This window comes from Chitinophaga sp. 180180018-3, from assembly GCF_037893185.1.
Classification (GTDB): domain Bacteria; phylum Bacteroidota; class Bacteroidia; order Chitinophagales; family Chitinophagaceae; genus Chitinophaga.
Window position 1 is genome coordinate 2,248,250 of record NZ_CP140772.1, and the last position, 57,671, is coordinate 2,305,920.

The window sequence follows — 57,671 nt, forward strand, 5'->3', positions numbered from 1 at the left end:
CCCCTGTAACCCCCGGAGGCGGCAATGGTAATACCGGAAATCCGGGCAACATAAAAGGAACCTGGCAGTTTGTAGACATATCTGTGGAATCGTCTACCAACATGAGTGCTGTGGGAACTAAAATCTCCAGCTATATGAAATACACTACAAGCAATAATGGGGGTTCCATTGTAATAGATGACGCAAACATTGCCGGTAAGGATCTGACTTACTCGGTTGTTGCCGATGTGCGGGTAACAATATCTGCTCCTGTAATTGGCGACGAGGTGACTAACATGCCTGTGGCTATGAAAATGGATCCTTACAGCGCTTCTTCCCCATACCGGCTGGCAGGAAAAGATTCTATTTATATTGCAGAGGGAATGATGCATGCTCCCCAGGGATCTGGAATTGCGGATATACCCTCATTCGGTGGAAGGGGAAAATACTGGATGTCCGGCGATACGCTTTGTATTTCATTATATTCGGCGGGTTCCATAGCGGGTGAGATGGGTCCCACAGCATTTACAGCTACACAGCTTATGAAAGCAGTAAAGAGTAAATAAGCCGGGAAGGTGGGCTGGCACTGATATTTTTTAGACAGATAGCTTTTAAATTCCTATCTTAATCGGGAAAAGTAAACTATCCAACTATTCGTATCATGTTAATTCCAGATAAATTCCCTGTTCTAGCAACCCAGCGACTTCAGTTGGTTGAAATACAACATAGCCACCAGCCAGATCTTTTTTACCTGTTGACTGATAAACGGGTGACCCGTTATTATCATGTAATTCCGCTGGCGGACGTAGCCGATGTCAGAAAAGTAGTGGATCTTTTTGCGCGGCAATTTGCGGAAAAGGCCGGTATCCGCTGGGGTATCGCGCTTCAGGGCAGGCAGGAGCTGATAGGATTCATCGGTTTCACCGGTTTTCAGCCGCCTATGATGGTATTTGCACTTGTTCAGGAATACTGGGGTAAAGGATTAATGGGGGAAGCTATCAAAGCGGTGGCCGATTATACTTTCAACACTTTGCAGGTCGATAAAATACAGGCGCAGGTACTGCCGGGAAATACGGCTTCAGAGCGGGTATTGGCGAAATCAGGATTCCTCGGCAACGGCCTCATAAAAGATGGAATGGAGTGGGCTGGAAAATCTTACGATATTAATTTATTCACACTCGAAAATTACCTGTAATAAGCCAGCTTACGGGCATAGCTTGCTGGTTTCCCCATGGGCGAAACAGTGAGTGCAATCATTACAGGAAATTCAGTTATAGAATCAGGCTTTTTTAGCGGCGGCTTTCTTTGGAGCGGCGGCCTTTTTGGCGGCTGCTTTAGGCTTTCTGGCTGCAGGGGCGGTAGCTTTTTTAGCAGCAGCTTTCTTCTTAGGCTTTGCGTGGGTTTTCTTGTCCGATAACCCTGCTACCATCGCTTTACTGGCCTTCTTTATGTTCCGGAGAAATTTCTTTTCTCCCAGACTGTCTTTGAATTCAATCAACGCCGTACTCAGTATAGTGGCGATTTTTAAACCAGCCTCTTTCTTCAGGTGTTTACCCGCTGGTTTTTTAGCATCATTCATGGAGTGTAGTTTAATTACGAAATCAATTATATCCAAAATTAACAATAATATAATATTGCCAATGTTAAGTTTTATATTCTTATGAATTGCAGTGAAATGTAATTGTGCTGAATTAAAATACCGGGAGCAATAAATAAATTCATTATATTAGGCTTGCTGCCGTTTGATTGCGGCACCTGTTATTGTTTTAACCATAGGGGTATGGGGTTCAGAGATGTCATTATTATTGGCGGAGGCCTGTCGGGCCTCACAAGTGCTATTCATTTATCGAAAGCCGGCTTACACGTAACTATCATTGAAAAAAGCAAATACCCGGTCCATAAGGTCTGCGGAGAATATGTGTCCAATGAGGTACTTCCTTATCTGGAATCCCTGGGAGCTGATCCTGCTTCCCTGCATCCTTCCCGCATTAATCGTCTTGTTATTTCCGACCACTATGGTAAAACGCTGGAAACGGCTTTACCATTGGGAGGGTTCGGTATAAGCCGTTATGCTTTCGACCAGTTCCTCATGCAGCGGGTGTTGGAAAGCGGCGTGGTGGTTATCGAAGATACGGTCACCAATGTATTTTTTGAGAATGATCGTTTTTTTATAGACACCAACAGTAACGGTGTGTTTTCTGCTCCGGTGGTATTAGGAGCTTATGGAAAGAGAGCCGCGCTGGACAGTAAGCTGGGGCGTAACTTCATGAATGAAAAATCGCCCTGGCTGGCTGTGAAAGGCCACTACAAAGGTGATTTTCCTGTTGATACCGTTGGTTTGCACAATTTCGATGGTGGATACTGCGGGGTTTCGAAGGTAGAAAATGACATCCTTAATATCTGTTACCTGGTCAGCTATGAGAGTTTTAAGAATTTTAAAAAGATAGAAACCCATCAGGAGGAGGTGCTATTCCGTAATCAACACCTGAAGGAAATCTTTCAAAACAGTACTTTGTTATTTGATAAGCCATTAACTATCAGTCAGATATCTTTCTCAGACAAAGAGAAGGTATTGAATCATATATTGATGACCGGCGATACAGCCGGGTTGATACATCCGCTTTGCGGCAATGGTATGGCGATGGCCATACAAAGCGCGCAACTGGCCTCGGAAAAGGTGTTGTATTATTTCGGCGAGGGAAACAGAAACCGGATAGCGATGGAACATGCCTACACCAAAGCATGGAATAAGCTGTTCAGCGGTCGTATGCGAACCGGGAGGGTATTATCGAAACTATTCCAGAGCGAAAAACTATCAGCCACCATGATGAAAGGGTTGATCCTTTTTCCTGGCCTGCTGTCCGGCATTATCCGGCGCACACATGGCAAACCACTAAAAGCTGCAGCTGAATGCGCCTAGATACGAGCCAGCGTAGCCAGGAGGCGGAGATCATGGACGATTTCAATATGGAAGGAGCGTTGCTTATTGCTACGCTCGACAAAATAGCCAGGATCAATACATTGCTCGGTGGTAACCGGGTAACATTGGATGGAGTGGCAGCATTACTGAAAGAGATACCGCCTGATCAGGAAATCACTATCGCCGATATCGGCTGTGGTAACGGAGATATGCTACGGCAATTGGCTGTTTATTTCAGCAAACAATCCCGTAAGCTCCGGCTCATAGGCATCGATGCTAACCAGGCTACGGTAACGCATGCACGGAATTTATCGCTGCAATACCCGGATATTGTTTATTATTGCCAGGATATTACTGATCCGGCTTTTCCGGAACAGTCGTTTGATATCATCTTATGTACGCTAACCCTGCATCATTTTAAAGAAGAAGAAGTCCGTGAGCTCATGAGGATGTTCTGCCGGCAGGCCCGACTAGGCCTGGTAATCAACGATCTTCATCGTAGTGTGCTGGCCTATCGCCTGTTTCAACTGATATGTGTTATCTTCAACCTGAACAGCATGGTGCGGAAAGATGGGAAGATATCCATACTACGCGGATTCAAAAGGAAAGAACTACAGCATTTATCATCTGAGTTAAATATACAGTACAGCCTCAAATGGAAGTGGGCTTTTCGGTATCAATGGATAATCAATAAAATATGAGCGTTAAAATTCAAGCTGTCGCGAAAGCCTTGCCCCCTCATTCACGATCCCTCACGGAAATTATGCCATATCTTGAAGTCTGGCTACAGGACCAGGACGACCGCTTTATCCGCAAGGTGAAGAAGATATTTGAGAATGCCGGCGTGGAAAGACGCTATTCAATCATGGGGCCTGAAGATGTTTTTACCAGCACTTCCTTTGAAGATAAAAACAATCTTTATCAACGGGAAATGAAGAAGCTCGGAGTTGCCTGTTTACAGGGCGCGTTGGACAAAGCCAATCTGAAAGGAACAGATATCGACTATATCATTACTGTTAGCTGCACCGGCTTCATGATACCATCTATAGATGCTTATCTTATCAATGAACTGCAATTACGACAGGACATCGTCAGACTTCCTGTAACCGAAATGGGCTGTGCAGCTGGTGTCTCTGGTATTATATACGCCAAAAAAATGCTGGAGGCCAGTCCGGGTAAACGGGCGGCTGTCATAGCGCTGGAATCTCCCACGGTTACATTTCAGCATCAGGATTTTTCCATGGCTAACATTGTGAGCGCTGCGATATTCGGGGATGGCGCGGCCTGCGCGATATTGTCGTCGCATGAAACGGATAAAGGCCCCGACATTATCGCAGAAGAAATGTATCACTTCTATGATGCGGAGTACCTGATGGGTTTCCACTTGTCCAACACCGGTCTTAAAATGGTGCTGGACGTGGAAGTACCGGAAAAGATCGAAGCTAATTTCGGAAATATTGTACATCCGTTTCTGGCTAAACATGGGTTGACTATCGCAGACATTCAGCACCTGATTTTTCATCCGGGAGGAAGGAAGATTATAGATCTTGTAGAAACCCTTTTCAGCAATATGGGTAAGAAACTGGACGATACTAAAGATATTCTTCGTTATTACGGCAACATGTCGAGCGCCACGGTGTTATATGTAATGGAACGATTTATGGATCAACAAATACCCAAAGGCGATAAAGGGCTGATGCTTAGTTTCGGGCCGGGCTTTTCTGCACAGCGGGTTTTATTACAATGGTAAACGAATTCACATCATACTGGGCGTTGATACTGGGAGGCAGCAGCGGTCTCGGACTGGCGGCTGCGAAGAAACTGGCCGCTCATGGCATGAATCTTTGTATTGTACATCGGGATACGAGGGTTGCTTTGCCTGCACTACAGGCGGCTGCAGACAATATGCGGGCAGGTGGAGTGCAGGTGCTTACCTTTAATATCGATGTGCTGGACACCAGTAAAAGAGAAATGGTGTTGCAGCAGCTGCAGGATGCCATGGGCACTGCGGGCCGTGTTCGTTGTTTGTTGCACAGCATTGCCCGAGGTAGCATGAAAGCCATGCCTGCCCTGCAAGCGGACGATTTCAACAGCACGTTGCAATATATGGCGCTGAGCCTGTACGACTGGAGTGTGGCGGTATTAGACAGGCAACTTTTTGCTACCGATGCGCGTATTCTTTCTTTCACGAGTGATGGCAGTTATAAAGCTATTCCGCATTATGCAGCGGTGTCGGCTGCGAAAGTTTCACTGGAAGCCATTACAAGAAGCATGGCGCTGGAGTTTGCACCGATGGGTATCCGTGCTAATTGCATCCGCGCCGGGATCATCAATACACCTGCATTGCAGCATATCCCGGGAAGTGAGCAATTGCTTGAGTATGGAGTAGCCAGGAATCCATTTGGTCGTCTTACTACGCCGGAAGATGTGGCAGATGTGGTGTACCTGTTGTGCAAAGATGAAGCGGCATGGATCAATGGTTCCATCATACCGGTCGACGGAGGAACGCATATTCATTAGTCTATGACAAAAGAAGCAGTAATAGAACGGTTGCCATATGCATCACCTTTCCTGTTTGTGGATGAACTGGAGTATATCGATAATGAAAGTGTAACAGGGACGTATACATTCCACGCTGATATGCCCTGTTATCAGGGACATTTCAAAGGTCATCCTGTTACGCCCGGAGTATTGCTGACAGAGGTGATGGCACAGATAGGACTGGTTTGTCTGGGTATTTATATTTCGGGAGATGATAATACGCAACAGTTACCATCTGTAGCTTTGACATCTACCCAGGTAGATTTTTACATCCCTGTGTTGCCCGGTGAAAAAGTAAAAGTGAGGGCAGAAAAAGTATACTTCAGATTTGGTAAGCTGAAATGCCGGACAGCATTGTATAATGAGAAGAATGAACTGGTATGCGATGGTATTATTGCCGGAATGATTATTCGAAATAAACATGAATAAGAGGGTCGTCATAACAGGATTGGGCGTAGTGTCGCCAAACGGAACAGGCTTACCTGCCTTTCGTGAGGCGGTGAAGAAAGGTGTATCGGGAATACGCTTTGATGAGCAAATGGCAGCGTTGAAATTTTCCTGCCAGATTATGGGCCGACCGGAGATACCGGAAGCGTTGTTACAGCAATACTTCGATGAGCTGGAGCTGAAGCAGTTGAGTAGTACTGGTATCATCTATGGCGTGATGGCAGGTATGGAAGCCTGGGCAGATGCGGGGCTGGCGTTGCCGGATGAAATGGCTGAGCCGGACTGGAACAGCGGTACCATATTCGGAGCGGGTATTTCCGGAGTAGAAAAATTCCGGGATTCGGTTTATAAAGTAGATGACTTACAAGTACGGCGTTTAGGCAGTACCGTAGTCACGCAGGTGATGGCCAGTGGAATCAGTGCATTTCTTGGAGGGAAGCTGGCATTGGGTAACCAGGTCACTACTAACTCTTCCGCCTGTACGACGGGCGCGGAGAGTTTGCTGTTGGCGTACGACAGGATCCGGCAGGGGCATGCCACGCGTATGCTGGCCGGTAGCACCGGTGAAAGCGGGCCATATATATGGGCGGGTTTCGATGCGATGAAAGTATGTACTTTCCGATCCAATGACAAGCCCGAAGCAGGATCCAGGCCCATGAGCGCCAGTGCAGCCGGTATAGTGCCTGGCAGTGGTGCAGGAGCTTTGTTGCTGGAATCGCTGGATAGCGCATTAGCGCGCCAGGCGCCAATCTATGCAGAGGTCCTGGGAGGCAGCATCAACTCAGGCGGCCAGCGCAATGGCGGAAGCATGACAGCGCCCAACAGTGCAGCAGTGCAACGTTGCATCCGGGATGCCCTGCAACAGGCCGGTGTACAGGGGAAGGATATCGATGTCATCAACGGTCATCTGACTGCCACTGGTAAAGATGCGGAAGAAGTGAAAAGCTGGAGTATTGCACTGGAACGCAGCGGGATCGATTTTCCCTATCTTAATGCGTTGAAATCGATGGTGGGCCATTGTTTGGGAGCATCGGGAAGTATAGAGCTGGTAGCGGCCGCATTGCAGCTTAAAGAAGGCTTCCTGTTTCCCAATCTTAACTGTGAAGACCTGCATCCGGGGATAGCGGAAATAGTGGACCACTCAAGAATTCCGCAACAGCTATTATATAAAGACATAAATTTATTGGCGAAGGCGAGTTTTGGTTTTGGAGATGTGAACGCCTGTATTATTCTCAGGAAATACCAGCAATCTTAAATAATACTGACATGGATCAAGCAACATTTATCGCGCAACTGAAAGATATAGTGAAACCTTATGCGAAGAATCAGGAAGCGCTGGAGCAGATCAGTTTATCGACCGATTTTATCAACGACCTGAAAATTAATTCTGCTAACCTTGTGGATGTGGTGCTGGACGTGGAAGAAAAATACGATATCGTTATCCAGAACGAAGAAATGGAACGTATGCTGAATGTACAGGCAGCTATGGACATTGTAAATGCAAAGTTGCAACAGAAATGATTGGCAACGATATAGTAGACCTGCATGCAGCAGCAAAGGAAAGCAATATTTTCCGCAGGGGATTCCTCGGGAAAATATTTCTGCCTGCAGAGCAGGCTTATATCGCAGCTGCAGCATGCCCGGCAACCATGGCATGGCAACTGTGGAGCTGGAAAGAAGCGGTGTATAAGATTGTACACCGGCAAACCCGGCAACGCACCTACGCCCCGCAGCAGTTCAGCTGCGAAATATCCGGTACCCGGGGTAGCGTAACCCACCAGCAGCAACAATATTATGTGATCAGCACATTGGATGCCGGCTATGTTCATACTACGGCAGCAGTTACGCCACAGTTATTACAGCACCTGTTTGTAAAGATTGCCGATTATAACGGTAGCGATTATACGACAATTATTTTGCCCCCACAGCTCGAAATGCTAAAAGATGAATACGGAATACCGTATGCCCGTTGCCGTTATACCAACCGAGTAACTCCCATATCGGTCAGTCACCATGGCGCATATACCGCGATGGTTATTATGTGATGGAAACCACGCATTAGTAATGATGCTTATTTAATCATCTTTTTTACTTTTTTTTGAGATATTGAAGTTTGATGTATTTAATAATTAATTGATAATCAATTTTTTTGTTTTATTTGTATGTATGTTTATACATAGTGCAAAAAAAATCGCATATTGTAATAAAATACTATCAGAATAGTGCATCAATATGCACGATCTTTATTCCATAGCTATAGTTGAAGATCCACGGAATACGATCAACCGCAATGCGATAAGTGAATAGTATCTATAACAGTATGAATATGTTCCAACGTTATGCCATCTGTGCAATAGCCTTGTTGTGTGCTTGCAACAGGGGTAGTGCGCCGGATCAGCAGGAGGAAAAACTCCCTGAACTGGTGGACTATAATTTTAACATACGGCCTATTTTATCAGACAAATGCTATGCATGTCATGGCCCGGACGCTAATAAACGGGAAGCTGGCCTGCGGCTGGACATTGCTGACAGCGCTTACAAGGCGCTGAAGGATAATCCGGGCGCACACGCCATTGTACCCGGCAATCCGTCGGCCTCTGTGGCATATCAACGTATCAGCACTACAGACACTGCTCAGCGGATGCCGCCGCCTTCATCCAACATGGCGTTGAGTACGCATGAAATAAAACTGATTGAAAAATGGATTAAGCAGGGAGCCAAGTTCCAGCCTCACTGGGCTTTTGTAGCGCCTGTTGCTCCGGCGCTGCCCAGGGTGAAGGAAGAGAAATGGGCGCGCAACGAAATTGACCGGTTTGTGCTGGCTCGCATGGAAGACAAAGGGCTGGAGCCGAACCCTGCTGCGGACCGGGAGAGGCTGCTGAAGCGGCTGTGCCTTGACCTGACAGGACTGCCGCCTACATCGGAACGTATGGAGCGTTTTGCGAAAGATACTACTGATGCAGGATATGAGCGCATGGTAGACGAACTGTTGCAGGATAGCGCCTACGGCGAGAAAATGGCTATACACTGGATGGATGTGGCGAGGTATGCCGATTCACACGGGTATCAGGACGATAATTACCGCAGTATGTGGCCCTGGCGCGATTGGGTGATACATGCCTTTAATGAAAATCTTTCTTACAAAGACTTTATCACCTGGCAGCTGGCAGGCGACATGATGCCCGGTGCTACGCGGGAGCAATTGCTGGCATCCGGTTTCAACCGTAATCATAAAATCACTGAAGAAGGTGGGGTAATAGATGAAGAATACCGGGTAGAATACGTGACGGATCGTACGAATACATTTGGAAAAAGCCTGCTGGGTATTACGATAGAATGTGCGCATTGTCATGATCACAAGTATGATCCTTTCTCTCAGAAGGAGTATTATGAATTGTTTGCGTTCTTTAACAGTGTAAAAGAAGTAGGGCTGCAGTCGACCGTAGGCGGACCTGAAACCTACGCCAAGACGCCCTATATGGAGATCTCCAAAGAAGATCTGCAGGGGGTGTTGAAATTCATTAATAAGCAGGACACCAACCGCCTGATCGTATCCGTTATGGGCGACAGGGACACTGCGCGAAAAACGTATATCCTTGGCCGTGGGAACTATGATAACCCGACCCTGGAGGTACAGCCTGAAACGCCGCATGCGGTGTTGCCATTCGACAGTAAGAAGTATCCAACAAACCGGTTGGGTTTGGCCGCCTGGTTGTTCGATCCACGGAATCCGCTTACAGCAAGGGTTTTCGTTAACCAGGAATGGCAGGAAATATTCGGCAGAGGGATCGTTAAAAGCACCGGTGATTTTGGAATGCAGGGAGATCTGCCTGCCAATCCGCAGTTGCTCGACTGGCTGGCAACAGACTTTATGCAGCATGGATGGAATATAAAACGGTTAATGAAGCAGATGGTCATGTCGGCCACCTACCGGCAATCGGCAGTGGTTTCACCGGAGAAGCTACGCATCGATCCTGAGAATATTTATCTCTCCCGCGGGCCTCGTTTCCGCCTGCCGGCAGAGCTGGTCCGCGACCTTGTACTGCAAAGCAGCGGGCTGCTGGTGCATACCATCGGAGGGCCGAGTGTAAAGCCCTACCAGCCCAAAGGGCTTTGGGAGATGGCTACATCCGGCAGGGGGATCTTAGCAACCTACCGGCAGGATCATGGAGCGGGCCTTTACAGACGAGGACTATATACCTTCATCAAACGCACCGTGCCGCCACCTTCCATGATGATATTTGATGCCAGCAACCGCGACCAGTGTGAGGTGAAACGTGCCAGCACCAATACACCGCTGCAGGCATTGATCATGCTGAATGATCCTACTGTGCTGGAAGCATCGAGGGTATTGGCTTCCCGGCTGATGCAGGCCGATAATGATGCAGCGCGCAACATTCAGCAGGCCTTCCGTCTGATTGTGTGCCGCAAGCCTGAGCAGCATGAAACCACCTTGTTACAAAAGTATTATGAGCAGCAGCAACAGTTGTATAAACGTCAGCCGGATAATGCGATGAAACTGCTGCGTCATGGGGAATACCCGATGGCAGCAAATCTGGATGTAGCCTCCTGGGCTGCAATGATGCAGGTTATCACTACCATCTACAATCTTGAAGAAACATTGTCAAAAACCTGAGTTACACCTTTAATAAATACGGGAAGATGAAAAATGAATTTATAGAACATCACCTGAACATGAACCGGCGCAAATTCTTATCGCGTCTGAGCCTGGGCATAGGTAGTGTGGCACTGGGTTCCCTGCTGATACCGGATGTTTTCAGTAAGGGAAGTGCCGAGGAAGCAGCTTTTATTCCGGGGATACCGCATTTTGCGCCCAAGGCCAAAAGGATTATTTACCTGTTTCAGAATGGTGCGCCGTCGCAGCTGGAGAGCTTCGACTATAAACCCAAGCTCCGGGAAATGATGGGGCAGGAGTTGCCAGCTTCCATCCGCATGGGGCAGCGCCTCACGGGGATGACCGCGGGTCAGGCATCTTTCCCTTTGGTAGGATCTCACTACGATTTTCACCAATATGGCGCATCCCGGGCATGGATAAGCGATCTGTTCCCGCATACGGCGAAGATCGTTGACGATATATGTATTGTGAAATCGATGTTCACGGAAGCGATCAACCACGATCCGGCACTTACGTTTTTCCAAACCGGGGCTCAGCAGGGAAACCGCGCCAGCTTTGGTTCCTGGATGAGTTATGGACTGGGAAGTGAAAATAAAAACCTGCCTGCTTTCTGCGTATTACTGTCAAGAGGAAAAGGCAATGGACAGGGTGTATACTCGAAGCTCTGGTCTAATGGTTTCCTGGATAGTATACATCAGGGCGTGCAATTCAGTAGCGGAGAAAGTCCGGTGTTGTACCTGAACAACCCGGATGGCATAGATATGGCCAATCGCAGGCAGATGCTGGATCAGCTGGCAGCCTTGAATGAACAGTCTTACAAGGAATTTGGTGACCCGGAAATCAGTACTAAAATACAGCAATACGAGATGGCCTATCGCATGCAAACGGCGGTGCCGGAGCTGACGGATCTGTCGAAGGAACCGGATGATACCATCAAGTTATACGGACCGGATTGCCTGGTGCCGGGAACATTTGCCGCGAACTGCCTGCTGGCGAGGAAGCTGTCGGAAAGCGGCGTGCGTTTCATACAGCTGTATCATCAGGGCTGGGATCAGCATGGTAATTTGCCTAATGAAATGGCTGGTCAGGCGAAAGATGTAGACAGGGCATCAGCAGCATTGATAACCGATCTGAAGCAAAGGGGATTGCTGGATGAAACACTGGTGATCTGGGGCGGTGAATTTGGTCGCACGAACTATTGCCAGGGTAAAATGACTGCCGACAATTATGGCCGCGATCATCATCCGCGCTGCTTTTCCATCTGGATGGCCGGAGGAGGAGTAAAGTCGGGTATTGTATATGGAGAGACAGATGAATTTGGATATAACATCATCAAAGATCCGGTGCACGTGCATGACTTTCATGCCACCGTACTGCATCTGATGGGACTTGACCACGAAAAATTAACATTCAAACACCAGGGCCGCCGTTACCGGTTAACAGATGTTGCCGGTAAAGTGATACCGGGATTAATGGCCTAAAAAACAGTATATCATGGAAAGAAGAAAATTCATACAGGCTTCCGCGTTAGCAACCGCATCATTTTATATCTCCCGGGATCTTTTTGCCTCCTCCAAAGGCCCGGTGTACGGCCATAACAATATGAAGTATGTGTTGGATACGAAATGGGGCACGCTCGACAGCAGCCGTTATCCGGTAAAAGACTGTCATGAAATGGTGCAGGACAAAAAAGGAAGGATCATTCTGCTGACAAATGAGACCAAAAACAACATATTGGTGTATAACAAATCAGGCAAACTGCTCGAAAACTGGGGCCATGAATTCCCTGGTGCACACGGCCTGACATTGACGAATGAAAACGGCACCGAATACCTGTTTATTACAGATACAGAAAAACATCAGGTATATAAAACCACTATGGATGGAAAAATCCTGATGACGATCGATTATCCTGCTGAAACAGGCGTGTATAAGAAGAAAGAAGAGTTTGTACCTACAGAAACTACAGTGGCTGATAACGGCGATTTCTATATAGCAGATGGTTACGGTGCGCAATACGTTATGCGCTATGACCGGAATGGTAAACTGCTGGCTTACTTCGGAGGAAGAGGAGCGGGTGATGAGCATCTGGACAATGCGCACGGCATTTGTGTGGATCACAGAAAAGGCGAACCAACGCTGATTGTCACTGACCGCACACGGAACTGCTTTAAACGGTTCAATATGGATGGAAAGTTGTTGGAAGTGATTGCACTGCCGGGTGCCTGCGTATGCCGGGCTGTCATCAAAGGAGATCACCTGTATGCAGCCGTTTTGAGATCACCCAATATGGATGTAAACGGCAGCGGCTTTGTTACCGTGCTGGATAAAGACAACAAAGTGGTGTCTAACATTGGCGGCACGGCCCCTACCTACAGTAACGGCGTATTGCAGCCCATGCAGCAGGCAGAGAAGATATTTGTACATCCGCATGATGTATGTGTTGATAATGATGAGAACCTGTATGTGGCACAATGGAATGCAGGTAAAGTGTATCCTTATAAACTAAGGAGGGTATAATGGAGGTGAAACGAAACGCCCGGTGGCAGCAGGTGGGTGAAAGCCTGTTGTTTGTCCTGAATATATTTATCCTTTTTTTGCTGGTCTTTCATGATAAAGTGATACTGCCGCCCTGGTTACAGGTACTGGGGCGTATGCATCCGCTGGTATTGCATTTTCCAATAGTTATACTATTGCTGGCGGGTATTTTATCTTTTGTGAGACTACCTGAACCCGGTGCAGAACAATGGAAAAAGCAACTCACGAAAGTACTGCTACTGACAGGTGCACTCAGTGCAGCCGTTACCGTTATAATGGGTCTTTTTCTGTCGGGAGAGGAAGGTTATCACGGAAGCGGAACGCTGCAGTGGCATAAATGGAGCGGCGTGATCATGTGCTGGCTGGCATCCGGCTGGTACTGGTTCGGTCAGTCGCTGGAAAGCCCCATGGCACAGCGGATCAGTGCGGTAGGAGTAGCCGTATTACTGCTGGTAACCGGTCATTTGGGCGCGGATATCACGCACGGGGAAAACTACGTACTTGCACCGGTAACGCCTGCACGAAAGGGTATTGATGTACCGTTAGACAAGGCCCTGGTGTATGACCATCTTATAAAACCAGTACTGGAAGAAAAATGTTTAAGCTGCCACAACGCCGGAAAGGCAAAGGGAGAGCTGGCGATGGAGCTGCCGCAACAGCTGCTGAAAGGAGGGAGGAACGGTAAGCTCTTTGTGGCGGGCAAACCGGAAATGAGCCTGCTGATAGAACGGCTTCACCTGCCACTGGATGCAAAAAAGCACATGCCACCGGCAGGCCGGCCGCAACTTACACCCGAAGAACTGGATCTTTTGTATTACTGGATCAAAGACGGAGCAGACTTTAAAACCAGGGTGGCAGCATTGCCTGCGCGCGACAGCCTGCGGTTGATAGCCGCATCGATGCTGAGGCCGGCGGCCGCACCCGTATACGATTTTGGCGCAGCTGATGAGAAACTTGTTCAACAGCTGAATAATAATTACAGGGTTATTTATCCGATTGCTTTACATGCCGCACCACTGATAGTAAATTTCTACAATAAAGATCAGTTCAATGGCAAGTGGATCACTGAATTACTGCCGCTTAAAAAACAGATCATTGAAATGCATCTGCAGAAAATGCCGGTGCAGGATGCAGATCTGAATACCATCTCTCAGTTTACCTCTTTAAGGACCCTTAACCTCAGTTTTACTAACGTAAAAGGGCAAACGCTGTCGGCCCTTACGAAGTTACCGCACCTGGAAAGCCTTTCTCTTTCCGGTACTCCGGTAACGCTGCAGCAGCTGCAGGTATTAAAACAGGTGGCATCGCTGAAAGAGCTGTACCTGTGGAATACTTCACTGACGGCGGCCGACCTCGACAATGTGCAGAAAACATTTGCGCAGGTGAACGTTATCAAAGGGTTTCAGAACAATGGCAACCAGTTGCTGAAATTGAATCAACCACAGTTGCTGAATACTGCACTCGTATTCCGTGATCAGATGCAATTGCTGCTCCGGCATCCGGTACGGGGTGTGGATATACATTATACTACTGACGGATCGATGCCGGATAGCGTAAATTCACCGGTGTTTAAAGACAGCCTGTTACTGGCTGCCAATACCGTGGTGAAAGCTATCGCATGTAAAAACGGCTGGTATGCCAGCGATCCGGTGCAATTCAGCTTTTACCGGTCGGCCTACCGGCCCGATAGCATGCGGCTGATCACGCAGCCCAGCGGAACCTACACCGGTGAAGGAGCGAAAACGCTTTGCGATGGGCTGAAGGGCGGAACAGATCAGGGAAATGGAAAGTGGCTTGGTTACAACAAAGACCCGATGGAAGCCCTGATGTTATTTCAACAACCGGTACCGCTGAAGTCTGTTACCATAGGTATCCTGAGAAATATCGGCGGGTATATTTTCCCACCGGAAAAAGTGGAGGTATGGGGAGGTACAGATCCGGCGCATTTGAGACTGTTGAAGAAAGTAGTGCCGGCTGCCGGGAAAAAAGATGACCCTGCAGCGTCGCTCGACGTAGAGTGTTCATTCCCCGAAGCGCGTGTATCCTGCGTGAAGCTGGTATTGGTGCCGGTAGCGAAACTGCCTGAGTGGCATCCCGGAAAAGGAGGGAAGGGATGGGTGTTTGCGGATGAGGTGTTGTTTAACTAGCTGTTATAATCCCTACCTTTAAGGGGACAGAACAGCAGCAAATAATGAAACAACATAAGTACGAAGAAATAGCAGCAGAAATAGCAGATAAGATCCTCGGAGGGCAGTACCTGCCTGGTCATCGCCTGCCCTCCGTCAGAACCCAGAAAGAGCGTTATAAAACCAGCCTGAGTACTATTCAGCATGCCTATGATGATCTGGCGCTAAAGGGACTAATAGAACGCTTTCCCCGTTCCGGATATTATGTAAGTGCCCGTCCGGCGCCGGGAGGCAAGTTACCCACGGGGAATATAGTGCGTGATCCGTTATTCAAGAATAATCTTGCTGTCATTACCTCAGAAAACCTGCATCGGAGCGCACTTTCGGAGTTTAATGTGGCGGCTCCCGGTGATCTTCTCTTACCACAACAGTTATTGCTGAAAACTATGCAGCAGGTGATCCGTGAAAAAGGAGCATCGTTGCTGAAGTACTATCCATCGAACGGGTTAGCCAGCCTGCGGGAAAAGATCACGCAGCGTGCGGCAGATCACAACACGCGTCTGAGAGCGGAAGAGGTGCTGATTACAGATGGTGCATTGCAGGCCATTTATATCGCACTGTCGGCGGTATGTGTACCCGGCGATCTTATCGCTATTGAAAGTCCCTGCATTTTCTCCGTGCTGGAAGTGGTAAGGGTACTGCGTCTGAAGGTAATAGAGATACCGGTAGATACAATCAATGGAATGAACCTGGATATGCTGAAAGAAGCATGTGCGTCGTATTCTGTTAGATCTATTGTTCTGACTCCTAACTTTCATAACCCAACCGGGGCACTGATGACTGACCGGCAAAAGCAGCAACTGCTGGCGATCGCAAAAAAGCATAATATTCCTGTTATAGAAAATGATATTTATGGCGATTTATACTTTGAAGGGGTTCGTCCGTCTACGATCCGATCATTCGACAGCAGCGGGCTGGTGATGACCTGCGCCTCTTTTGCCAAGTCGCTGGCGCCGGGAATCAGGTTGGGTTGGCTGGCGGCCGGGCGCTATTTCAGGCAGGCAGAGCAGGTACGTTTTGCAATAGGCAGCAGCGTGACACCAGTTTACCAGGAGACGATGAATAAGCTGTTGGGTGCGAGTGCGTACGAAAAACATCTGCGTATGTTCCGTAGTCAGCTGAAGCAGCAGTGTGAGCAAAGCATACAGCTTATCCGTGAATATTTTCCGCCAGGAACGCTAGTAGCTGCGCCTTCGGGGGGGTATCACCTATGGGTGAATTTACCGGAGCAACTGGCTATGCCATCTTTCTACAAATATTGTGAAAAGGCAGGTATAAGATTTACACCGGGTTCCGCATTTTCTTTTACCAGTGCTTATGAACATTGCTTCCGGCTGGTGTTTGCCGATACCTACACTCCCATGAAGAAAGCAGCCATAAAGAAGGCGGGGGCCTATGCCGTTGCCCATTCCTGAATAGCTGTACCACTTGTTTTTCCGCATTCTGTATCCTGTGCTCATCTTACTTTAGTGCCTCACTTTCAATAACCGAATATGAGTGCAAATATTATTACGAAGTATGCGGTAGCATCGGATAAAATGGTGGATGAGTTGTTGCACCTTATCCGTACATGGTCTTCTGAACATCCAGGTAATGAAATAGACGGGCAATATACCCGTAAGCCGTTAGTAAACAGTATGAACAGTTTTTCTTCGCAATGGCTGGTAACGTATCATGATGATGAACCGGCAGGATTTGCGCTGCTGACAGAAGGAGGGGAGCGGCCGGAGTTTACAGCAGGCAGGCGGGCCGTACAGCTCTCCCTTTTTGCAGTAATAAAAAAATATGCCGCGGCAGGCGTGGGTAATTCACTGTTGGAAAAATGTCTGCATATATACAAGAACAGGGAAATGATGTGGATGGAACCGGCAATGGTACAGGAACAATCTGTATTGCTTGAAAATTATGGATTTACGAAGAGCAGTGAGTATTTAGTGAAGGAAGGATTATAGTTATTTAGCGCAGGGTGTGACTGTGAAAGCCGGCTGAACCCGGCGGATCTGCAAGGGATTCGCAAAGCCGGCTCATTAAATGTGCTGTGGGCGGCTGTGGCAGCAACATTTTGTAAATTCCAAAAGGTTGTATTACTTTCATGTATCGCAACCACGTATGACTAACTTATACCGGCCTTGATCCACGATAATGAACAGGATTTACTGCTCTCTGTTGCCAGAGGAGATGAACGGAGCTTTCACGCACTGGTGAAGCATTACTGGCCACAGGTATATGGCACCGCACTTCGTCTGACCCGGAACCCGGAGCAGGCAAAAGATCTCTCACAGGATATTTTTCTGAAACTATGGAATAACCGGGAAAAGTTACCCGGGGTAGATAAGGTAACCACCTTTATATATGTATGTGCCCGCAACCTGATCATGGACCATTTGGAAAAAAAGGTTTTGCGGACAGAGCATCTTGATCAAATGGCTGAAACACTGTCGGACGAACCATTCGGCGATGCCCAGTCGGGCCTGGAATACAAGGAGCTGGAAAAGATGCTGATGCTGGCCATTGAGCATTTACCGGAGAAAGTAAAAACAGTATTTGTGCTGCATCGTTTTAACGGACTGAGTCATGTGCAGATTTCCCGCAAACTGAATATTTCCGTAGTCAGCTCGCAGACCTATATCGTCAGAGCGTTGCGTAGTATCCGCGAGTACCTGAACCGGCATTCCGAGCATGTTTTCGTATGGCTGGTATTGCTTTCCGGTTTTTTTTCATGATTTTTTAGAATTTACTGTCTTACCCCTGATTCCTTTCCCGTCCTTATATACGGGGACGATCATTAAACCTGTATCAGCATATGCCTGAAAGAACTTTTGATGAATTGTTTAATGGTTACATGAGTGGAACGCTCAACGCTGAAGAACTTCGACAGTTCAGGGTAATGGCCCTCATGCCGGAGAACAGGGAGCGATTGTCCGGTTTGCTGCAGGATGCGTTTAATGATCCTGCTTATGCCGAACACGCGGACTATGATACAGACGAAATGGCGGGGGAAGTGGTTCGTAAAGCGAAGAAGGCAGATGAAATGCTGAGCGTATTGAAGCAGGATCGCATTTCATTATTGGAGAGGCCCTGGTTCAAATATGCAGCAGCTGCGGCAGTTTTCGTGCTGCTGATTGGAGCTACCTGGCAGTTTCATCTTTATAAACAACGCAACAGGCCTTTATTGGCATCGCATAGTGTGGTTAAGCCGGCGGCACCTCAGCCAGTGCTGATATTAGGTGATGGTTCCAGGATTGCCCTGGATAGTGTTGCCAATGGTACCATTGCACATCAGGGTGGTGCGCAGGTAGTTAAGCTGGCGAATGGTCAGGTAGCTTACAATGCTGGTACTGATGATAAAGGCGGAGCGGTATTCAATACTATGCAAACGCCGAATGGTTGTCTTTATCAGCTTACGCTCCCGGATGGTTCAAAGGTATGGCTGAACGCTGCTTCCGCTATACGTTATCCGACGGTATTCCCGTCTGATTCACGATTGGTGGAAGTAACGGGAGAAGCATATTTTGAAATAGCAAAAGACGAGCGGCGGCCATTTGTTGTGAGTGCAAGAGGTATGCAGGTTAAAGTATTGGGAACAGCTTTCAACGTCATGGCCTATCCGGATGAAGGGGCCGTGAAAACCACCCTGGTAGAAGGAATGGTGAAAGTAAATGCAGATAAGCTCCTGCATCCCGGAGAGCAGGCTGTGTTGAACAGCCACAGTGGCCAGCTTACCGTGAATAAACCGGATATGGCGGAAACGCTGGGATGGAAGAATGGAGAATTTTATTTCAGAGATACAGATATCACTACCATCATGCGCCAGATAGCCAGGTGGTATGATGTGGAAGTGAAATATGAGGGCGATATGTCAGATATAGTGCTGTCGGGGATTGTAGCCAGAACCGCACAGGTATCGCAACTGTTAAAAGCACTGGAATTAACCAAAATCGTACGTTTTAAGATACAGGGAAAAACTATTATCGTAATGCCTTACCAGGCAGCTCATTAAATTACCAGTTAAATAACATCATGTCATGACCTGATTTTCTGCACGGATAACCTGCGTATAATCCTGCCGAAAGCCAGTTGCCGGGGCCCCGGCAAGGGATAGTGCGTCTTATACTCAGGAACAGGTTCCACGTTCAACCGTGATTGCTCAATAAGAGTAATCTTTGCCTAATATTAAAATCCACGCCTGAAAAATATGAATTTCCTTACCAAAGGTTCCCGGCCTTTAAAGAGATGGCCAGCCAAAACAGCGCTGATCGGGATGATCCTCCTGCTGCTACACACAGGCAGCTACGCACAGAATGTAACATTGTCAGTGAAGAATGTTCCACTTGAAAAAGTGTTTGCATTACTGAAACAACAAACCGGATATTCATTCATCTGGAGAGGGCAGCAATCAAGCGCCTATAACAAAGTATCGCTGGAATGCAAGAATGAACCATTTCAGCAGGTATTGAAAAATTTCCTCGATAACTTATCGCTGACTTATGAGATAACTGATAAGATAGTAGTGGTTACCAGGAAAGAAAACCAGGTTCCTTCCGGAGGTAAGGATCAGGACAAGATCATCATTAACGGGAGGATATCGGACGAGAAAGGTGCGGTTTTACCCGGGGTGAGTGTAAGGCTGAAAGGCAGTACGACCGGGGTTACTACTGATAATCAGGGACATTTTTCCATACCGGTTTTCGACGGAAATAACGTGATTGTTTGTTCCTATATTGGCTTTGAAACAAAAGAAATTACTGTAAGCAACCAGCAGACGCTGAACATCATGATGAAGCTGGCCAGCGCTTCGCTGAACGACCTGGTAGTGGTCGGATATGGTACGCAGTCTAAGAAAAACATGACTTCTTCCGTATCGTCCATCAAAGGCAATGAGTTGGCTGGTGTTGCGGTCACCAATCTCGATGCGGCTTTGCAGGGAAAGGCGGCCGGCATGCAGGTGGTGCAGAACTCCGGTGCACCCGGCGATGAAACGTATATCCGTATCCGTGGTAACGGTTCACTGTTTGGTGAAAACCGCCCGCTGTATGTGATAGACGGTGTGCCTATGAGTAACCTGCCCGCTGCACAATACGGTATCTCCGGTGATGGCCAGCGCATCGCTACTACCAATAATATTAACCCCAATGATATTCAGTCGGTGGAGATTTTGAAAGACGCCGCCGCCGCAGCTATCTATGGTTCCAGGGGCGCCAACGGTGTTATCCTCATCACCACCAAAAGAGGTGCAGAGGGAAAGTCACGGTTTGCTTTCAATATGTATACCGGCTTTGCACAGATCCCGAAACGTTTACCAGTACTCAATGGCGAACAATTCGTACAGCTGTTCAAAGAATCGCGCGCCAATGCCAACCTGCCTGATGATCCGGCCATTGTAAACACCGGCAGGAACACCAACTGGCAGGATGCCATTTTCCGCAACGCACCCGTTTCAGACTATAACTTGTCTATTTCCGGTGGTACGCCCAAAACATCCCATTATATCTCGTTGGGATATCTTGATCAGACAGGAACCATCGTTGGTGTACAGCATTTCAAACGCTTTAATGGCCGTGTGAATTTCGACTTTGCCGCTACCGATAAAATAAAGATCGGTGTGAATTTAACAGGTGTGCATTCCATCAACAACCGTATGGATAACAGCTTTTCAGGACAATCAGTATTGGCCCTGGCATTGATTGAGAACCCCAACGATCCTATTTACAACCCCAATGGAACTTATTACACAGATCCCAACCGCCGCTGGACCAACCCGGTGATGATTGCTAATAATCTCAGATTTCAATCGAACGTAAACAGCTACATCGGTAATGTGTATGGAGAGTACAACATTATACCCGGACTGAAATTCAGAACCAGCTTTGGTTTTGATAATCAGCAGGTGACCGACGACCGTTATCAGTCTAAGCTGGTGAACAATGGTACTCCTGCTTCCGGCTTTGTTTCTGTGTTCACACAGTTTCTTTGGGTGAATGAAAATACACTGTCTTATTCACCGATGTTGAGAGGTAAGCATAAGCTGACCGCTTTAGTCGGACAAAGTGCACAGGAAGCTACCGTACGTCGTATAGGCGTTTCCGGTAATACCAACTCTACTGATATCATTCAGGCGGTTACCGGATTTACCCAACTCTTTTCCCCACTGGATTATCGTTCGCAATGGGGGCTGGTTTCGTATTTCGGCCGGTTGAGCTATAACTACGACGATCGTTATCTGTTGGAAGGTGTAGCGCGGACAGATGGTTCTTCCCGTTTCGGGTCGAACAAGCGTTATGGATTTTTTCCGTCAATTTCTGCAGGCTGGCGGGTGAGCAACGAATCATTCATGAAGCAGCAGCGGTTTATCAATGAACTGAAGATCAGGGGAAGCATTGGGGTTACTGGTAATAACGAAGGATTAGGAAGCGATTTTCCGTCGCTCGCCACTTATTCCACCGGGTATAACTATGGTAACGACGCGGGTATTGCACCTACCTCCTTATCGAACCGGGATCTTAGCTGGGAAGCTACCACCGCCTCTAATATCGGGCTGGATGTTACTTTCCTCAACAGCCGCATCAATGTAACCATAGATGCATATCGTAAAGTAACTAACCGCCTTATTTTTAAACTGGATCTGCCGTATACATCGGGATTCGGTCGCACGAATGGCGCGAACATCGGACAACTGCTTAACAAGGGTTTGGAAATCTCTGTTAATACAGACAATATCAGAGGGCCTTTCACCTGGACAACCAACTTCAATATGTATTTCAACAGGAATAAGATCACCAGTCTGCCTGAAACCGTGATCGGCGATCCTTCCAGCTCTGACTTTACAGAAGCATTGCCGGGTTCATTTTACTCCAGCTCTCCAACGAGTATATTCCGTGTAGGCGAGCCCGTTGGTTCCTTTTTTGGATACCGAAGCAAGGGTATAGATCCTAAAACAGGGAACGTTATTTACGACGATATTAATCACGATGGTAAGATCACAGCGGCCGACAGGGTAATCCTGGGCAATGCACAGCCGAAATTTACCGGTGGTTTAACCAATAGTTTCAGCTATAAGGGGGTAGACCTGAGCTTCTTCCTGTACTGGTCTTACGGCAATAAAGTATACAATCAGACACGCAACATGCTGGAAAGAATGAATGCCTATAACAATGGGGATCTCAACACCCTGCGCAGGTGGACTCCGCAGAATACCATCACCGACATTCCGAAGGCAGTATTCAATGATCCGGTTACGCCTAACAGTCTCACTAACGGGGAGATGTCGCAGCGCTTTGTTGAAGACGGTTCTTTCCTGAGAATGAAGAATGTGACCCTGGGGTATACTTTTGCATCTTCCATGCTGAAAAAGATCAGGATCAGCAGTGCCAGGGTATATGCGAGTGCGCAGAACCTGTTTATCATCACCAATTATTCCGGACTGGATCCTGAATCACAGAACCAATCGGTGAAGAATTCCCAGTTGGGGATTGACTGGGCAGTGCAACCACAGCCGCGTACTTTCCTGTTAGGATTAAATGTGAACTTCTAAAAGCAGCGACCATGAAAAACGTAGGATTTTTATTCATCATCATAGCATTTGCTTCCTGCACGAAGGTATTGGATCAGACACCGGAATATACCATCGCAGAGGAGAATTTCTGGCAAACCGGTAACGACGCGGAGGGTGCGGCTATCGGCATTTATCCGGCAGTGCAGAGTCTTGCGCAGCAGTATCCGCTGGCATTTGATGCCGCCTCTGATGCGGCTGTGGCATTGCTGGCTAATTACAGTCCTTTTTCTACCCACGGGATACCGGTAGATAATCCAATCATAGCTGCTTACTGGCAAAATAACTATACAGGTATCGGCCGTGCTAACGATCTGCTGAAACATGTACCTGCCATGAAAGACAGCTTGTTTGCGCCGGGCCGCAAAGATCAGCTGCTGGGAGAAGCCCGTTTTCTACGTGGATATTTCTACTACAATCTGGTAAAAGCATTCGGGGCAGTACCACTGGTAACCGTGCCGTATACTTCTTTCAATGCCGACTTCACGATTGCACGTACCTCTACCGATAGTATTTATCAGCAAATTATTTCGGATCTGCAGGCGGCGGAAGCTACTTTGCCCGTTAGCTATGCAGCGGCAGCTTCTACCAGAGGCCGTGCCAGCCAGGGTGCAGCAAAAGCATTGCTGGCGAAAGTATACCTGAGCCAGAAGAACTACGATGCTGCAGCCGCTAAGGCACTGGACGTCATGAACAATACGTTGTATTCGCTTGTTAGTGGCAGTGCAGCATATGCAGGTATGTTTTCTCCCAATACTAAAAACAGTTCGGAAGCCATCTGGGAGATACAATATCTGAACGCTTCAGCACAGAACAACGGGTTATACAGTTTCTATATACCGGTAACCGGCGTACCTGCCGGTATACAAACAGGCAGCTACCAGATAGCGCCAACAGATACGATCGTTAAATCGTATGAAGCAGGTGATATCCGGAAGAATGCAGCACTGGGCGTGAGTGTGGCAGGGCCTAATAACCCGTCGGTACCGTATGTAAACAAATACAACCGGCTCACTAACGGAACAGAACCTGATATCATTGCATTGCGACTGGCAGATATCATCCTGGTGAGAGCAGAAGCATTGAATAACCTGGGCAAAACAGCAGATGCCACTGACCTGTTGAATATGATAAGAAGAAGAGCATTTGGTTTGCCGCTGACAACACCCTCAGCACATGACTATCCTCAGCCGTCGGACGGCACGCTAACACTGGCAATAGAGAAAGAGCGGTTTAAGGAACTGGCCTTTGAAGGGCAGCGTTTCGATGACCTGGTGCGTACCGGAAGGGCTACCGCCGTGTTGGGTATTAAGCCTGAGCAAACCCTTTGGCCCATTCCATTGCGTGAGATCGGACGTAACCCGAGGCTGGTGCAAAATCCTGGCTATTGATCACCCTCAAAATAAAATAGATGAAAAAAATTCTAACCGCTGCATTATCGCTGTTACTGGCCGCAGATGCCAGTTATGGACAGTATACCACTACCTGGGTAGGGAATACATATTCAGACGTAGCCAATCATGTTGGCAACTGTGCGCGTTCTATGTGGGTATCTCCGGAAGGAGTTGTATATACGGCTTCCGGGTGGGATGAAAAAGGGAGGAATATAGGAATCTATCAGAATGGAGCCACCCTGGGATCTATGGGAGGCAATAAAGAATCACAAGGCAGCGCCATAGGCGGAGATGCCACTTATATTTTTACGGCACAGGAAACACCTAACAGTGGAAAAGTAGGACGGTACAACCGTACTACCAAATTCCGGGATCTGTTGTTTGTTGGAAGTACCGGCACCGGCGACGCGATTAAAGGGATAGTCGTATCAGCAGGACGCGTTTTTGTTAGTGATTCCAGTGGTAGCCGCATCGCGGTATTTACCACCGGAGGAGTGCTGATACGGCAATGGCCGGTAACAACGCCAGGCCCTATTGCTATTGACAGTTCAGGTACGGTATGGGTGTCGCAGGTAAATACCGGTATTATCCGCAGCTTCGACTCTACCGGAGTGGCCGGCGTCACTTTCTCTATCGGCAGTAACTCGCAGATATCGTCGATGTATGCCGATAGCGCCCGGGGCCAGCTGCTGGTCGGAGATCAGGGGCCCGACATGAACATCAAAATCTACGGCAATCTAACGGGAACGCCTGTACTAACCGGCACGTTCGGCGTGCAGGGGGGATACCTGAATGAAAACGGCGCTATCAGAGGCGCTGTTGGAGCCAGGCGATTCACTCGCGTGGCGGGCATCGGAAGAGACGCTTCGGGCAAATTATACGTCCTGAATAATCCCTGGGGCGGTACCTGGGATCTGGGCCGCAATGGTGTAACAGATATTCATTGCTATAACGATACCACGTTGTTGTGGACCTTACAGGCATTGAATTTCGAAGGGAATGCCTCAGCAGATGCCGGCACTGACGGGCAGCTGTTGTACAGCGGGAATATTATTTATTCCTATACCGGCACCGACGGTGGGTCCTTTGTAGCCAATACCGTTGATCCTTACCGCTATCCTAAAGATGCGCGTATTCAGATGAACGATCATGCCAGAGGCGAACATTTCGGGCATCTGGCCAATGTTAACGGGCATCGTATACTGGTGGCCTGTAATCAGAATGCAGATGTTTTCTACACCTACTATTTCAATCCCGCTACTGATGGTTATATAGCGATTCCAAACGATACGATCAGTGCTATACGTAATGGTTTCTGCCTGGATTCGATAGGAGATATCTGGGTGTCGAAAGATAAAAGCAATGCCATACAGCACTATCCGCTTACTGGTTTTGCCGCAAATGGCAAACCTATCTACGGCCCCGTTATTTCCACGCCTACGCCGGCATCGATTGCGCGATTGAACCGGATAGAATACATTCCTGCCAGCGACGTAATGGTATTGGCGGGTGGGAACACCGACTGGACGCTGATAGGCAACCGCATCGAAGTATACAGGGGCTGGCTTGCAGGCAACAGAACTCCCGATACGGTCATCACATTGAGCAGGGCCCAGGCAAAATCAATGTCTGCCGCAGGCAATTATCTCTTTGTGGGTTATTATGCTATTCCGGAAATTGACGTCTTTAATCTTACAACCGGTGCGTTGGTACTTACCATGACCAGCGCTAATCCTGCTGTATACGTTGGTAACGACGTGGATTCTGAATATGGTATCAAAGCGTATCATCGCAGTAATGGTCAGTATATGATTACGAAAGATGATTACAATGCCAACAAGATAGTATTGCACCTGTGGACACCCGCGGCGGATTCCGCTACACCACCGGCAGCGCCGGCGCCGGCCATGAAAGCCACTACAGGCACCGTTCAGCTGAAAGTGTATCCTAACCCGACCACTAACATCCTGTACACAGATGTAAAACTGAATGATACGAAAGCATGCCTGGCGAACATCTACGATCTCTCCGGTAAAATTGTAAAAACCACTGCCATCAAAAGCGGTGAGCCGGTAAGAGTAGATGTAAGCAGCCTGCCGCAGAATGCCTATATACTGGTAATTACAGATGCTTCCAGCGGGCGGGCATTAGGTCAAAGTAAGTTTGTAAAGCAATAGATGAATGAAATATTTATGGATGCTGGTGCTGTTGCAGATAAGCACCCTGGAGATGTTTGCACAGATGAAAGCACCAGAGGAATGGGTAAATTATGAATCAGTTTTTGGCGTGAAAAACCGCCAGCGACACTATAACTACGATGTAGCGCTGATCCGGGCCTCCAACGCCACCAATGTGCTGTGGCCCGGAGAACAGCCCTCTTACACTATTCAGGTGGTGAACCAACTGAATGAGCCGATAAACACAACAGGTAAGATAGAAGTGATCAGCTATGGTACCCGCGGGCGCGCCGGTGATATATGGCTGCCAGAAATGGTAGACCAGGGGATTGTAGACTCTATCCCGGTTAAGATCAATATTCCGGCAAAAGGTTATGTGAACGTCGAGCAACTGTTGAAAGTACCTGAACGCTTTGGAGGTTATGCAGTGGTGATGGATCTCGGCCCCTATGGCCGGCGACTGGTAACAAGCCTCGTGCGTACCTATGCTGCCAATCCCCAGCGGATACAATATCCCAGACAATCGCTGGATGATATGGGCGCAGAATTCCTGCAACGTGTGGGAATACAGGCTATCAGGATGGGAGTGGATTACACACCGGTATCTGCTGCCGACTATCCCGCAAAGATGAAGGAGATAGAGAAGAAATTAAAAGAGTATCAGGAAAAGAATATCACGGTGTTACTAATGTTTGGAGCGGGATCCGCAGCCATGCCGCTGGGAAGGCCCCGATCATTCCTGGATTCGGGGAATGTAATGAAGAAAACCAAACAGGACTATGTATGGTTGCCGTCGGAAGACAAAGACTTTCACGAATTCGTATACCGGCTTTGCAGCAAATATGGTTGGCCCCGGGGACCAGTAACGGCGGTGTCGTTATGGAATGAGCCCTGGGAAGGATTGTCTATTTCCGGCTGGCAATCGGATATTCCGCGTTACCGGGAAATATATTCGGTAATGGCGCAGGCAGTATTGGATGCCCGGAAAAAAGGCGCAGATGTTTTGGTAGGAGGTGGGGATTCTAATTCCAATGCCTGGGATAAATTGTTTGCAGATGGTAAGATGACATTGCTGCCCGTTTTCGACTTCTGCTCCATACACTACCAGGGTATAGAATCGCCGGCCATCTACCCGGAATGGGTAAACCGGAAGTCGCCGCACGGAAGAGTGAAGATCTGGGATACAGAAAGCTGGGTCGGCAATACGGATGATCGTATAGGCCTTACCGTAGCCACCTGCCGTTCGGCTGGCTACGACCGATCCATGGGTATTTATGCCGGATATATGTATACCGGTGGAAGGGGCAGTGAGCACTTTACCCGTAAGATAAGAACCCCGCAGGGAATAACTGAAATCACGCGCATCCCCGATACCTGGTCGCAGGCAGCAGCATTGGCTGCAGTACAGCACCTGGTGGGAGAGCGGGATTTCCGGCAATTACTATTCACCAACGGGCTGCCCTGGGTAATGGTATTCGACGGATTAAACAAGCATCCTGATGATGGTACGGTGGTAGTTTGCGGAGATATAGGAGAGGCTTTTGGTCCGGAGCATGTGCTGTTCAGGGGGGTGAGAGGCCTGAATCAATCCGCTAAAACCGAAGGCGTTTACCAGCCGTTGATTGGTGGTAAAATGACCTTGCCGGCAGCGCATTTCCATTTGTACGATTTTTATGGCAACGAAGTTTTACCGGTTGCTGGTCATCTGGAGATACCATTGAACAGCCAGGGTTATTACCTGCGCACAGATGGCAGCCAGGGTTCTTTCGATCAATTGCTGGCAGCGATGAAAACCGCCAGGGTAGAAGGTTATGAACCGGTGGAAATTATAGCGAAGGATATGACCAGCCGTATTTCCAGGTTACCGGTAATGCAGTTGCAGCTTACCAATATCCTGAACAGGCCGGTAGCGGGTACCTTGAAAGTAACGCTGGGAGCACTGCAAATTAAAACACCCGATACGGTGAAACTGGCAGCCCACGAAACCCGCATCATCCCGGTGAAAGTAACCGGGGGCAATGAAACCCCGGATAACACATATCCGCTTGCCGTGCTGTTCGACGCCGGAGCTGATGGCAAAGCTACTCATAAAGAGAGTATGCACGTTAATGTTATATCACGGTTACATATAAACGTAGATGGGAAACTAGACGACTGGAAAACGGCTTTGCCGCAAACGGTGAGTAGCAGCGGAGCCGCCAGTGTGAGCTTAACAGAAGCGGCCTGGTATCCGTTCAAAAATTTCGACACGAAAGCCAACGGTTATGCCAACGGCTACTTCGCCTATGATGAACATTATTTTTATTTCGCCGCCAAGGTGGCCGACAGTACACCACATCCCGGTACTTACCGCTTTGAGCAGCGGCCGGACGATGAGTTCTTTTATCCCGATACCTCTTATGTAATGGACATGCAGGAGGCGCTGATCAATAAGGAAAGTGAAGCGCCGGCAACAGATTCGTCTGCCTTGCAGCTTCCGGCAGGCGAGGGCCGCATTATGCACTACCTGGAAAGCGGGGATAATACCAACTCATTCGGAGTAGATCTGCAGCTGCCATCGCCCATGCAGGTGGCGTTGTACCTGCCTAATCTTCGTGTATCCGGTATCGTGATAGAGGTCATTGACCAGACAACAGGCCGGAGGCTAATGTTCCGCCGCCTGAATGACTTATGGAACGGCACCTGGGAAGTACTGCAGCTATCAGGAAAAGTGCGCATCGTATTGCATAGCAACGCCTGGTGGTATACGCCTAAACTGGCAGCCATTATGTTCGACGCGCCAGCTAAGGATACCGGGGGGAAGGAAGACCTGGATACAAGAGGCTACTGGAAAGGCATATACGGTAAAGCCGGACACTACATAGTTGGATTGCCCGGGCAGCTACCTCGGGGAGTAGCTATGGACCTTGTTTATAAAGAAGCTAAAATTCCACTGGTATGGCCCGCGGGTGTGCGGCATTTCACCTATCGCAAAAATCCGGTTACTCCTGATAATTCAGGGTTAGGATATTCCTATGATAACGTGTTACTGGCCTTCAATGTTATCCCGGATGGAAAGGATGGAATGCTGGCATGCCCGCCAGGCACCATGCCCCGCTACACTGGCTATAAATGTACCGACTACGAATATGCCATGAATAAGGTAGCGCCACAGTATGGAGGCGGTACCGAAATATGGCGCCTGCTGGCCCCGGGATTAAACAGGAAACACTTCTTCCCACGTCAGCCTAAATCAGATAAGGAAGGCCCTGTAAAGAGCGGCAAACTGGTGATACGCCGGGAAGGAAATACCCTGATCACAGAATGCGCCATCCCCTGGGAAGAAATACCGGATGTCAAAGCAGCCATCGACAGCGGCAGTAAAATCAAACTCTCCTTCCGCGTGAACGATAACGGAGCTCCGGGAAGCTGTATGGAGCTGGCCAAAGAACGGAGTGTATCCAAGCTCAATGCCAGAGCCTTTCATCCCGACTGGAAAGTGCATTGGGCGAATGAAGTGGAGTTCGGAAAGGAATAGCTGTTGAATTAAGAATGGATAATGGGGAATTAAGAATTATGGGCGAAGACCTAAGCGGATATAATAATCATAATATCTACCTGGGTCTTCGCCCATAATTCTTAATTCCCTGGTTATCTATATCCGTATCAATATTATCGATGCTGATGGCCGGATCACAAACGGTTGCTATTTTACGTGCTCATAACACGAAAGATGAGCAATAAAAAGAAAGTGCTGGCCATCTGTGGCAGCACGCGTCAATCTTCTTCTAATCATCAGCTGATAGCTGCGATCACTAATCTGGCTGCTGACCAGTTTGATGTTGAGCCACTGGAGAACCTTGCAACCATACCGCATTTCAATCCGGACCTGGATACGGATCTTACCACGGTACCTGAACCAGTGCAGGAATTCCGTCGCAAACTGGCAGCAGCGGATGGGATATTGATTTGTACGCCGGAATATGCTATGGGCGTACCTGGTACCCTGAAAAACGCCATCGACTGGACTGTTTCCTCCATGCATTTCTCCCAAAAGCCCGTAGCGCTGATCACTGCCGCTACCTCAGGGCTTAAAGCGCACCAGTCACTCCTCGATACCTTACATGTGATTGAATCATATATTACTACCGATACCCAGCTGGTTATTTCAGGCATAAGAGTTAAAGTAAATGCGCAGGACGGAATAACGGATAAGGATACACGGGAACAGGTGAAGAAGTTGATAATAGCGTTAGCGGAAAATATGGAGAGGGTTCAGAATAGAGAATAGGGAATTAAGAATAAAGGGCGAAGATTAAAGCGTGTTTGGGTATCCACTTTAATCTTCGCCCTTTATTCTTAATTCCCTATTCTCTATTCTTAATTCACACTGTATTTCTTCTCATCAGTTACGCCCTTCCACGTATCTGTACGGAAAGGTGCTGCGGGGAATCCGTCCTTATTGAAAAGGTTATCTTCGATGTTGTCATCGGCCCAGCCGTAGCGTACTGCTACGGGATTGTTGACGTTGTCGGAGTATACGATAACGTTATTGCCACTCAGCACCGCTTTGGCGTAGTGGAACTGCTGATCAGCGCCGGCTACTTCGAAGCCGCGGATATAGCCATATTTATCTTTTACCATCAGGCCACTGCCCAGATGGTCAAAGCTCAGCGTTACCTTGTTACCGTTTACCTGCATGGATTGGTAGGTAGGGCCGGAGTAGACATTATTCTGCCCATAGGTTTGATGAAGTGCTGCTGCGGCGAGTCTTTTTCCTACATCCTGTTTATTCCGGGGGTGTATATCGTTTGATTCGCCTATATCCGTGATGACTGCCATACCGGTGTTAGGCGTGTTCAGGGTAAGGGTTTGCGCTTCCCGCAATTCTGCCCAGGTGCTGCCTTTGTGGCTGTCGCCATGATCAGCGCCATAGCTGGCGAGTTGTACAAAGTAGAAGGGGAAATCGCCCTGATTCCACAACCGGCGCCAGTCGCGGATCATCAGTGGAAACGACTGCCGGTACTGATATGCCCTGCCCGCATTGCTTTCGCCCTGGTACCAGATGGCGCCTTTGATGGCAAAGGGAAGAACAGGATGTATCATGGCATTGTAGAGCAGGCATGGGTAGCTGTTGGGGCCAACGCCAAAATTGGGCTCCATGACAGACGCAATACGGAATTTCCAGTCGCCCGCGAGCGATTGCTTCTGGCTGGCCGTACTCAGGAATACATTGCTGGCATCGCCGTAAAAGCCGCCGTTACCACCGCCATCTGTCACTTTAACCGCAATAACATTATTGCCAGGTTTCAGTACACCGGCGGGAATAGCGTATTTGCGAAGCTCATTGTATTTGTGCGTACTGCCCACCTGTACGCCGTTGATATAAGTTACGTCTTCATCGTCTACTGTACCGAGGCTCAGCACCGCTGCTTTAGCAGCATCTGCTTCGCTGACATCGAAGTTTCTCCTGAACCATACCACACCATCGAGGTTAGGCAGTTGCTGCTCTTCCCAATAGCGGGGCACCTGCATGGTTTTCCAGTCGTGGTCGTCGGCGTTGGCGGCCGACCAGCCGGCAGCAGTGGCGGCATCCGGGAGGCTGTTTTGTACTTTATTAATAGCCACCTGCAGATTGGCTTTTTGCACTTTGTTGAGCGAATCTACATTCAATACAGGTGTGCTTTTCATCAGATCCCGGAAGGCGTCGCTATTAGCCATTCCTTCATGACTGATCCAGGTTTCTACCATGGTGCCGCCCCAGGAGGTATGCAGCAGCCCGATGGGCACATGCAGCTGTTCGTTCAGGGCGCGGGCAAAGAAGTAGCCTACCGCTGTAAAATCGCCGGTATGTTCCGGGCTGGCGGCCTCCCATTTGCTGGGTAGTACATCGTTTTTAGGAGTAGCGGAGATATCTTTCGGAAGATAGAAATGCCGGATAGCAGGATTCGCTGAATTGGCCTTCTCTGCGTCTGCATTGAGCACATCATTTACATGAAACTCCATATTGGATTGCCCACTGCAAACCCATACATCCCCCATCAATATATCATGTACGGAAACATTATTAACGGTGAGCTCATAAGGCCCACCAGCGGTTTCCGGTGCCAGCAGTACTTTCCATTGGCCGTTCTTATCGGCTTTTACTGTTTTGGTCTGGCCATGGAAATGTACGGTTACTTTCTCGTTCTTATCGGCCCAACCCCATACCGGGATGGGTTTATCGCGTTGCAAGACCATATGGTCGCCAAAAATGTTAGGTAAACGAACCGCGGCATAACCGGAGGCCTGTGCCATAGCTACTGCCAGTAGTAAAACTGTTTTTTTCATAAGTGTCATTTTTCCGTGGAGATGTGGGGATAAATGTAATAAAGAGAGTTTTCATATTCATATTTTTTTGATAGAGGGGATAAAATAGGGGTTGTCTTAAAATTATATACAATTTAGGGTTAAAAGTGTAACAGCTCCGCCCCGTGTTGGTAGTAGCTTTGCATAAAATCAATTATTTATGTCAGCAACAATATCCGCGAAGCCTTTAGTCCGCGTAAAACATCAGACGATCAAAGAAACATTCCCGGTGCTGGAAATGACCTGCGCAGCCTGTGCTGTGAGCGTAGAATCGATGCTGAAGTCGGTACCCGGCGTAGCGGATGCCGGCGTTAATTTCGCCAATCAAACCGCCTGGGTACAATATGACCCGGCGGCTGCTAACCCGGAAGCCCTGCAGAACAGTGTACGCAGCATAGGTTACGACCTGTTGATAAATAAGGAAAACCAGGAAGAGGAACAGGCGGCAGCTCAGCAAAAGCACTACCAGTATATAAAACAGCGTACCATCTGGGCCGTGATATTATCATTGCCAGTGGTGATCATCGGCATGTTCTTTATGAATATACCCTACGGTAATTATATCATGATGGCCTTTGCCACCCCGGTGGTATTTGTACTGGGCCGTAATTTCTTCGTAAATGCCTGGAAGCAGGCCCGCCATGGTAAAGCAAATATGGATACCCTGGTAGCGTTGAGTACCGGTATTGCCTGGGTATTCAGTGTGTTCAATACATTTTATCCGGAATTCTGGCATCAACGCGGGTTACATGCTCACGTTTATTTTGAGGCAGCAGCCGTGGTGATTGCTTTCATCTCCCTGGGAAAACTACTGGAAGAAAAAGCTAAATCAAATACCTCATCTGCCATAAAAAAATTAATTGGCTTACAACCCAAAACAGTATTGCTGGTGGATGAAGCCGGTAAGACTACCGAAATTCCTATTTCAAAAGTAAAAGTAAATGACCTGCTGCTGGTGAAACCCGGCGAAAAAATACCGGTTGATGGAAAAGTAGCGGATGGCAGTTCTTATGTAGATGAAAGCATGATCAGTGGTGAACCGGTGGCAGTAGCCAAAAAAGCAGGTGATTCGGTTTTCGCCGGTACCATCAATCAGAAAGGCAGTTTCCGGTTCCGCGCCGAAAAAGTAGGCGCCGATACGCTGCTGGCCCAGATTATCAAGATGGTGCAGGAAGCCCAGGGAAGTAAAGCGCCGGTGCAGAAACTGGTCGATAAGATCGCCGGAATATTTGTGCCGGTAGTGATAGGTATCGCCATACTGACATTCATTACCTGGATGGTACTCGGCGGCGATAACGCTTTTACGCATGCCCTGCTTACCTCTGTAACAGTGCTGGTTATTGCCTGCCCCTGTGCGCTTGGCCTGGCAACTCCTACCGCTATCATGGTAGGCGTAGGAAAAGGAGCTGAGAATAATATCCTTATCCGCGATGCAGAAAGCCTGGAACTGGCACATAAAGTAAATGCCCTGATACTCGATAAAACCGGTACCATCACAGAAGGTAAACCAGTGGTAACAGAAGTGGTGTGGACAAACGGTGAAACAGCTGCGGAAGTATTATACACGCTCGAACAACAATCCGAGCATCCGCTGGCAGCTGCGGTAGTTGGGTATCTACAGGAAAAAAATACAACAGCCGTAACATTAGAACAATTCGAAAGTATTACCGGTCAGGGAGTAACCGGCAGGTATAACGGTAACGCCTACTTCGTAGGTAACAGCAAGTTGATGAAGGCCCGGCAGGTGAAAGTGGATGCCGGTATGCAGGCAAAGGCAGATGTCCTGCAGGAAGCAGCCAATACTGTGATCTATTTTGCAGTAAACAACCGCCTGTTGGCCGTCATCGCTATCGCCGACAAAATCAAATCTACATCTGCAGTGGCCATAGAAACATTACAACGCCAGGGTATAGAAGTATATATGCTCACCGGCGATAATGAACATACCGCCGCAGCAGTAGCCCGGGAGGTAGGTATCAAACATTATCATGCAGAAGTACTGCCTTCCTTTAAGGCAGCATTTGTAAAAGAATTACAGCAGGCTGGTAAAGTGGTGGCTATGGCGGGCGATGGTATCAACGACTCCCAGGCACTGGCCCAGGCCGATGTAAGCATCGCCATGGGTAAAGGTTCTGATATAGCTATGGATGTGGCTAAGATGACCCTTATCACTTCCGACTTGAACAGCATCCCCCGGGCGCTGAAATTATCAGGAAAAACTGTCAGCACCATTAAACAAAATCTCTTCTGGGCGTTTATATATAACGTGATCGGTATACCGATCGCCGCAGGTGTACTGTTCCCGGTAAATGGGTTTCTGCTGGATCCCATGATCGCCGGCGCCGCCATGGCGCTTAGTTCTGTAAGTGTGGTAAGTAACAGCCTGCGTTTGAAAGCGGCCCGGTTATAGACCAATAATTATATAAAAGGTATTATGAATTCTGTAATAGACCGGAGCGTGAGGGGAACTACCTTTACATCATCAATAAAGAACATAAAAATATAAGCATATGAAAAAGATATTAATGGCCGCCATTGCATCAGTAACCACTTTTATACAACCAGGTATGGCACAGGACAAAACCGTTTCTGCCCAGCTGTCACCGCTGCTGACTGCCTACTACGGTGTTAAAGATGCATTAATCAGTGGTAATGCCGGCGCTGCTGCCACCAACGCCACTGCATTTGAGAAAGCTGCCGCCGGAGTTGATATGGCTGCCATGCCACCAGCTGTACACGATGCTTATATGCCACTGGCCGATAAGCTCAGCACCGATGCCAAAGCCATCGCAGCCAGCGGAGATATCGGCAAACAACGCGAATACTTTAAAACATTCTCCGATAATTTTTATCAGCTGGCAAAAAAGGTAACACTTTCCACCAAGCCTGTTTACCAGGAATACTGTCCGATGAAGAAAGCATATTGGCTGAGCAGCAGCAGTGCTATTAAAAATCCGTACTTTGGTAACCAGATGCTGACCTGCGGAAAAGTAAGCGATACTATTCAGTAGTTTAATCCAGTATATGAAATTTGTATTCCTGAACTTTCTATTTTTAAGCCTGTGCAGTATGTTGTTTGCACAGGCTTCTTTTTCCGGTAAGCCCCGGGTGGTTCGCTACGATCTTTATGTAGGCGATACCATGGTGAATTACTCCGGCAAAATGCGCCACGCGCTGGCTATTAACGGTAGCATACCCGGTCCCGTATTGGAATTTACCGAAGGCGATACCGCCGAAATATATGTACACAATACGCTGAAAGAAGAAACCTCTATCCACTGGCATGGGCTGATACTGCCTAACCAATACGACGGTGTTTCCTATCTAACTACCCGCCCCGTCAAGGCCGGAGAAACACACCTTTACCGTTTCCCGGTAGTACAACATGGCACCTATTGGTATCACAGCCACACCATGTTCCAGGAACAAAGCGGTATGTATGGTGCTATCGTCATGCATAAACGAAATGAAACTCCCGGTAATGAATATACGTTGTTGCTGAGCGACTGGACCGATTTGCATCCGCATACCGTGAACCGTTATCTGCATAATGCGAACGACTGGTTTGCAATTAAGAAAGGATCAGTGCAGAGCTATGCAGAAGCCATTAAACACGGGCACTTCAATACCAAAGTCACCAATGAGTGGAAGCGCATGAACGCGATGGATGTGAGCGACGTTTATTACGAACGTTTCCTTGCCAACGGAAAGCCGGAGGCAACACATGCCGGATTAAAGGCCGGTGATAAAGTGAGGCTGCGCATTATCAACGGCAGTTCTTCCTCTTATTTCTGGCTGACTTATGCCGGTGGTAAGATTACAGTAGTGGCAAACGACGGCGCTGATGTAGAGCCGGTAGAAGTAGACCGGCTGATAGTAGGTGTATCCGAAACCTACGATGTGATAGTAACCGTGCCCGACAACATGCAGTATGAATTCCTGGCTACTGCTGAAGATCGCACCCGCTCTGCCTCCCTGTGGTTGGGCGATGGCATGAAGATGCCCGCTAAGCCGCTGCCTCGCCTGAAGTATTTTGAAGGTATGAAGATGATGAACGGCATGATGAAGATGAATGGAGATATGGACACCAGCGGTGGTATGCAGATGACCAACCAGGTGATGGATATGAATACCGTGATGTATCCGGAAATAACCGGTGAGGAAGCAGCAAAAGGGAAAACTTCCAGTGGGCACGATATGCATAACATGCCTGGAATGCAGATGGACAGCACCTCCGGAGATATCGTAACACTGAACTACGGTATGCTGAAAGCACCGGAAAAAACCACGCTCCCGGAAGGCCCGGTGAAGGAACTGCGTTTTGAACTGACCGGTAACATGAACCGCTATGTGTGGAGCATCAATAATAAAACAGTATCAGAAACCGATAAGATCCTGATCAAAAAAGGAGAAATTGTAAGGATCGTTTTGTACAACAATACCATGATGCGGCACCCGATGCACCTGCACGGACATTTCTTCAGAGTGCTGAACGGGCAGGGCGAATACTCACCGCTGAAAACCGTACTGGACATAATGCCGATGGAAACCGACACGATTGAGTTTGCAGCATCTGAAAGTGGCGACTGGTTCTTTCACTGTCACATCCTGTACCACATGATGAGCGGAATGGGCCGGGTATTCAGTTATGAAAATTCGCCGCCTAACCCGGAAGTACCTGATCCGGCAATGGCTTACAAAATGTTGAAACGCGACGATCGTATGATGCATACCATGGCCAGAGTAGGACTGGAAAGCAACGGCAGCGATGGAGAGCTGATGGTAGCCAATACCCGTTACCGCTTCACTACAGAATGGAGGGTGGGCCTGAACGACCGCCACGGCTATGAAACAGAAAGCCATTTCGGCCGCTATTTCGGGAAAATGCAATGGCTCTTTCCTTACATCGGTTGGGATATCCGTTACCGTAAGATGGATGAGCAGGAGAAAAATCTGTTCGGACAAACCAACACGAAAAATTTCAGACAGGTGGCACATATAGGTCTGGAGTACACGCTGCCTATGCTCATTGTTGCCGATGCCTCTGTTGATACCGACGGCAGGCTGAGGTTTCAGCTCAGCAGGGAAGATGTGCCGGTAACACGACGCCTGCGTTTTAATTTCCGTGTCAATACAGATAAGGAATATATGGCGGGCTTCAGGTACATCGTCACCAGGAATTTTGCATTCTCCACACACTACGACAGCGACATGGGGCTGGGCGCAGGCATAACTTTAAGCTATTAAAACGTATTACAGATGGAACATCAGCATACCACGCATGCAGGGCACGATCATAGCGCCATGCAGCATAATCAGCCAGCCGCCGGCCACGAGCACCATAACATGAATCGCGGCGGACATCATGATCATCATGCCATGATGATCGCAGATTTCAGGAAACGTTTTTATGTAGTATTGGTACTGACCATTCCGGTAATGCTGTTATCGAAAATGATACAGCACTGGCTGGGACTGACATTGGAATTTCCCGGCGATAAATATCTCTTGCTATTCCTCTCGTCAGTCGTATTTGTATACGGCGGATGGCCCTTCCTGAAAGGCTGGGCGGATGAAATGAAACAATGGGAGCCGGGGATGATGACACTGATCGGCTTTGCCATCAGCGTGGCTTATATATACAGCGTGGCTACCGTTTTCGGATTATCCGGCATGGACTTTTTCTGGGAACTGACCACACTGATTCTGATTATGCTGCTGGGGCACTGGATTGAGATGAAGTCCGTGGCCGGCGCATCCCGCGAGCTGGAGCTGCTGGTACAGCTGATGCCTGACGAAGCGCATCTGGTACATGGCGAGCACGTAATGGAGGTGAAAACCGCTGAATTGAAAGCAGGAGATGTGATACTGGTAAAGCCCGGAGAAAAAGTGGCAGCCGACGGAGAGATACTTGAGGGAAGTACATCATTGAACGAGAGTATGCTAACAGGTGAATCCAGGCCGGTAGAAAAGGGACGGAACGATAAGGTGATAGCAGGATCTATCAATGGCAACGGTGCTGTAAAGGTGAAAGTATCACATAGCGCAGCAGATTCCTACCTGTCGCAGGTAGTGAAGCTGGTACAGGATGCGCAGCAATCGAAATCGAAAACCCAGCTGCTGGCCGATAAAGCGGCTCGCTGGCTCACGCTGATCGCCATCCTGGCGGGAATCGTCACTTTCCTTTACTGGTGGCTGAATGGCTATGAGCTGTCGTTTGCCGTGGAAAGGATGGTAACGGTAGTTGTTATTTGTTGTCCGCATGCGCTGGGACTGGCCGTACCGTTGGTGATTGCCCGGTCTACCGCGCTTTCAGCGAAGCATGGTCTGCTGATTAAAAACCGTACGGACTTTGAGAATGCGCGCAGGATTACCACCCTGGTTTTTGATAAAACCGGTACCCTTACTGTTGGGCGTTTTGAAGTAGTAAGAATTGAACGTTTGCAGGATAATGTTACGGAAGATGAGATACTGGCGATGGCAGCCTCTCTGGAGGCGAGTTCCGAGCATCCGATTGCCACTGGTATTACCAGTAAGGCAGCCGGACTGGCACTCCGGATACCCGCCGCCGTTGATATAGCTGCCATCCCAGGCAAAGGGATCACCGGTACGGTGAATGGCCGGAAAGTACAGGTGGTAAGCCCGGGCTATCTTGCGGATCAGCACTCAAACCGGGACATCGCAAAGGACATTCGCGCCGGGGAAACGGTGGTGTATGTGATTGCAGATGGCGTTCCGGTTGGTTATATTGCCCTGGCCGATCAGATCCGGCCTGAATCTGCCGCCGCTATTGCCACCCTGAGAGAAAACCATATTAAAACCGTATTGCTCACCGGTGATAATAAGGTGGTGGCTGAAAGCGTCAGCAAGACACTTAATATGGATAGTTACATAGCCGAGGTACTGCCTCATCAGAAACTGGAAAAAATAAGGGAATTGCAGCACCAGGGGGAATTTGTGGCAATGACGGGAGATGGGATCAACGATGCTCCGGCGCTGGCCCAGGCCAATGTAGGGATTGCCATTGGAAGTGGCAGTGATGTAGCTGCTGAAACAGCCGGAATAGTACTGGTAAACAGCAATCCGCAGGATGTAGTGAACCTGATTCTGTTTGGGAGGGCTACCTGGCGTAAAATGATCCAGAACCTTATATGGGCAACGGGTTATAACGTAATAACCCTGCCACTGGCGGCCGGGGTACTGTATAAAGAGGGAATTTTGCTCAGTCCTGCTGCAGGCGCGGTATTGATGACCGTTAGTACAGTGGTCGTAGCAATTAATGCCAGTCTCCTGAAAGTTGGTGGAAAAAGGAATTAAATATTCCTTAACTTGCAGGGTAAGAACCGAAAGATTGCCGGTGAATAATGCGTAAAAGAAGACAGCTGTTACATTAGCCGGTAATCTGGCAAATACCTCAAAAAAAATAGCCATATGGACGTCCGCCAATTATTTCACTACGTTGTGAATATCGGAACATCCCGCCAGGATGAAGAACAGGCCAAAGTAACCCGGATGGTGAATACATTTTCCCTGATCACCATTAGTCTTTGTTTATTGTTTGGTGCGCTCATCTACCTGGGAACCGGAAAAACTGCATTGGTAATTCCTGCCTACATTGAAGCGTTGGTGTTTACTGTTGTGTTGCTGCTGAATCGCGTCAACAGGCCGGTGCTGGCCAGCGCTGCTTTCCTTACGATTAATAACATCGCAATAGTATATTTCAGCGCCATTCTCGGCATGTTAACGGAAGTGCATCTGTTGTTCCTTTTCCTGTTGGGTGCATCCCTGATGTTGTTCCGGAGCCGTGTGATGATAGGGATTAGCATTGCAGTGGGGTTATTGTCTGTTATCGCCTGTGAGATTAACTACTATTATACCTTCTTCACTCCCATGATTATGGGGCATGATCAGCAGTTCCTCATCCGCTGGGTGACCCTCCCGGCTATTCTCCTGCTGGATATTGCTACCATTTTCCTTTATGTGAAAAAGTTGAAAACCCTGAATACACGCCTGGCAAAGGCTACGGATGAAAAAACTATTTTCGTGAGGGAAACCAGCCATGAGATCCGTAATCCGCTGAATGCTATTTATGGCATCAGCCAGGATCTGATGTTAAAGGTACATAAAGAAGACAGGTATAATGAGCTGAAACCAGAGGTCGAGCACCTGTATGCTGCTACCCACAATGTACTGCAGATCATCAACAACGTATTGGCTATTTCCAGGATAGAGGATGGCGCCAACCATACCATCCAGGAGGAAGCTTTTGACCTGAGGGAATTGATCCGTGATAAAGCAATTGTATATCAATATATTGCGGATCTCCGCGGGGTAAAGGTGCGTGCAGAGATCCAGGAAGATATGCCGGAAGCGATTGTGGCGGATAAAGGTAAACTGACTCAGATCCTGAATAACCTGTTATTCAATGCCATCAAATTTACCCGCACGGGCAGTGTTATTTCGCTGGTGGTTTCGGGAGAAGCCGGACAGTGGCAGTTGCGGGTGAAAGATCAGGGCCAGGGGATCCCCGAAGGGGAACTGCTCACCCTGTTTACGCCGTTCAAGGCTGGCCGTAGCGACTTTGAAGGTACCGGACTGGGACTTCCCATTACCAAGAAGTATGTGGAAATGATGGGCGGAAAGATCTCCGTCACCAGCATACCGGGCGAAGGAGCTACGTTTATTGTACAACTGCCGCTTCGTGCCGCAGAAAAGCCGGTTCCTGCTACCATACCTGGTATGGTGGAACTTACGCTGCATAAGGGCCTGAAAAGCCTCATTATCGACGATAATGAAATGAGCCAGGTGATCCTGTCCAATTTCATGCGCCGCCTGGGATTCACCACCACAATTGCCTGCAACGGTGCAGAAGGAATTAACAAGGCAATGGATGAAAAACCGGACATTGTTTTCGTAGACAGCTATATGCCCGGCCTCAGCGGAGAGGATACGATCAGGTTGTTCCGCAACAATCCTGCTTTGAAAGATATACCGGTAATCGCCGTGTCCGGTGATGCCTTCCAGGAATCCATTGATGATATGATGAAGGCAGGCGCATCCGAATACATATCCAAACCGGTAGACCTGAAGCTATTGAACAGCACCCTGAACAAGCTGTTAGCTGTCAGCTAGCAGCGGTTTCTCACGCATACACATATTGATATCTCGTGGTATCCTGGCTGCTCCAGTCGATATTTCCCCGCATCATCAGCCCCAGGGAGGTAACATACTGCTCCAGCACGGGCCGCACTGTTGCCGAGCATAGGGCCGTAACCACCTCTGCTGTATTGCGGAAGAGGGCTACTTCGGTGTCGTGGATCTTTACTGCACGGGCTACTGCCTCCTCGAGGGAGATCTGGTGATGGTGTTTGAGCAGCATTACCAGGTTTAATTCATCTCCCAGTTCCCACTCTTTTGAAAATGAATAAAGGTCATTGGCCCAGCAGATGGTTTGTGCACAATACATGCCCAGGTTCTTTACCTGCCTGTTGGCACGCAGATCGGCCGGAAGATGGATGTCGTCCATCAATGTAGCCAGGTCAAGGAAGAAATTAGCGCCCCCTATCTGCGGCCTGTAGCGGATGTAGTCTTTCAGCGAAATACTCCGGGGATTGTCTACATGCTTCATCCGCCACATATTAGCGAGGAAAGCGTCTTTCAGGCTCCTGGCGAAGCGGGCCTGCCAGGGCCGGTGACTGACCTGGCGCATTCTCTGCCAGATATTGCTCATAGCAGCCAGGATAGGCCCCCCGGTTTGCAGGGTGAATTCCTGGTTTTCTTCCATGATCAGCATCATGTTTTGTACCATGCTCCGGAAGCCGGTATTGTACTCATTAGGCGTCAGGGCGTCGAGGTGATCATCCCAAAGGAAAAGCAAGGTGTTGAAATCACTGGCAATGCTGAGGGAAGAGAGAGAGGCATTGGGAAACATTCTCGCCACCATCCAGGTAAATTTTTGTTCGTGATAGGCATTCCAGGAATCTTCATCTTTTACCAAACCAAAGGCATGCACCCAGGAAGCAGTGTGAGCGTCTGCTTCATAAACATGCTGATTGAGCACTTGAGGGAATGGGCAATAGAGATCCGGGTGAGACGTTGATGTTAGCATGACAAATTGGATTTAAAAGGTGAATAGAATAAAAAATTGATATGTATAGTTATAAATGGTTTTCACTGCCCTGATTTACAAATTTATTAAGAGGAAGTACCCCCGAAAAAAGTATTTTCCCCGGGTAAAAACAGGCAGGGACTAGCGGCAATGACTATACGCAGGAGAGGGAAGGAAGAAGGAACTGTTGGTGAATGCAGCATTCAGATCATTGGGAAAGCTCGCTCAGGGCCGATTTAACACCCCTTTACTTACCTCCCGGCCTGCTTTATAAACTGCCGCAATCTTACGCGTATTCCGGATATCGGTAGCCGGATTGGCGTCCAGCAGCAACAGATCAGCTATTTTGCCTTTCTGAAGGGTGCCGGTATTATGATCGATGTTCAATGCACTGGCTGCATTCTTCGTAGCCGCTGTGATAGCCTGCAGCGGCGTTAATCCGGCCTGTACCATCAACTCCATTTCAAGGTGCTCTGAAAATCCCTGCGCGCGCACAGGCTGTGCACCGGAATCGGTGCCGAGAGCTACCGGGATACCCGCATCTGCCACTTTTTTTACATTTTTCATAGCTATCTCAAACGCATGCACGTTGCGCTGATACGATGGTGCATTTTTAATATTATGCTGATAGGAATCTGAGCTGATCATCTCGTAAACACCGGGCTCCAGAGAGGCTTTAAAGAAAGGATCATCGATCCATTCGGGCTTACGGGCATAGATATACGCATATTCGTCGAGCGACAGCGTAGGGATGTATACGATACCCCGGCTTTTCATCTGTTGTAAAGTGGCAGGATCTATTTCCTGGTCGCGTACACTATGTGCGATGATGTCGAGCCCGTTATTGATCAGGCTTTGAGCATCGGTAAGATAGTAAAGATGTGATGCTACCCGGATATGATGCTGGTGGGCGCGTGCGATAATAGCTTTGTAAATGCTGCCATCCATCTTAGGGGAACTGCCGCCAAAATCATCGACCCACATTTTGATCACAGTAGGTTTAAGCGGAGCGAGGCTGTCGACTTCCATAGCAGCCTGCGCTGCAGAAGCCGGGTGGTAGATGAATTTCATTCCCGGTCCGCCGCCAGCTGCCGTAAAGCCATATCCGGCGGAGTAGAGTCTGGCTCCGGGCAACAGGCCGTTGACAGAAGAATCCCGGAAGCCTGATTGAAAAAGCATCGGCTGATCGGAACCCATGACGAGTATACTGGTGACACCGTAACTGGTGTACTTCTTCAGCTGGGCAAGTATGTTATCGCGGGTATACGGATCTTTTGAATGGCCGCCAATCATCCCCACATGCACGTGGCTGCTGATAATGCCAGGCATAACGGTTTTGCCGGAACAATTGATCACCCTGGCGCCTGGCGCCTGCAAGTGAGATCCAATGGCAGCAATAGTACTGCCCGTGATGAGGATGTCTGTATGCGTTACAGGCTTGCCGCCGTTTCCGTCGATCAGCGTAAGATCTTTCAGCAGCAAGGCTTCCGGCATGCGGAGGCCAGGAAGGGTTGTCAACAGCAGGAGAACAAAGAGTACGTTTTTCATAGTATTGGCATTGAGTGAAAAACAAATCGTTACCGGCGGAATGCGATTCAAAGGTACTAATCCTCGTTGCTTCCTTCAATACTGATTCTTTTTATTACTTTTAAGCACGTTATCAACCGACTCTTTTATAAAGAGATATCTATGCAGCGCATGCAGGACTTACGATATGCTGAGGAAAGCCTGCTGAAAGATCTGCAGGGGGGAAGCAAAACAGCTTTTGAAAAAATTTACCGTCAGGAATACATTGTCGTTTTTTATACGGCCAGGCGCTTTATTGCCGATATACAGGCTGCGGAAGATCTTACCACCGAAACATTTCTCAAACTGTGGGAGCGGCTGGGGGCTTTTAACAGCCTGTCTGCGATCAGATCCTTTCTTTTTGTAACCATAAAAAATGCCTGTCTGAATCACTTGCGGGCTGAAAAGAGAAGCACTGAGCGGCAACAACAGCTGAGCTATTTACTGGAACAGGAAGGAGAGGAGGATATAGCCAATCAACAGCTGATGGCCATCATTTATCAATACCTGGAAGATGAAATCGAGAAACTATCACCACAACTGAAGCGTGTATTTAAAATGGCCTATATCGATGGAATGTCTAACGAGGATATTGCCACTGTACTGGGGATCAATAACCAATCGGTCCGTAACGACAAAGCCCGGGCTTTAAAACAGTTGCGCCTGGCTTTTGCGGGAAAGGACATTTATACATTGCTGCTCTGGTGGCTTATTACCCGGCTTCACTGATTTTTTTGATTTTTTTTGAGTACAAACAGCACCGTCTGGTGTTTTACCATCATTATGCCTACCATACAACAGATCCAAGCATGGGTGATTCTGCACCTGGAGGGGCGTCTGGAAGATGACGCCCGGCAGCGGTTGCATGACTGGATGCAGGCTTCGCCGGCAAATGAGCAGGCCGTGGCGGAGTTTCTGGACGAAGAAAGGTTGAAGGATGGGCTGAAAGGCCTATACCTTTCCCGTGAAAGGATCTGGCAGCGATTGGATGCAGTGATTCCGGACAAACAGGTGCCGGCGGCTGGTCGCCTCCTACGGATGAAATGGTGGGCCGCCGCGGCAGTGTTGTTCCTGCTATTGGGAACCGGCAGTTATTTCCTGTTTATCCGGCACAAGACACCAACAGGAATTACCACACGTCCGCTGTCCGCAGCACCGGTGCCGGCGGGCAGTAACAAGGCTATGCTGACACTGGCGGATGGCACCGTTGTACCACTGGACAGTGCTGCCAATAACCTGATACATCAGGGGAATACAACAGTACAATTACAGAAGGGGCAACTGCAATATACGGCTAATGGCCTTGCCGCCGGTGATGCATGGAATAAACTTAGCATTCCGCGCGGAAGCCAGTACCAGATTGGCTTGCCAGATGGGTCACGGGTATGGCTAAACGCAGCCAGCACACTCCGGTATCCGCTGGCTTTTACCGGGAAATACCGCCGCGTGGAACTGAGCGGGGAGGCTTATTTCGCTATAGCACCTGATTCGAAACAGCCTTTTATCGTAGATATGGGTACTACTTCTGTACAGGTATTAGGAACAGAGTTTAACGTTAATGCCTATCCGGAGGAAATGAAATTAAAAGCTACCCTGGTTTCAGGACTGATAAGCATAAAAACCACCAACGCTGAACAAGTGATTCAGCCGGGTAAAATGGCCACTATTACCAACGATGGCAGATGTGTAGTAACTACTGCTGATGTAAATGCGGTTACAGCCTGGAAATCGGGTTATTTCAGATTCGACGACGACGACCTGCCCGCAGTGATGCGCAAGCTGGAGCGTTGGTATGATATCACCGTGAAGTATGAAGGGAAGGTGCCGGAGCGGAGATTCAGCGGTGAAATCGGGCTAAACACACCATTATCAGATGTATTGGAGTTCCTGGGCAAAACTAAAGTGCACTATAAAAAACAGGGGAATGCAATTACCATCATCAATCACTGATCAACCAGTCTAATCACCATTTTAAACTGTACCGCATGAAAACATAGTTATTGTCATGCAGGCACATCGTATCCGGGAATAAAAAACCGGGAATAATTGAGCCTATTCCCGGTGAGGTCCGGCGTATGGTGTCTGATAACTGATGTCTGTCAATTTCCAAACATTTTAAACCGAAACGATACAAAGATATGATTCCACCCGTATCCGGGCAAGGTATTGCTATGCCTTTGGCCCGAAAAATTCTACGAGTTATGAAACTGGTAACGCTATTAATGTTGATTGCCTCGCTGCATATTTGTGCGAAGGGGCTTTCCCAGGAGATCACCTTTTCAGGGAGGCAGGTGCGCCTGGAAAAGATCTTTTCCGTTATCAAAGAGCAGACCCGCCATGTGGCGTTCTTTGAATCCGATGCACTGGCCATGAGTCACCCGGTTGACATCAATGTAAAGAAGGCTTCATTGAATGAGGTGCTGGCTATCTGTTTTAAAGATCAACCCCTTGAGTATACCGTGAAAGGGAATAACATTTTTATTACAAGAAAGGAACCTGCATCAGCTGCTATGCTGCAGACGCTTATCCCGGTTACCGGAAAAGTGACGGATGAAAAGGGACAACCATTGCCGGGAGTAACTATTCGTCTGAAAGGAGCCGCACGGGGAACCTCCACTGATGAAAAAGGTGTATTTAAGATCAATGCAGAGAAGGGAAATATTCTTGAGATATCTTATATAGGTTATGAGAAAAAGGAAGTAACGATCGTGTCAGATATGCCGTTGACCATTTCGCTGGCACCCGGTCAGGGCAAAATGAATGAGGTGGTAGTAATCGGATATGGTACCCAGAAGAAAGTGAACCTGACGGGTTCTGTATCCACGATACGGGGCGAAGAGATAACAGTAGCGCCACTTGCCAGTACAGCTAACACGCTCGCAGGTCGTTTACCCGGACTGGTTTCGCTGCAATCCAGCGGGCAGCCGGGCGCCGATGCAGCTTCACTGAGTATCCGCGGGTTTGGTAATGCGCTGATCATTGTAGACGGAGTGGAAACGGAATTTAATAATATTGATGCCAATCAGATAGAAACAATCTCGGTGCTGAAAGATGGCGCGGCGTCTATTTACGGCTCCAGAGCAGGCAATGGTGTGATACTCATCACTACGAAACGTGGCAGCAACGGAAAGCCAGTGATTACCTTGAATTCGTCGCTGACAAGGCAGGGTATCACCGCGTTCCCTAAGATGTCGAGCTCTGGTCAGATCACCGAAATGTCAAGAGAGGCCTGGCTGAATTCAGGCCGCCCGGAAGCCGGTGCACCCTATACGGCAGAGCAGGTGAAGAAGTTCTACGAAGGTACTGATCCGCAATATCCGAACACAGATTGGTACCATATCCTGATCCGGAAATGGGCGCCGCAGCAACAGCATAATCTGTCGGTACGGGGTGGAAGTGACCGGATCAAATACTATGGATTTCTTGGATATGCCAATCAGCAGGCTATCTGGAAGAGTGGGCATGGAGGCACTTATACCCGCTACAATCTTCAGTCAAATATAGACGCAAAGATCACTGACGATTTATCCCTGCAGCTGGATCTGGCTGCCACCAATGAATACAGGCGATTCCCCTGGCGTTCCCAGGAAAGAGTACTGTGGACCGATTTCTGGCAGACCTTTCCCATGTATCCAGCCACACTGCCTGATCCTACCAGGCTTTCCTTTGCCCAGGGCGGCGGAACAGGAGGTGCGCAATTTATGACCAATAGCGACATAGCCGGTTACGACAATACAGATAATCAAAATCTGAGAGGAACACTTGCACTTAATTACATATTCAAACCCGTGAAAGGCTTGTCGGCCAAAGCGTTTGTCAATTACCTGCAGTATAGTTCCTTCGAAAAGCAATTTGTAAAACCACTTACATTCTATACTTACGATTATGCCAGTAAAATTTATACCAAAGCAGGAGCGCTTTATGACAAAGCATTTCTGAACCAGAATGCAGGGCGCAGCAGGATTATTACCGGCCAGTTTTCCCTGAACTACGACCATACTTTCCTGCAGACGCATCATGTGTCGGCCCTGGCATTGATGGAAATAATAGACTACTCAAATGATTCATTCGGCGGAGGCAGGAAAGATTTCCTGACACCGGCCATAGACCAGCTGTTTATAGGCACCCTGCAGAGCTCCGTTATCAATGGCACAGCAGCAGAGATGGGCAGGAAAAGCTATGTAGGAAGGGTGAACTACGATTATAAAGGGAAATATCTACTGGAAGCAACATTAAGGGCCGATGCCTCTGCCAAATTCCCGGCCGCTACCCGCTGGGGCTACTTTCCCGGTGTATCCGTGGGATGGAGGCTTTCCGAAGAAGGCTTCCTGCGACCCGCAAAGGGCAGCATCGATAACCTGAAACTACGCGCCAGCTATGGTGAAGCGGGGAATGATGCAGTGGGTAATTTTCAATACCTGACCGGATACGTAGCAGGTTCGGCTGTGATGCTCGGTGGTAGCCAGCAAACAGGGATGACCTCTACCGGCCTGGCCAATCCTTTACTTACCTGGGAACGTATCACTATCTATAACGTGGGTACCGACTTTTCTTTTTTCAACAGGAAATTATACGGAACACTGGAAGGTTTTTACCGGGAGCGTGCTGGTATTCCTGCACAAAGAGTGGCTAGTTTGCCTTCCACTTTCGGTGCTAATATGCCCCCGGAAAACCTCAATAGTCTGAGTGACCGTGGATTTGAGCTTCAGGTAGGAACATCCGGTAAAACAGGCTATGGCCTGCTGTGGGATATCAGCAGCAATATTTCCTTCTCCCGGGCAAAATGGAGACATTTTGAAGAACCAGATTACACGGACCCTGACCAGAAAAGGATCTTTAAGAAATCCGGTACCTGGACCGACCGCGACTTTGGCTATATTTCAGATGGACTCTTCACCAGCCAGGCAGAGATCAATGGGCTGAAATATGACCAGGACGGTCAGAAGAACGCGTCGCTTCGCCCCGGAGATATCCGTTATAAAGACGTCAATGGCGACGGTGTATTGGATTGGAAAGATCAGGTAGAGATAGGTAAAGGCACCATCCCACACTGGATGTTCGGATTTAACACCAACCTGAAATACAAGGGCTTCGACCTTTCTGCCTTGTTCCAGGGTGCATTCGGCTATTACAACAATATTAACCTGCTGAAAGCGAACGGGCTGGCGCCAAGAGTATATTACGATCTGCGATGGACGGAAGCCAATGATAATCCCGATGCCTTTATACCAAGACTAGGTAGTACAGCTGCTACCAATTCCCTGCATTCCGACCATTACTATAAGAAGGCAGGCTATGTGCGTTTGAAAGTGTTGTCCATCGGCTACAGTCTGCCTGCCCAATGGCTGAATAGTATTAAGTTCAGCCAGGTAAGGGTATATGCTGCGGGTACCAACCTTTTAACATTTAACCCCTTGAGAAAATATGAAACAGATCCGGAAGCTCCGTCAGATAATGGAGGATACTATTATCCCCAACAGCTGACAATCACGTTCGGTGTGAATGTTTCTTTCTGATCAGTATTCATCTTAAAAACAAATGACCTTGAAAAAAGTAATTCGTATACTCATCGCCGGTCTGTTTCTCTTGCCGGCCTGCAACAAGGATGTACTGAACAAGCAACCGCTTGATATCGTATCCGATGCTGTATTGTGGAATGATCCGAACCTCGTGGATGCTTACCTGATACAGGTATATGCGGAAACGACTACCTGGGATCTCGAATTTAACCCGCTTCGGGGCGACGACTACAAATCGGGTTTTTTCGATATCACTACGGTGTCCGATGAATGTAAAGATGGTGGCTGGTGGTGGGGCAGCAATGCGTATCATAAGTATGGTAATCTGAAGATAGATGGTGGGCTGCTGGAATATTGGGGGTATGCTACAGTTAGGAAGACTAATGAATTTATAGCACGTGTTCCTGGAACGTCTATCAGTGATGATCTGAAGAAGAAACGGGTAGCAGAAGCCCGTTTTCTGAGAGCGTACGCTTATTTTTCTATGGTAAAGAGATATGGAGGTGTGCCATTGATTACCAAAGCACAAGCTGTTACAGATCCACCGGAAAGCCTAAAGCCGAAGCGTGAGAAAGAAGCTGCTGTATATGATTTCATAATCGCTGAAGCTGCCGCAGCGGCAGCCGATTTGCCGGAGAGTGCTACCGGCAGTGAGCAGGGGCGGGCCACCAAATATGCAGCGCTGGCATTGAAATGCAGGGCTGCCCTGTATGCCGGCAGTATCGCTCAGTTTGGCACCGTGAAACTCGATGGTGTGGTGGGAATTGATGCCTCTAAATCTGACGCCTACTACCAGCAGGCATATGATGCCGCAGCTGTTATTATGACCAGCGGAAAATTTATGTTGTATAACAAGATACCATCCGATAAAGTAGCTAACTATCGCAATCTGTTTACAGATAAATGGAATGCAGAGGTGATACTGGCCAGAGATCATAACAACATTCCGGTGGAAAGCGGAGGTACAGGTATCGCATACGATTTTATGGCAACGCCCAAACCCAATGGCTGGGGCGCCGGGCAGATACTTGCTCCATACCTCGAGATGATTGAAGAATATGAACATACAGATGGTAGTTCCGGCAAACTGGATGATAATACTATTTCCCAGCGATTGTGGACTACAGATGAACTGTGGGCAAACAAGGATCCCCGCTTCTTTGCCACTATCGCTACTGAGAATACGCTGTGGAGAGGACGGACCCTCACTTTTTATAATGGTATTATTAAACCGGACGGCAGCGTGGAGCAAAGTAACAGTTACAACGGCATTCTTCCGCAGGGCAACCAGTTTCAGAATAACTGCGGTTTCAGCGTCCTGAAATACCTGGATCCCAATAACGATATCAGCACCTACAGTAATTCCACCACCAGCATACAGGTATTTCGCTATGCTGAAATATTGCTGAATTACGCGGAGGCGGCCTTTGAGTTGGGAAAAAACAACGATGCATTGAATGCCGTTAACCAGATCCGGGAACGGGCCGGGATAGTGCCATTGACGGCGATTGACCGTGATAAAATCCGCCACGAGCGGAGAGTGGAACTGGCTTTTGAAGGACACCGTTACTGGGATGTGCGCCGCTGGCGAACCGCTACACAGGATCTGACAGGGTCCAAAAGGGGATTGCGTTATGTGCTCGACTATAACACCCGTAAGTACATCTTGCTAATTGAAAAAAATATTGATGGTATTCCATTACAGTTTTTTGAAAGAAACTACTATCTGCCGATAACGATACCAAGAACTGCCACCAATCCAAATTTGCTGGAGAACCCCGGCTACCAGTAAGTGTTTTTGACATACAGATTATAACAGATTATCCCCGGAAACGGGGATACAGGATATTTTTTTGCTAATTAAAATCATTGCCACGATGAAAAAAACTTCTCTATTACTATCATGCATGCTGATCCTATCGGGCCTGCTGTTGGCGCAGGACCAATCCAGGGTCTACAACGAATTCCAGTACCGCATGCAAATGACCTTAGCACGATTGACGGGAAACAATACGATACCTGTTTACACACCTCAGTTTGTATTGGCAGATGTAGATATTGATACCACATCACCACGCCGCTTCTTTAACTTCAGCGGAGACCTGTCTGGCCGTTATGTAGAAGTGATGTCGATGGTGGAAGACGCGGCCATGAGGGCAAAGCTGGAGCAGCTGGTAAAACAGCTGATCACTTACCAGCGGCCGGATGGCAGGTTTGGCAATGCGGAGCTGGTGTTTACGGAAGATAAGATAGGCGGAGAGCATATGGCATTGCTTTGGGGAAATGGACGGTTGCTGGTAGGATTAATGCAGTATTACAAAACGTTTAAAGATCCGCAAGTATTACAAACGGCCCGGCGCCTGGGCGATTTTATCACCAACGTTTACGGCATCTGTTCCACGCCTGATGTAGCCAAACGTCTGGAAGGTATGATGGCACAGGGTATCATCTGCTTTACGCAGTGTATTGAAGGAATGATAATGTTATCCCAATACTCATCGGATCCGAAATATGCCAACATTGCCGGAAAGATGTATAAAGTACTCGGCCCGAGAGGCAACCAGCATACGCATGGCTATTTGTCGACCTTACGCGGCGTGTTGATGCTCTATGATTATAATCACGATGAAACACACCTCAACTTCGTGAAAAATGCCTACGATGACCTGGTACAATCAACTGATTATACTCCTTTCGGCGGGGTAAGGGAATACTTCGGGCACATGGCTGTAGATAGGGATGAGGGCTGTTCTACCGCCGATTTTGTACGTCTGAGTTTCGATCTGTATCGTGAAACGGGCCAACAGAAATATTTGCAGAAAGGAGAATTCGGGTTGTTAAATGCCCTGTACTTTAATCAGTATTATACCGGTGATTTTGGCCATCATCTTCTGAATGAAACAGGATCCAGTCCCGACTTCCTTCATGCGGCATGGTGGTGCTGTACCATGCACGGATTACGCGCTATGTACGAAATAAAGCAACATTATCTGGTAGATGAGAACAGTAGGGGTGTGCATGTGAACCTTTATCTGGAAACAACCTGTAAAGGTCACAGTATAGATTATGAGCTTAGGAAGATGAAACCTGAAGGAAGACTGCAGCCATACAGTATCAAAGTGACACGCCTGCAGGCCGGCAGTGGTCCGGTATTCCTGAGGATGCCTGAATGGGCTGCAGCAGCACGGGTATGGGTAAACGAAAAAAGTATTAGCATCGCACCACAGGATGGATATCTTAAACTGCCTAAGCTAACTGCCGGAGATGCAGTAAAGATAGGCTTCCAGTATAAGGTGGACATACAAACGCCAGACAGGGGAAATGTGGATATTGCACAACTGACCACGTCGCCTGTAGCAGGATATCTGCACTACGGCCCCTGGTTGCTGGGTGCAGATGATAAGGAGGATGCCACATTTACAGCGGAGCCGAATGAAAATATTGTATACATCAATCCGGCAGGTCAGGCTGCAAGTGCCAACGGTATTTACAGTATCAGGTATAAGCACGCCGGGTTTCCATCAAACCTGGAAGGCAGGCTGCGACCGGTTTCTGCTCTTACGTTCGATAAACATGGCTACCTGATGACGAAGCTGGTCTTCGCCGCCGGAGAAGGAAAGAATACTGCTTCCCAGGCTGCATCTATGCTGGCGCCCTTTGATCCCCGGAAAGAGGCAGTGGAAGAAAAACATCACGATTAAATCTTTTCAGTATGAAGAACAGAATATTGAAATCGCAGTGGTACACTGTTTTCCTGCCAGTAGTGATCACGCTGCTCCTGCTTTGCGGGCAGGGGATGGCGGCAAACATCCTGAATGTCTGGAATCCGCCTGCTGGCACTTCGGCTAATACTACCTTTACCGTACAGGTGAGAAAAACAGGCGATGTAACCTGGACGGACCTGTTTGAGTATAATGTAAAAGTCGGTCACCAGGACGGCTCTCTCTTTAATTCGTCGATGGTGAATTTCGATTTTTCAGGCAGCGTCGACATAAAAGTTACCTATAATACCGGCACCATCAGTTCCTTTGATATCCGGCCCTGGTCGTATGGTGTGAAAGCAGTACAGGCTGGGAATACGCTTACATTTACGGTTAACCAGGATAATAATTCGCCCCGGAAACTGGTGGTGCGTATCAACAACAGCTGGGATACAGATGTGTTACATATTCTTACTAATACTCCGGAAACCGGTGCACCGTTGCCAGGTAACACTAATGTATACACGATTAATCCCGGGGATCCGATTCCTTACAATCTTCCGGCTGGTAAGAATACCTATTATTTCAATCCCGGTGTGCATACGTTACCTGGTGGATTATGGGTGGAAGTTGATATGGGTGCCACTTATACGATAGATCATCTGACGCTCAGCCAGGGTACTTACAATACCAATGCAGGCCAGGTAAAGTATATCGTTGAAACGAAAGTGAATGCCGGGGACAGTTACACTACTGCTTATGATGGTACAGGGAACACAGGTACAGGAACTATCACACAGGCATTTACGGCAACCAATGCCCGTTATGTAAGACTAAGACTGCTCGGCAATAACGCCGCCTCGTCGTGGGTATTTGCTTCCGTGATCAATGAGTTCAGCATATTTGCGGCCGGAGGTACTACCAATCTTGCGCTGAATAAGGCAATCGCTGGCGGAATGCCGGGATATACCAGGGCGGTAGACGGAGATACCACCTCAGCGTATATGTCGCCTTCAGGCTATGGCAACTGGCATGCAGGCGAGTCGTTCTTCCTTAATAAAAGTGGCACTACGGTTTATATAGCTCCGGGCGCGGTGGTGAAGGGCGCATTTATGTCTGACTCCTGCAATAATATGACGGTTAAAGGCCGGGGAATACTTGACTGCAGCCAGCTACGGCATGTGCCCACCACGCCGCAAAGTGAAGGCAGAACCGGTGCGATATGGATGATCAGCGGCAGTGATAACCGGGTGGAAGGCATCACTATCCTCGATCCGCCGATGTGGTCGGTGGTGATGAATTATTCTGTCAGGCCGGTAGTGAAACAAATACATCTCATTGGCAGCGTAGTAAATACCGATGGTATCCATTTCAGCGGTTGCAGCAATGGCAGCGTTGACGGTGTTTTTATAAGAACCTGCGATGATAACCTGGTCATGTATCACTACGCGCCAGGCACCGGTTGTACATTTAAGAACAGTGTTTTCTGGGGTGATGATGCACACATAGCCCTGATAGGGTTAGGAGGGAATGGTAGTCAGCCTATCAACGATCTGACTTTTCAGAATCTGGATATCCTCAATCAGCAGGGCGTTTATGACCTCGACAAGTTCAATGGATGTCTGAAACTGTGGCCCAACGGAGGCAATCAGATTTCGGATGTGGTGTTCGATAATATCCGGATAGACAGCTTCAGAACAGCGGCCAATTCGGCGGTGTTCCAGTTCAGAACAGATGAACGTTTTTCCGGAGAAGGAGCGGGGGTATTGAAGAATATCACTGTGTCAAATCTTGTCTATAAAGGAGTTGGTGAACGCCAATCGTTGCTCAAGGGAGTAGATGTGGCGCATAATGTGGATGTCGTCAATTTCATCAACTATCAACGTATGGGCGTTAACGTTGCCAGCGTGGCAAACGGGAACATCAATCTACAGCCTTATGTTACCAATGTCAATATTGTGCATGATTCTGTGCCGCCATCCCTCAATCTTGCGTTGCATAAACCGGCAGTTTCTGATCAGGCGATGTACAGCGGACATGGTGCGGATAAAGCGGTAGATGGAACAGATACGGCATACGCGCAGGCCTCCTCGCGACTGACGCCCTGGAAGCTGACCATTGATTTGGGGACGGGAACTACTTTTAACCGGGTAGTATTCAAATCAGGCGCGTCCGAATATGCCTCGGCATACCTGATTCAGGGATCGAATGATAGTATTAGCTGGACGACACTTGTCAATGAGCCTGCCAGTGGAGGAGGTATCAAAACGTATAACAGTTTCGGCAGTGTTACCTACCGGTTCATCCGTTTGAGTCCATCCGCTTGTGTATTGAGCCCTGGTGATTGGGGATATACGGTGCTGGAGTTTGAAGTATACAACGATGCGCCCGTAGTATCCTCTAATCTAGCCTTGTATAAGGCTGCTGTTTCCGATCAGCCAATGTATACCGGTTATGATGCTACGAAAACAACAGATGGAAGCATAACCACCTACGCGCAGGCATCCGCACGGCTGATCCCCTGGAAGCTGACGATAGATCTGGGATCAGTGAAAACATTCAACCGTTTCGTATTAAAATCAGGAACAACCAACTACGCTTCCGCATATACGATTCAGTGTGCCGACGACAACTTCAACTGGAATACGCTGGTATCGGAAACTGCGGGTTCCGGAGGCACCAAAGCCTATAGCGGTTTTGGCAATGTATCAGGCAGGTACATACGGTTGAATCCAACCAGCGTGGTGCTGGATGCAACGGGTAACTGGGGCTATGCGGTATTGGAATTTGAAGTGTATAATGATAATACTGGCAACAATTGGGTACGGAGAAATGACAATGCTGCAGCGGCGCGTTACTATGGCTGCAATGCAGCTACCGTATCGGGGTACTACCAGTCTGATTGCCATTACGCATCCAGCGCCGGAAGCTATGCAGAATATACATTTTCAGGAACAGGTGTGAGATGGATAGGTAAGAGAGGCGTGGATCACGGCAAAGCGGATATATACATCGATGGCGTTTTCGATACCACTGTAGATACCTACAATGCTGTGGCCCGATTGCAGGATACCTGCTATCAGAAGATCGGGTTACCGGATACGGTGCATGTAATGACGATCATTGTGAGGAGTGACAAGAACGCTGCTTCGTCCGGATATTTTTCCGACTGGGATGCTTTTGAATTTCTTCCCGGTGCGGGAGTAGCACCCATGTTGACCCAGCAATCAGTGATGATGGCAAAAGGAACTGAAAAGAATATGGTCGTGAAGATTTATCCCAATCCTGCGTCCTCACAATTGAATATTGAAACGCCTGCTACCAGAGAATTTTGGTATTACGAGTTACTGACAACCCTGGGAAAGGCACAGAAAACGGGCAGTATAAGAGCTGGTAATGCGGTAATTTCCCTGGATGGCATTCCGGATGGTATGTATCTGCTTCATCTTTTTTCTTCTTCTTCAAAGCATGCAACGGCGAAATGGATAGTGAAAGTGCAGCATTAGCTGTAAGGTCACTTGTCCTACGAAATGAGAAAAGCCGCCCTTTTAAGGACGGCTTCTTAATGTCGTTTACAAAAAAACAGCGCTACTGTTTAATTTCTCCCGGTATCACTTCCACTACCTGTTTCCTTCCGTTCCTCAATACTTCCACTGATATCCTCCTGCCGATCTGGCGTTCAGACAATAGCAGGTGAAGATCGTCGACCGTAGCCACAGGGGTGTTATCGAACGCAATGATGATATCACCTGTATGCAGTTCGCTGTTGTAATAGTTGCCATCGGGCACTATCTCGAACACATACACGCCGGTTGGCGTACTGAGTTTGTTGGCGGCAATCATGCGGCTGCTGAGGTTAACCGGTTGAGCAGCGATGCCAAGCTGGGCTCTTCTGATTTTGCCATTGAGAATCAGTTGTCCTGCTATTTGTGCTGCGAGGTTGGAAGAGATGGCAAAGCAAAGCCCTTGCGCAGAAGCGATCACCGCGGTGTTTACCCCGATAACCTGGCCGAGCGAGTTAACGAGCGGCCCACCGCTGTTACCAGGATTCAATGCAGCATCGGTCTGGATCACATTGTCGAT

General features: G+C 48.3%; 39 protein-coding genes (2 of these 39 running past the window's edge). 34 read left to right on the forward strand and 5 right to left on the reverse strand.

What is annotated here, in order from left to right:
- Positions 1-545, forward strand: the 3' portion of a protein-coding gene (locus UNH61_RS09140; protein WP_326991782.1) for a hypothetical protein. 85 nt of this gene lie to the left of the window's left edge; 545 of the gene's 630 nt are visible here — the last part of the coding sequence; its start codon lies off the left edge, out of view; it ends in the stop codon at positions 543-545.
- 143 nt (positions 546-688) lie between these two features.
- A complete protein-coding gene (locus UNH61_RS09145; RefSeq protein WP_326991783.1) occupies positions 689-1,174 on the forward strand; it encodes a GNAT family N-acetyltransferase in 486 nt (161 codons plus the stop codon).
- Positions 1,175-1,258: 84 nt separating this feature from the next.
- On the opposite strand, the gene UNH61_RS09150 is transcribed toward UNH61_RS09145, so the two are convergent.
- Positions 1,259-1,558: a hypothetical protein gene (locus tag UNH61_RS09150; RefSeq protein ID WP_326991784.1), complete on the reverse strand. Its 300-nt coding sequence runs from the start codon at positions 1,556-1,558 to the stop codon at positions 1,259-1,261.
- 153 nt (positions 1,559-1,711) lie between these two features.
- Here UNH61_RS09150 and UNH61_RS09155 point away from each other — a divergent pair, with 153 nt between their 5' ends.
- The 21 genes from UNH61_RS09155 to UNH61_RS09255 all read left to right on the forward strand — a co-directional run bounded on the left by UNH61_RS09155 (position 1,712) and on the right by UNH61_RS09255 (position 30,637).
- Positions 1,712-2,899 (forward strand): NAD(P)/FAD-dependent oxidoreductase, encoded by a 1,188-nt coding sequence (locus tag UNH61_RS09155; RefSeq protein ID WP_326991785.1) that lies wholly within the window; start codon positions 1,712-1,714, stop codon positions 2,897-2,899.
- On the forward strand, positions 2,890-3,600 hold the full coding sequence (locus UNH61_RS09160; protein ID WP_326991786.1) for a methyltransferase domain-containing protein: 711 nt from the start codon (positions 2,890-2,892) through the stop codon (positions 3,598-3,600). Before UNH61_RS09155 ends, UNH61_RS09160 begins: the two co-directional genes overlap by 10 nt.
- On the forward strand, positions 3,597-4,649 hold the full coding sequence (locus UNH61_RS09165; protein ID WP_326991787.1) for a type III polyketide synthase: 1,053 nt from the start codon (positions 3,597-3,599) through the stop codon (positions 4,647-4,649). The genes UNH61_RS09160 and UNH61_RS09165 overlap by 4 nt, the downstream gene beginning before the upstream one ends.
- Complete coding sequence (locus UNH61_RS09170; protein WP_326991788.1) at positions 4,643-5,419, forward strand: SDR family oxidoreductase; 777 nt, start codon at positions 4,643-4,645, stop codon at positions 5,417-5,419. The genes UNH61_RS09165 and UNH61_RS09170 overlap by 7 nt, the downstream gene beginning before the upstream one ends.
- A gap of 3 nt (positions 5,420-5,422) precedes the next feature.
- Positions 5,423-5,869, forward strand: coding sequence for a hydroxymyristoyl-ACP dehydratase (locus UNH61_RS09175; RefSeq protein WP_326991789.1), 447 nt, complete (start codon positions 5,423-5,425; stop codon positions 5,867-5,869).
- Positions 5,862-7,142, forward strand: a complete 1,281-nt coding sequence (locus tag UNH61_RS09180; protein ID WP_326991790.1) for a beta-ketoacyl-[acyl-carrier-protein] synthase family protein — start codon at positions 5,862-5,864, stop codon at positions 7,140-7,142. The genes UNH61_RS09175 and UNH61_RS09180 overlap by 8 nt, the downstream gene beginning before the upstream one ends.
- A gap of 11 nt (positions 7,143-7,153) precedes the next feature.
- Complete coding sequence (locus UNH61_RS09185) at positions 7,154-7,408, forward strand: acyl carrier protein (protein WP_326991791.1); 255 nt, start codon at positions 7,154-7,156, stop codon at positions 7,406-7,408.
- Positions 7,405-7,932 carry a 4'-phosphopantetheinyl transferase superfamily protein gene (locus UNH61_RS09190; RefSeq protein WP_326991792.1) on the forward strand — a complete coding sequence of 176 codons (528 nt, stop codon included), beginning with the start codon at positions 7,405-7,407 and terminating at the stop codon, positions 7,930-7,932. Before UNH61_RS09185 ends, UNH61_RS09190 begins: the two co-directional genes overlap by 4 nt.
- Before the next feature lie 281 nt (positions 7,933-8,213).
- Positions 8,214-10,523, forward strand: a complete 2,310-nt coding sequence (locus UNH61_RS09195; protein ID WP_326991793.1) for a PSD1 and planctomycete cytochrome C domain-containing protein — start codon at positions 8,214-8,216, stop codon at positions 10,521-10,523.
- 26 nt (positions 10,524-10,549) lie between these two features.
- Entirely contained in the window at positions 10,550-12,004 is a 1,455-nt protein-coding gene (locus tag UNH61_RS09200) for a DUF1501 domain-containing protein (protein WP_326991794.1), read from the forward strand.
- A gap of 13 nt (positions 12,005-12,017) precedes the next feature.
- A complete protein-coding gene (locus UNH61_RS09205; protein ID WP_326991795.1) occupies positions 12,018-13,043 on the forward strand; it encodes a 6-bladed beta-propeller in 1,026 nt (341 codons plus the stop codon).
- Complete coding sequence (locus UNH61_RS09210; protein ID WP_326991796.1) at positions 13,043-15,208, forward strand: c-type cytochrome domain-containing protein; 2,166 nt, start codon at positions 13,043-13,045, stop codon at positions 15,206-15,208. Before UNH61_RS09205 ends, UNH61_RS09210 begins: the two co-directional genes overlap by 1 nt.
- Before the next feature lie 44 nt (positions 15,209-15,252).
- Positions 15,253-16,662 (forward strand): PLP-dependent aminotransferase family protein, encoded by a 1,410-nt coding sequence (locus tag UNH61_RS09215; RefSeq protein ID WP_326991797.1) that lies wholly within the window; start codon positions 15,253-15,255, stop codon positions 16,660-16,662.
- Positions 16,663-16,740: 78 nt separating this feature from the next.
- Positions 16,741-17,199 (forward strand): GNAT family N-acetyltransferase, encoded by a 459-nt coding sequence (locus UNH61_RS09220; protein ID WP_326991798.1) that lies wholly within the window; start codon positions 16,741-16,743, stop codon positions 17,197-17,199.
- 177 nt (positions 17,200-17,376) lie between these two features.
- Positions 17,377-17,970, forward strand: a complete 594-nt coding sequence (locus tag UNH61_RS09225; RefSeq protein WP_326991799.1) for an RNA polymerase sigma-70 factor — start codon at positions 17,377-17,379, stop codon at positions 17,968-17,970.
- An 80-nt stretch (positions 17,971-18,050) separates the two neighbouring features.
- Positions 18,051-19,247, forward strand: a complete 1,197-nt coding sequence (locus UNH61_RS09230; protein ID WP_326991800.1) for a FecR domain-containing protein — start codon at positions 18,051-18,053, stop codon at positions 19,245-19,247.
- A 195-nt stretch (positions 19,248-19,442) separates the two neighbouring features.
- Positions 19,443-22,778, forward strand: coding sequence for a TonB-dependent receptor (locus tag UNH61_RS09235; RefSeq protein WP_326991801.1), 3,336 nt, complete (start codon positions 19,443-19,445; stop codon positions 22,776-22,778).
- 11 nt (positions 22,779-22,789) lie between these two features.
- On the forward strand, positions 22,790-24,187 hold the full coding sequence (locus UNH61_RS09240) for a RagB/SusD family nutrient uptake outer membrane protein (protein WP_326991802.1): 1,398 nt from the start codon (positions 22,790-22,792) through the stop codon (positions 24,185-24,187).
- 20 nt (positions 24,188-24,207) lie between these two features.
- A complete protein-coding gene (locus UNH61_RS09245; RefSeq protein ID WP_326991803.1) occupies positions 24,208-26,367 on the forward strand; it encodes a T9SS type A sorting domain-containing protein in 2,160 nt (719 codons plus the stop codon).
- 4 nt (positions 26,368-26,371) lie between these two features.
- On the forward strand, positions 26,372-29,884 hold the full coding sequence (locus UNH61_RS09250; RefSeq protein ID WP_326991804.1) for a hypothetical protein: 3,513 nt from the start codon (positions 26,372-26,374) through the stop codon (positions 29,882-29,884).
- 195 nt (positions 29,885-30,079) lie between these two features.
- Positions 30,080-30,637 carry an NAD(P)H-dependent oxidoreductase gene (locus UNH61_RS09255; protein ID WP_326991805.1) on the forward strand — a complete coding sequence of 186 codons (558 nt, stop codon included), beginning with the start codon at positions 30,080-30,082 and terminating at the stop codon, positions 30,635-30,637.
- Positions 30,638-30,726: 89 nt separating this feature from the next.
- Here UNH61_RS09255 and UNH61_RS09260 read toward each other — a convergent pair whose 3' ends face one another.
- Positions 30,727-32,676 (reverse strand): sialate O-acetylesterase, encoded by a 1,950-nt coding sequence (locus UNH61_RS09260; protein ID WP_326991806.1) that lies wholly within the window; start codon positions 32,674-32,676, stop codon positions 30,727-30,729.
- A 178-nt stretch (positions 32,677-32,854) separates the two neighbouring features.
- Here UNH61_RS09260 and UNH61_RS09265 point away from each other — a divergent pair, with 178 nt between their 5' ends.
- From UNH61_RS09265 to UNH61_RS09285, 5 genes are all read left to right on the forward strand, one after another.
- Complete coding sequence (locus UNH61_RS09265; protein WP_326991807.1) at positions 32,855-35,104, forward strand: heavy metal translocating P-type ATPase; 2,250 nt, start codon at positions 32,855-32,857, stop codon at positions 35,102-35,104.
- Positions 35,105-35,204: 100 nt separating this feature from the next.
- Complete coding sequence (locus UNH61_RS09270) at positions 35,205-35,705, forward strand: DUF3347 domain-containing protein (protein WP_326991808.1); 501 nt, start codon at positions 35,205-35,207, stop codon at positions 35,703-35,705.
- Positions 35,706-35,718: 13 nt separating this feature from the next.
- Positions 35,719-37,941, forward strand: a complete 2,223-nt coding sequence (locus UNH61_RS09275) for a multicopper oxidase domain-containing protein (RefSeq protein WP_326991809.1) — start codon at positions 35,719-35,721, stop codon at positions 37,939-37,941.
- Between the two features lie 12 nt (positions 37,942-37,953).
- The gene (locus tag UNH61_RS09280; protein WP_326991811.1) at positions 37,954-40,011 is read left to right on the forward strand and encodes a copper-translocating P-type ATPase; all 2,058 of its coding nucleotides are present in this window, start codon (positions 37,954-37,956) and stop codon (positions 40,009-40,011) included.
- Between the two features lie 114 nt (positions 40,012-40,125).
- A complete protein-coding gene (locus UNH61_RS09285; RefSeq protein WP_326991812.1) occupies positions 40,126-41,826 on the forward strand; it encodes an ATP-binding protein in 1,701 nt (566 codons plus the stop codon).
- Between the two features lie 10 nt (positions 41,827-41,836).
- Here the strand turns inward: UNH61_RS09285 and UNH61_RS09290 are convergent, their stop codons facing one another.
- Together UNH61_RS09290 and UNH61_RS09295 are read right to left on the reverse strand one after the other, a co-directional pair.
- Positions 41,837-42,802 (reverse strand): hypothetical protein, encoded by a 966-nt coding sequence (locus UNH61_RS09290; protein ID WP_326991813.1) that lies wholly within the window; start codon positions 42,800-42,802, stop codon positions 41,837-41,839.
- A 225-nt stretch (positions 42,803-43,027) separates the two neighbouring features.
- Positions 43,028-44,350, reverse strand: coding sequence for an amidohydrolase family protein (locus UNH61_RS09295; protein ID WP_326991814.1), 1,323 nt, complete (start codon positions 44,348-44,350; stop codon positions 43,028-43,030).
- 141 nt (positions 44,351-44,491) lie between these two features.
- Between UNH61_RS09295 and UNH61_RS09300 the strand changes: the two genes are divergently transcribed.
- The 6 genes from UNH61_RS09300 (at position 44,492) to UNH61_RS09325 (ending at position 57,094) form a co-directional block, all read left to right on the forward strand.
- Positions 44,492-45,097, forward strand: a complete 606-nt coding sequence (locus tag UNH61_RS09300) for a sigma-70 family RNA polymerase sigma factor (RefSeq protein ID WP_326991815.1) — start codon at positions 44,492-44,494, stop codon at positions 45,095-45,097.
- A 54-nt stretch (positions 45,098-45,151) separates the two neighbouring features.
- Positions 45,152-46,318, forward strand: a complete 1,167-nt coding sequence (locus tag UNH61_RS09305) for a FecR domain-containing protein (RefSeq protein ID WP_326991816.1) — start codon at positions 45,152-45,154, stop codon at positions 46,316-46,318.
- 251 nt (positions 46,319-46,569) lie between these two features.
- Positions 46,570-49,884: a TonB-dependent receptor gene (locus UNH61_RS09310; RefSeq protein ID WP_326991817.1), complete on the forward strand. Its 3,315-nt coding sequence runs from the start codon at positions 46,570-46,572 to the stop codon at positions 49,882-49,884.
- A gap of 28 nt (positions 49,885-49,912) precedes the next feature.
- Positions 49,913-51,679 carry a RagB/SusD family nutrient uptake outer membrane protein gene (locus UNH61_RS09315; RefSeq protein WP_326991818.1) on the forward strand — a complete coding sequence of 589 codons (1,767 nt, stop codon included), beginning with the start codon at positions 49,913-49,915 and terminating at the stop codon, positions 51,677-51,679.
- 85 nt (positions 51,680-51,764) lie between these two features.
- On the forward strand, positions 51,765-53,588 hold the full coding sequence (locus tag UNH61_RS09320) for a beta-L-arabinofuranosidase domain-containing protein (protein WP_326991819.1): 1,824 nt from the start codon (positions 51,765-51,767) through the stop codon (positions 53,586-53,588).
- Positions 53,589-53,599: 11 nt separating this feature from the next.
- The gene (locus UNH61_RS09325; protein WP_326991820.1) at positions 53,600-57,094 is read left to right on the forward strand and encodes a discoidin domain-containing protein; all 3,495 of its coding nucleotides are present in this window, start codon (positions 53,600-53,602) and stop codon (positions 57,092-57,094) included.
- Between the two features lie 82 nt (positions 57,095-57,176).
- On the opposite strand, the gene UNH61_RS09330 is transcribed toward UNH61_RS09325, so the two are convergent.
- Positions 57,177-57,671 carry the final stretch of a trypsin-like peptidase domain-containing protein gene (locus UNH61_RS09330; protein ID WP_326991821.1) on the reverse strand. 501 nt of this gene lie beyond the right edge of the window, so 495 of the gene's 996 nt are visible here — the last part of the coding sequence; its start codon lies beyond the right edge, outside the window — the gene reads right to left on this strand; the stop codon is at positions 57,177-57,179.

What these genes read in the sequence shown, in the direction of transcription:
- UNH61_RS09150 (WP_326991784.1), bottom strand. Translation starts at nt 1,558, where the DNA reads ATGAATGATGCTAAAAAACCAGCGGGTAAACACCTGAAGAAAGAGGCT.
- UNH61_RS09160 (WP_326991786.1), top strand. Translation starts at nt 2,890, where the DNA reads ATGCGCCTAGATACGAGCCAGCGTAGCCAGGAGGCGGAGATCATGGAC.
- UNH61_RS09165 (WP_326991787.1), top strand. Translation starts at nt 3,597, where the DNA reads ATGAGCGTTAAAATTCAAGCTGTCGCGAAAGCCTTGCCCCCTCATTCA.
- UNH61_RS09170 (WP_326991788.1), top strand. Translation starts at nt 4,643, where the DNA reads ATGGTAAACGAATTCACATCATACTGGGCGTTGATACTGGGAGGCAGC.
- UNH61_RS09175 (WP_326991789.1), top strand. Translation starts at nt 5,423, where the DNA reads ATGACAAAAGAAGCAGTAATAGAACGGTTGCCATATGCATCACCTTTC.
- UNH61_RS09180 (WP_326991790.1), top strand. Translation starts at nt 5,862, where the DNA reads ATGAATAAGAGGGTCGTCATAACAGGATTGGGCGTAGTGTCGCCAAAC.
- UNH61_RS09185 (WP_326991791.1), top strand. Translation starts at nt 7,154, where the DNA reads ATGGATCAAGCAACATTTATCGCGCAACTGAAAGATATAGTGAAACCT.
- UNH61_RS09190 (WP_326991792.1), top strand. Translation starts at nt 7,405, where the DNA reads ATGATTGGCAACGATATAGTAGACCTGCATGCAGCAGCAAAGGAAAGC.
- UNH61_RS09195 (WP_326991793.1), top strand. Translation starts at nt 8,214, where the DNA reads ATGTTCCAACGTTATGCCATCTGTGCAATAGCCTTGTTGTGTGCTTGC.
- UNH61_RS09200 (WP_326991794.1), top strand. Translation starts at nt 10,550, where the DNA reads ATGAAAAATGAATTTATAGAACATCACCTGAACATGAACCGGCGCAAA.
- UNH61_RS09205 (WP_326991795.1), top strand. Translation starts at nt 12,018, where the DNA reads ATGGAAAGAAGAAAATTCATACAGGCTTCCGCGTTAGCAACCGCATCA.
- UNH61_RS09210 (WP_326991796.1), top strand. Translation starts at nt 13,043, where the DNA reads ATGGAGGTGAAACGAAACGCCCGGTGGCAGCAGGTGGGTGAAAGCCTG.
- UNH61_RS09215 (WP_326991797.1), top strand. Translation starts at nt 15,253, where the DNA reads ATGAAACAACATAAGTACGAAGAAATAGCAGCAGAAATAGCAGATAAG.
- UNH61_RS09220 (WP_326991798.1), top strand. Translation starts at nt 16,741, where the DNA reads ATGAGTGCAAATATTATTACGAAGTATGCGGTAGCATCGGATAAAATG.
- UNH61_RS09230 (WP_326991800.1), top strand. Translation starts at nt 18,051, where the DNA reads ATGCCTGAAAGAACTTTTGATGAATTGTTTAATGGTTACATGAGTGGA.
- UNH61_RS09235 (WP_326991801.1), top strand. Translation starts at nt 19,443, where the DNA reads ATGAATTTCCTTACCAAAGGTTCCCGGCCTTTAAAGAGATGGCCAGCC.
- UNH61_RS09240 (WP_326991802.1), top strand. Translation starts at nt 22,790, where the DNA reads ATGAAAAACGTAGGATTTTTATTCATCATCATAGCATTTGCTTCCTGC.
- UNH61_RS09245 (WP_326991803.1), top strand. Translation starts at nt 24,208, where the DNA reads ATGAAAAAAATTCTAACCGCTGCATTATCGCTGTTACTGGCCGCAGAT.
- UNH61_RS09250 (WP_326991804.1), top strand. Translation starts at nt 26,372, where the DNA reads ATGAAATATTTATGGATGCTGGTGCTGTTGCAGATAAGCACCCTGGAG.
- UNH61_RS09255 (WP_326991805.1), top strand. Translation starts at nt 30,080, where the DNA reads ATGAGCAATAAAAAGAAAGTGCTGGCCATCTGTGGCAGCACGCGTCAA.
- UNH61_RS09260 (WP_326991806.1), bottom strand. Translation starts at nt 32,676, where the DNA reads ATGAAAAAAACAGTTTTACTACTGGCAGTAGCTATGGCACAGGCCTCC.
- UNH61_RS09265 (WP_326991807.1), top strand. Translation starts at nt 32,855, where the DNA reads ATGTCAGCAACAATATCCGCGAAGCCTTTAGTCCGCGTAAAACATCAG.
- UNH61_RS09270 (WP_326991808.1), top strand. Translation starts at nt 35,205, where the DNA reads ATGAAAAAGATATTAATGGCCGCCATTGCATCAGTAACCACTTTTATA.
- UNH61_RS09275 (WP_326991809.1), top strand. Translation starts at nt 35,719, where the DNA reads ATGAAATTTGTATTCCTGAACTTTCTATTTTTAAGCCTGTGCAGTATG.
- UNH61_RS09280 (WP_326991811.1), top strand. Translation starts at nt 37,954, where the DNA reads ATGGAACATCAGCATACCACGCATGCAGGGCACGATCATAGCGCCATG.
- UNH61_RS09285 (WP_326991812.1), top strand. Translation starts at nt 40,126, where the DNA reads ATGGACGTCCGCCAATTATTTCACTACGTTGTGAATATCGGAACATCC.
- UNH61_RS09290 (WP_326991813.1), bottom strand. Translation starts at nt 42,802, where the DNA reads ATGCTAACATCAACGTCTCACCCGGATCTCTATTGCCCATTCCCTCAA.
- UNH61_RS09295 (WP_326991814.1), bottom strand. Translation starts at nt 44,350, where the DNA reads ATGAAAAACGTACTCTTTGTTCTCCTGCTGTTGACAACCCTTCCTGGC.
- UNH61_RS09300 (WP_326991815.1), top strand. Translation starts at nt 44,492, where the DNA reads ATGCAGCGCATGCAGGACTTACGATATGCTGAGGAAAGCCTGCTGAAA.
- UNH61_RS09305 (WP_326991816.1), top strand. Translation starts at nt 45,152, where the DNA reads ATGCCTACCATACAACAGATCCAAGCATGGGTGATTCTGCACCTGGAG.
- UNH61_RS09310 (WP_326991817.1), top strand. Translation starts at nt 46,570, where the DNA reads ATGAAACTGGTAACGCTATTAATGTTGATTGCCTCGCTGCATATTTGT.
- UNH61_RS09320 (WP_326991819.1), top strand. Translation starts at nt 51,765, where the DNA reads ATGAAAAAAACTTCTCTATTACTATCATGCATGCTGATCCTATCGGGC.
- UNH61_RS09325 (WP_326991820.1), top strand. Translation starts at nt 53,600, where the DNA reads ATGAAGAACAGAATATTGAAATCGCAGTGGTACACTGTTTTCCTGCCA.